At 35.8% G+C, this 57,671-nt stretch carries 59 protein-coding genes and 1 tRNA gene (2 of these 60 running past the window's edge); 29 read left to right on the top strand and 31 right to left on the bottom strand.

Annotated elements, in window-relative coordinates; all coding sequences use genetic code 11:
- The 3 genes in view from hutU to TTHT_RS11065 are tightly spaced (at most 10 nt apart) and all read right to left on the bottom strand, a layout consistent with a single transcriptional unit that may run on beyond the window.
- Positions 1–747 carry the 5' end (the start) of a urocanate hydratase gene (hutU, locus tag TTHT_RS10475; protein ID WP_201327931.1) on the bottom strand. The gene continues 903 nt to the left of window position 1, outside the view, so only the first 747 of its 1,650 coding nucleotides appear in the window; it begins with the start codon at positions 745–747; the stop codon falls past the left edge of the window.
- Positions 748–757: 10 nt separating this feature from the next.
- A complete protein-coding gene (gene hutH / locus TTHT_RS10470) occupies positions 758–2,287 on the bottom strand; it encodes a histidine ammonia-lyase (protein ID WP_201327930.1) in 1,530 nt (509 codons plus the stop codon).
- Complete coding sequence (locus TTHT_RS11065) at positions 2,284–2,460, bottom strand: DUF2065 domain-containing protein (protein ID WP_201327929.1); 177 nt, start codon at positions 2,458–2,460, stop codon at positions 2,284–2,286. The genes hutH and TTHT_RS11065 overlap by 4 nt, the downstream gene beginning before the upstream one ends.
- A 241-nt stretch (positions 2,461–2,701) precedes the next feature.
- Between TTHT_RS11065 and TTHT_RS10460 the strand changes: the two genes are divergently transcribed.
- On the top strand, positions 2,702–3,073 hold the full coding sequence (locus tag TTHT_RS10460; protein ID WP_201327928.1) for a hypothetical protein: 372 nt from the start codon (positions 2,702–2,704) through the stop codon (positions 3,071–3,073).
- Here TTHT_RS10460 and TTHT_RS10455 read toward each other — a convergent pair.
- Complete coding sequence (locus tag TTHT_RS10455; protein WP_201327927.1) at positions 2,971–4,359, bottom strand: SO_0444 family Cu/Zn efflux transporter; 1,389 nt, start codon at positions 4,357–4,359, stop codon at positions 2,971–2,973. The genes TTHT_RS10460 and TTHT_RS10455 overlap by 103 nt on opposite strands.
- Positions 4,360–4,496: 137 nt before the next feature.
- Between TTHT_RS10455 and TTHT_RS10450 the strand changes: the two genes are divergently transcribed.
- The gene (locus TTHT_RS10450) at positions 4,497–5,228 is read left to right on the top strand and encodes a sulfite exporter TauE/SafE family protein (RefSeq protein ID WP_201327926.1); all 732 of its coding nucleotides are present in this window, start codon (positions 4,497–4,499) and stop codon (positions 5,226–5,228) included.
- Here TTHT_RS10450 and TTHT_RS10445 read toward each other — a convergent pair.
- The 7 genes from TTHT_RS10445 to TTHT_RS10415 form a co-directional block, all read right to left on the bottom strand.
- Complete coding sequence (locus TTHT_RS10445; protein WP_201327925.1) at positions 5,222–6,532, bottom strand: cation:proton antiporter; 1,311 nt, start codon at positions 6,530–6,532, stop codon at positions 5,222–5,224. The two genes, TTHT_RS10450 and TTHT_RS10445, sit on opposite strands and share 7 nt — an antisense overlap.
- On the bottom strand, positions 6,516–7,571 hold the full coding sequence (locus TTHT_RS10440) for a hypothetical protein (protein WP_201327924.1): 1,056 nt from the start codon (positions 7,569–7,571) through the stop codon (positions 6,516–6,518). The genes TTHT_RS10445 and TTHT_RS10440 overlap by 17 nt, the downstream gene beginning before the upstream one ends.
- On the bottom strand, positions 7,572–7,913 hold the full coding sequence (locus tag TTHT_RS10435; RefSeq protein ID WP_201327923.1) for a P-II family nitrogen regulator: 342 nt from the start codon (positions 7,911–7,913) through the stop codon (positions 7,572–7,574).
- Positions 7,906–8,361 (bottom strand): PTS sugar transporter subunit IIA, encoded by a 456-nt coding sequence (locus TTHT_RS10430; RefSeq protein WP_201327922.1) that lies wholly within the window; start codon positions 8,359–8,361, stop codon positions 7,906–7,908. Before TTHT_RS10430 ends, TTHT_RS10435 begins: the two co-directional genes overlap by 8 nt.
- An 82-nt stretch (positions 8,362–8,443) precedes the next feature.
- Entirely contained in the window at positions 8,444–9,352 is a 909-nt protein-coding gene (gene xerC / locus TTHT_RS10425; protein WP_201327921.1) for a tyrosine recombinase XerC, read from the bottom strand.
- Entirely contained in the window at positions 9,349–10,203 is an 855-nt protein-coding gene (locus tag TTHT_RS10420; RefSeq protein ID WP_201327920.1) for a TIGR01777 family oxidoreductase, read from the bottom strand. Before TTHT_RS10420 ends, xerC begins: the two co-directional genes overlap by 4 nt.
- Positions 10,204–10,319: 116 nt before the next feature.
- A complete protein-coding gene (locus TTHT_RS10415; RefSeq protein WP_201327919.1) occupies positions 10,320–11,273 on the bottom strand; it encodes a YheT family hydrolase in 954 nt (317 codons plus the stop codon).
- A gap of 137 nt (positions 11,274–11,410) precedes the next feature.
- Here TTHT_RS10415 and TTHT_RS10410 point away from each other — a divergent pair, with 137 nt between their 5' ends.
- The 4 genes from TTHT_RS10410 to TTHT_RS10395 are packed head-to-tail and all read left to right on the top strand — an operon-like array spanning position 11,411 to position 16,028.
- Entirely contained in the window at positions 11,411–12,190 is a 780-nt protein-coding gene (locus TTHT_RS10410) for an enoyl-CoA hydratase-related protein (protein WP_201327918.1), read from the top strand.
- Between the two features lie 22 nt (positions 12,191–12,212).
- Positions 12,213–13,646, top strand: coding sequence for an ATPase, T2SS/T4P/T4SS family (locus TTHT_RS10405; RefSeq protein WP_201327917.1), 1,434 nt, complete (start codon positions 12,213–12,215; stop codon positions 13,644–13,646).
- Positions 13,647–13,657: 11 nt separating this feature from the next.
- Positions 13,658–15,679: an OPT family oligopeptide transporter gene (locus tag TTHT_RS10400; RefSeq protein ID WP_201327916.1), complete on the top strand. Its 2,022-nt coding sequence runs from the start codon at positions 13,658–13,660 to the stop codon at positions 15,677–15,679.
- The gene (locus tag TTHT_RS10395) at positions 15,672–16,028 is read left to right on the top strand and encodes a PqqD family protein (protein WP_201327915.1); all 357 of its coding nucleotides are present in this window, start codon (positions 15,672–15,674) and stop codon (positions 16,026–16,028) included. Before TTHT_RS10400 ends, TTHT_RS10395 begins: the two co-directional genes overlap by 8 nt.
- Here the strand turns inward: TTHT_RS10395 and TTHT_RS10390 are convergent.
- The 19 genes from TTHT_RS10390 to murJ form a co-directional block, all read right to left on the bottom strand.
- Positions 16,025–16,504: a CxxC-x17-CxxC domain-containing protein gene (locus TTHT_RS10390; protein WP_201327914.1), complete on the bottom strand. Its 480-nt coding sequence runs from the start codon at positions 16,502–16,504 to the stop codon at positions 16,025–16,027. The two genes, TTHT_RS10395 and TTHT_RS10390, sit on opposite strands and share 4 nt — an antisense overlap.
- Positions 16,504–17,379 carry a c-type cytochrome biogenesis protein CcsB gene (gene ccsB, locus TTHT_RS10385; RefSeq protein WP_201327913.1) on the bottom strand — a complete coding sequence of 292 codons (876 nt, stop codon included), beginning with the start codon at positions 17,377–17,379 and terminating at the stop codon, positions 16,504–16,506. The genes TTHT_RS10390 and ccsB overlap by 1 nt, the downstream gene beginning before the upstream one ends.
- Positions 17,380–17,387: 8 nt before the next feature.
- Positions 17,388–19,250 carry a cytochrome c biogenesis protein ResB gene (locus TTHT_RS10380; RefSeq protein WP_201327912.1) on the bottom strand — a complete coding sequence of 621 codons (1,863 nt, stop codon included), beginning with the start codon at positions 19,248–19,250 and terminating at the stop codon, positions 17,388–17,390.
- A gap of 56 nt (positions 19,251–19,306) precedes the next feature.
- On the bottom strand, positions 19,307–20,869 hold the full coding sequence (locus tag TTHT_RS10375) for a bifunctional metallophosphatase/5'-nucleotidase (RefSeq protein WP_201327911.1): 1,563 nt from the start codon (positions 20,867–20,869) through the stop codon (positions 19,307–19,309).
- Between the two features lie 18 nt (positions 20,870–20,887).
- A complete protein-coding gene (locus tag TTHT_RS10370; RefSeq protein WP_201327910.1) occupies positions 20,888–21,433 on the bottom strand; it encodes a nicotinamidase in 546 nt (181 codons plus the stop codon).
- On the bottom strand, positions 21,430–22,854 hold the full coding sequence (locus TTHT_RS10365) for a nicotinate phosphoribosyltransferase (protein WP_201327909.1): 1,425 nt from the start codon (positions 22,852–22,854) through the stop codon (positions 21,430–21,432). The genes TTHT_RS10370 and TTHT_RS10365 overlap by 4 nt, the downstream gene beginning before the upstream one ends.
- A gap of 67 nt (positions 22,855–22,921) precedes the next feature.
- Positions 22,922–22,997, bottom strand: a tRNA-Ala gene (locus tag TTHT_RS10360).
- 24 nt (positions 22,998–23,021) lie between these two features.
- Positions 23,022–23,534 (bottom strand): hypothetical protein, encoded by a 513-nt coding sequence (locus tag TTHT_RS10355; RefSeq protein WP_201327908.1) that lies wholly within the window; start codon positions 23,532–23,534, stop codon positions 23,022–23,024.
- Between the two features lie 74 nt (positions 23,535–23,608).
- On the bottom strand, positions 23,609–24,310 hold the full coding sequence (locus TTHT_RS10350) for a DUF2520 domain-containing protein (RefSeq protein ID WP_201327907.1): 702 nt from the start codon (positions 24,308–24,310) through the stop codon (positions 23,609–23,611).
- On the bottom strand, positions 24,307–25,176 hold the full coding sequence (truB, locus tag TTHT_RS10345) for a tRNA pseudouridine(55) synthase TruB (protein ID WP_236578220.1): 870 nt from the start codon (positions 25,174–25,176) through the stop codon (positions 24,307–24,309). The genes TTHT_RS10350 and truB overlap by 4 nt, the downstream gene beginning before the upstream one ends.
- Positions 25,169–26,128 carry a DHH family phosphoesterase gene (locus tag TTHT_RS10340; RefSeq protein WP_201327905.1) on the bottom strand — a complete coding sequence of 320 codons (960 nt, stop codon included), beginning with the start codon at positions 26,126–26,128 and terminating at the stop codon, positions 25,169–25,171. The genes truB and TTHT_RS10340 overlap by 8 nt, the downstream gene beginning before the upstream one ends.
- The gene (locus TTHT_RS10335; RefSeq protein WP_201327904.1) at positions 26,125–26,412 is read right to left on the bottom strand and encodes a DUF503 domain-containing protein; all 288 of its coding nucleotides are present in this window, start codon (positions 26,410–26,412) and stop codon (positions 26,125–26,127) included. The genes TTHT_RS10340 and TTHT_RS10335 overlap by 4 nt, the downstream gene beginning before the upstream one ends.
- A complete protein-coding gene (infB, locus tag TTHT_RS10330) occupies positions 26,409–28,115 on the bottom strand; it encodes a translation initiation factor IF-2 (RefSeq protein ID WP_236578219.1) in 1,707 nt (568 codons plus the stop codon). Before infB ends, TTHT_RS10335 begins: the two co-directional genes overlap by 4 nt.
- Before the next feature lie 172 nt (positions 28,116–28,287).
- Entirely contained in the window at positions 28,288–28,659 is a 372-nt protein-coding gene (locus TTHT_RS10325; RefSeq protein ID WP_201327903.1) for a translation initiation factor IF-2 N-terminal domain-containing protein, read from the bottom strand.
- Positions 28,659–29,954 (bottom strand): transcription termination factor NusA, encoded by a 1,296-nt coding sequence (nusA, locus tag TTHT_RS10320; RefSeq protein WP_201327902.1) that lies wholly within the window; start codon positions 29,952–29,954, stop codon positions 28,659–28,661. The genes TTHT_RS10325 and nusA overlap by 1 nt, the downstream gene beginning before the upstream one ends.
- Before the next feature lie 23 nt (positions 29,955–29,977).
- Positions 29,978–30,439, bottom strand: a complete 462-nt coding sequence (locus tag TTHT_RS10315; protein ID WP_201327901.1) for a ribosome maturation factor RimP — start codon at positions 30,437–30,439, stop codon at positions 29,978–29,980.
- Between the two features lie 186 nt (positions 30,440–30,625).
- A complete protein-coding gene (gene mraY / locus TTHT_RS10310; RefSeq protein ID WP_201327900.1) occupies positions 30,626–31,729 on the bottom strand; it encodes a phospho-N-acetylmuramoyl-pentapeptide-transferase in 1,104 nt (367 codons plus the stop codon).
- The gene (locus tag TTHT_RS10305) at positions 31,722–33,707 is read right to left on the bottom strand and encodes a UDP-N-acetylglucosamine--N-acetylmuramyl-(pentapeptide) pyrophosphoryl-undecaprenol N-acetylglucosamine transferase (protein WP_201327899.1); all 1,986 of its coding nucleotides are present in this window, start codon (positions 33,705–33,707) and stop codon (positions 31,722–31,724) included. Before TTHT_RS10305 ends, mraY begins: the two co-directional genes overlap by 8 nt.
- Positions 33,677–35,254: a murein biosynthesis integral membrane protein MurJ gene (murJ, locus tag TTHT_RS10300; RefSeq protein ID WP_201327898.1), complete on the bottom strand. Its 1,578-nt coding sequence runs from the start codon at positions 35,252–35,254 to the stop codon at positions 33,677–33,679. The genes TTHT_RS10305 and murJ overlap by 31 nt, the downstream gene beginning before the upstream one ends.
- 48 nt (positions 35,255–35,302) lie before the next feature.
- Between murJ and TTHT_RS10295 the strand changes: the two genes are divergently transcribed.
- The 22 genes from TTHT_RS10295 to gltA all read left to right on the top strand — a co-directional run bounded on the left by TTHT_RS10295 (position 35,303) and on the right by gltA (position 55,351).
- Positions 35,303–35,608: a hypothetical protein gene (locus TTHT_RS10295; protein WP_201327897.1), complete on the top strand. Its 306-nt coding sequence runs from the start codon at positions 35,303–35,305 to the stop codon at positions 35,606–35,608.
- A gap of 91 nt (positions 35,609–35,699) precedes the next feature.
- Complete coding sequence (locus TTHT_RS10290) at positions 35,700–36,524, top strand: 1,4-dihydroxy-6-naphthoate synthase (RefSeq protein WP_201327896.1); 825 nt, start codon at positions 35,700–35,702, stop codon at positions 36,522–36,524.
- The gene (locus tag TTHT_RS10285) at positions 36,524–37,621 is read left to right on the top strand and encodes a glycosyltransferase family 9 protein (RefSeq protein WP_201327895.1); all 1,098 of its coding nucleotides are present in this window, start codon (positions 36,524–36,526) and stop codon (positions 37,619–37,621) included. The genes TTHT_RS10290 and TTHT_RS10285 overlap by 1 nt, the downstream gene beginning before the upstream one ends.
- Positions 37,611–38,246, top strand: coding sequence for a M48 family metallopeptidase (locus tag TTHT_RS10280; protein WP_201327894.1), 636 nt, complete (start codon positions 37,611–37,613; stop codon positions 38,244–38,246). Before TTHT_RS10285 ends, TTHT_RS10280 begins: the two co-directional genes overlap by 11 nt.
- Before the next feature lie 42 nt (positions 38,247–38,288).
- Positions 38,289–39,416: a TlpA disulfide reductase family protein gene (locus TTHT_RS10275; protein WP_201327893.1), complete on the top strand. Its 1,128-nt coding sequence runs from the start codon at positions 38,289–38,291 to the stop codon at positions 39,414–39,416.
- Positions 39,417–39,462: 46 nt separating this feature from the next.
- A complete protein-coding gene (locus TTHT_RS10270) occupies positions 39,463–40,362 on the top strand; it encodes a PfkB family carbohydrate kinase (RefSeq protein WP_201327892.1) in 900 nt (299 codons plus the stop codon).
- Positions 40,359–40,745 carry a hypothetical protein gene (locus tag TTHT_RS10265; protein WP_201327891.1) on the top strand — a complete coding sequence of 129 codons (387 nt, stop codon included), beginning with the start codon at positions 40,359–40,361 and terminating at the stop codon, positions 40,743–40,745. Before TTHT_RS10270 ends, TTHT_RS10265 begins: the two co-directional genes overlap by 4 nt.
- Complete coding sequence (locus TTHT_RS10260) at positions 40,738–41,862, top strand: murein hydrolase activator EnvC family protein (protein ID WP_201327890.1); 1,125 nt, start codon at positions 40,738–40,740, stop codon at positions 41,860–41,862. Before TTHT_RS10265 ends, TTHT_RS10260 begins: the two co-directional genes overlap by 8 nt.
- Before the next feature lie 11 nt (positions 41,863–41,873).
- Positions 41,874–42,995 carry a S41 family peptidase gene (locus TTHT_RS10255; protein ID WP_201327889.1) on the top strand — a complete coding sequence of 374 codons (1,122 nt, stop codon included), beginning with the start codon at positions 41,874–41,876 and terminating at the stop codon, positions 42,993–42,995.
- Complete coding sequence (locus TTHT_RS10250) at positions 42,970–44,154, top strand: divergent polysaccharide deacetylase family protein (protein WP_201327888.1); 1,185 nt, start codon at positions 42,970–42,972, stop codon at positions 44,152–44,154. Before TTHT_RS10255 ends, TTHT_RS10250 begins: the two co-directional genes overlap by 26 nt.
- A complete protein-coding gene (locus tag TTHT_RS10245; protein WP_201327887.1) occupies positions 44,141–45,589 on the top strand; it encodes a PAS domain S-box protein in 1,449 nt (482 codons plus the stop codon). The genes TTHT_RS10250 and TTHT_RS10245 overlap by 14 nt, the downstream gene beginning before the upstream one ends.
- Positions 45,590–47,278, top strand: coding sequence for a DNA repair protein RecN (recN, locus tag TTHT_RS10240; protein WP_201327886.1), 1,689 nt, complete (start codon positions 45,590–45,592; stop codon positions 47,276–47,278).
- Positions 47,271–48,275, top strand: coding sequence for an SPFH domain-containing protein (locus tag TTHT_RS10235; protein WP_201327885.1), 1,005 nt, complete (start codon positions 47,271–47,273; stop codon positions 48,273–48,275). Before recN ends, TTHT_RS10235 begins: the two co-directional genes overlap by 8 nt.
- Entirely contained in the window at positions 48,272–49,396 is a 1,125-nt protein-coding gene (locus TTHT_RS10230) for an SPFH domain-containing protein (RefSeq protein WP_201327884.1), read from the top strand. The genes TTHT_RS10235 and TTHT_RS10230 overlap by 4 nt, the downstream gene beginning before the upstream one ends.
- Positions 49,396–49,881, top strand: a complete 486-nt coding sequence (gene coaD, locus TTHT_RS10225) for a pantetheine-phosphate adenylyltransferase (protein ID WP_201327883.1) — start codon at positions 49,396–49,398, stop codon at positions 49,879–49,881. Before TTHT_RS10230 ends, coaD begins: the two co-directional genes overlap by 1 nt.
- Positions 49,882–49,891: 10 nt before the next feature.
- Positions 49,892–50,560: a MotA/TolQ/ExbB proton channel family protein gene (locus TTHT_RS10220; protein WP_201327882.1), complete on the top strand. Its 669-nt coding sequence runs from the start codon at positions 49,892–49,894 to the stop codon at positions 50,558–50,560.
- Complete coding sequence (locus TTHT_RS10215; protein WP_201327881.1) at positions 50,561–50,986, top strand: biopolymer transporter ExbD; 426 nt, start codon at positions 50,561–50,563, stop codon at positions 50,984–50,986. It begins immediately after the preceding gene.
- Complete coding sequence (locus tag TTHT_RS10210) at positions 50,967–51,428, top strand: hypothetical protein (RefSeq protein WP_201327880.1); 462 nt, start codon at positions 50,967–50,969, stop codon at positions 51,426–51,428. Before TTHT_RS10215 ends, TTHT_RS10210 begins: the two co-directional genes overlap by 20 nt.
- Positions 51,428–51,721, top strand: a complete 294-nt coding sequence (locus tag TTHT_RS10205; protein ID WP_201327879.1) for an energy transducer TonB — start codon at positions 51,428–51,430, stop codon at positions 51,719–51,721. Before TTHT_RS10210 ends, TTHT_RS10205 begins: the two co-directional genes overlap by 1 nt.
- 3 nt (positions 51,722–51,724) lie before the next feature.
- Positions 51,725–52,978, top strand: coding sequence for a PD40 domain-containing protein (locus tag TTHT_RS10200; RefSeq protein WP_201327878.1), 1,254 nt, complete (start codon positions 51,725–51,727; stop codon positions 52,976–52,978).
- A gap of 98 nt (positions 52,979–53,076) precedes the next feature.
- On the top strand, positions 53,077–53,937 hold the full coding sequence (locus tag TTHT_RS10195) for a sulfide/dihydroorotate dehydrogenase-like FAD/NAD-binding protein (RefSeq protein WP_201327877.1): 861 nt from the start codon (positions 53,077–53,079) through the stop codon (positions 53,935–53,937).
- Positions 53,930–55,351, top strand: a complete 1,422-nt coding sequence (gltA, locus tag TTHT_RS10190; protein WP_201327876.1) for an NADPH-dependent glutamate synthase — start codon at positions 53,930–53,932, stop codon at positions 55,349–55,351. Before TTHT_RS10195 ends, gltA begins: the two co-directional genes overlap by 8 nt.
- Positions 55,352–55,379: 28 nt before the next feature.
- Here the strand turns inward: gltA and TTHT_RS10185 are convergent, their stop codons facing one another.
- Positions 55,380–57,317, bottom strand: coding sequence for a FecR family protein (locus tag TTHT_RS10185; protein ID WP_201327875.1), 1,938 nt, complete (start codon positions 57,315–57,317; stop codon positions 55,380–55,382).
- Positions 57,318–57,447: 130 nt separating this feature from the next.
- On the opposite strand from TTHT_RS10185, the gene TTHT_RS10180 reads away from it, so the two are divergent.
- On the top strand, positions 57,448–57,671 hold the 5' portion of the coding sequence (locus TTHT_RS10180; protein WP_201327874.1) for a metal-dependent transcriptional regulator. 205 nt of this gene lie beyond the right edge of the window; only the first 224 of its 429 coding nucleotides appear in the window; its start codon is at positions 57,448–57,450; the stop codon falls past the right edge of the window.

Below are 57,671 nucleotides of genomic sequence, written 5' to 3'. Positions count from 1 at the left end.
AATTCCCCTCTTTAAAAGTTCAGGAAAAATATCTGCAGCATTTCCCAACAATCCAACAGAAAGGGGTCTTTTTTCTTCCTTAGCCTTTAAAACCTTTTCAAGTGCTTTATCTAAATCTGTTTCCATTTCGTCAAGGTATGCTGTTTCAAGTCTCCTTTTAATCCTGTGTGGGTCAACCTCAACAACAAGGCATGCAGCACCGTTAAATGTTGCAGCCAAAGGCTGTGCTCCACCCATTCCGCCTAACCCTGCGGTTAAAACAAATTTCCCTGTTAAGTCTGAGTTAAAGTGCTTCTTTGCAGCGGCTGCAAAGGTTTCATAAGTACCCTGCAAAATACCCTGAGTGCCTATGTAAATCCACGAGCCTGCTGTCATCTGGCCGTACATAATTAAACCTTTTTTCTCTAACTCGTGGAAGTAATCCCAGTTTGCCCAGTTAGGCACAAGGTTTGAGTTGGCAATTAAAACCCTTGGTGCATCTTCGTGGGTTTTAGCAATACCTACAGGTTTACCACTTTGAACAAGCAAGGTTTCGTCGGGATTTAAAGATTCAAGGCTTCTTAAAATTGCGTCAAAGCATTCCCAATTTCTTGCAGCCTTTCCTGTTCCCCCGTAAACGATTAACTCTTCCGGCTTTTCTGCATTGTCAGGGTCAAGGTTGTGCTGAATCATTCTGTATGCAGCCTCTATCTGCCAGTTTTTACAAGTTAACTTTGTGCCTGTCGGCGGATGGATTATTCTTGTCATACTATCCCCCTTAATTTAATTTTCCAATTTGTTTTTCAACAATATCTAAAAGCGCACGGCTTTCAACAAGTTTCCTTGCCTTTTCTATGTCATCTGCCATATACCTGTCCTTATCCCACGGCGCAATGTTTTCCCTTACCTTTTGATAAACAGGGATTAAGGCTTTTGCAGGTTTTAAAGGCTTTAAAAACTCAAGCCCCTGGCACGCAGCCATCAACTCAATTGACAAAATATTTTCAACATTGTTAACAACTTCTAAAGCCTTTCTCGCAGCAATTGTTCCCATTGAAACATGGTCTTCCTTGTTTGCAGAGGTTGGAATTGAATCAACGCTTGCAGGGTGGCACAAAACCTTGTTTTCAGATACAAGTGCTGCTGCAGTTACATGGGCAAGCATAAAGCCTGAGTTTAATCCCCCCTGTTCAACCAAAAATGCAGGAAGTTCGCTTAATGCTGGATTTACAAGCCTTTCAATTCTTCTTTCGCTTATGTTTCCAAGTTCAGCAACCGCAATCTTTAAAAAATCCATTAAAAAGGCAACAGATTCTCCGTGAAAATTTCCCCCTGAAATCAATTCATTCTGTTCTTCAAAAACCATTGGGTTGTCGGTTGCAGAATTCATTTCAATTTCAAGCATCTTCTCAACATATTCAACAGTATCCCTTACTGGGCCGTGAACCTGAGGCATACACCTTAATGAGTATGCATCCTGCACCTTCCCGCAGTTTTTATGTGATTCCATAATCTCGCTATCCTGAAGCAAATTCCATAAGTTTTTTGCGCTATCCCTCTGTCCCTTGTAAAGCCTCTCTCTGTGAATCCTCTCGTCAAATGCTGTCTTTGTTCCCTTTAATGCCTCTAAAGACAACGCACCTATTAAATCTGCGTGTTTAATCAAATTCTTTGCTTTGTACAGTGCAAGTGCTCCTATTGCTGTCATAACCTGAGTGCCGTTTATTAGTGCAAGCCCCTCTTTTGCCCTCAATCTCACAGGTTTTAATCCCACAATTTTTAAAATCTCTTCTCCTGTACCCTCAACATCTTCAATTCTTGCTTTACCTTCTCCTATGAGAACAAGAGCAAGGTGAGCCAAAGGTGCCAAATCTCCACTTGCACCGACAGAGCCTTTTTCAGGGATTAAGGGATATACCCCTCTATTTATCATTTCAATTAAAAGTTCAAGTGTTTCAAGAGATATACCGCTTCTTCCCTTTGCAAGCACATTTGCCCTTAAAGCCATTAGCATCCTTGCTATTTCTTCCGGCAGGTAATCTCCAACGCCAGCGGCATGGGAGCGAATAAGGTTGTACTGCAACTCTTCCACATCCTTTTGAGGGATAACAACACTTGCAAACTGACCAAAACCTGTTGTAACCCCATAGACAACCCTGTTTTCTTCAACAATCTTATCAACAACAGCCCTTCCTCTTTTCACCTTTTCCCTTGCCTCTTTGCTTAAAACAACCTTTGCTTTTTTAAACCCAATATCTATTAAATCTCTCAAATTTAAATCATTTCCTGTTAAAACAACCTCTCTCATAGCCTCCCCTTAGCATAGTATAGAATTAAAAGACCTATAATAATTGCAACAAAACCCAATATACGCAATATTTTCTCATCTGCCTGAGAAATCTCAGCAGTGAATTTTTTGTACAATTTAGGTGTAAAAAAAGGCATGCACCCTTCAATCAAAATTGTAAACCCTAAAACCATCAAAAATAGCTTCACAAATGAATTTTATATTAAAAAAAAGAAAAAGCAAACGAGGAAACAAAGACTTTTGGGCTTTATTCTCCAAATTGTTCTCCCGCAATTTTTTTATTTTGTCATTTTAATCATAAAAAACCGTTAATTTAACAAATGGAAGGGGAAAAATGCAAAATGTCGCAATTTGTCCGAATTTGTCCCTTTACTTTTTTACTAATTTTTTAAAAATTAAAGTCAGGAGTAGCTTATGAGAAGACTTAAGTTAAACTATTATGGAATCAACATCTCACTCTCTTTAATTCTTTTTTCACTCTCCTATTTCACCACTCAAACTGAAATAAACATTATAGGGGTGATTTTATCCGCAATTATCTTTATTTACGGTATTACAGGGGTTATGGTAACCCTTTTTATAAAGAAATGCTTAATATGTTCAAAATACTTTATTTCATTAAAATATGAAATTTGCAATACCTGCCATGCAAGAATTGAAAGCAAAATTCAGTCAAGCCGATATTATTTTATTGAATACCCATATTCTTCAAGAGACTCTTTCAAAACTGTCAAATCAAATTCACCCTCAACAACAAGTTCACCTGCCTCAAGGTTTATAGAGTAGTTTTTTATCCCCTTAATACTTTCCACAATTCTTGAAACATTTATTTTACAGTGATTACATGTCATCCCTTTTACTTTGAAAACCTTAGGCTCAAATTTTTGTTCAAGCCTTTCTTCTTCTAAATCAACCTCGCAACCGCATGAGTCTTTCTTTTTCGGAATCAATGCAAAAATCAGCAAAATAGCAAAAATTATCCCACCAACAATTTTGACAATTGACATAGTCTGCGCTGAATGGTTTGCGGCAATCTGCCTCAGCATTAAATCAATAAAGTAAAAATCAATTATCAATCCGCCAACAACAGCACCCATTATAATTGTAAAAATGTAAATTAAGGTTGATTTTTTCCCTATTGTTTTTAAAAGCACGGTAAAAGTAACTGAGTTTGTGGCAGGCCCTGCCATTAGAAAAACAAATGCTGCGCCAGGGCTCACCCCTTTTAAAATCAAAGAGCTGGCTATTGGAATAGAGCCTGTTGCACAAATATAGACAGGCACTGAAACTGCGAGTATTAAAAGATAGGTTAAAAACCTATTTGAAAGGTATAGAGAAAAAAAGTTATCAGGCACAATTACAGAAATCAAAGCACCAATCACCAGGCCAAGAACAAGCCACTTTGCAATTGATTCAAGCAATTCACCAAAACCGTATCTAAAAACCTCTTTAACCTTTTCTAAAAAAGTGTAATGCGATTTATCATTTTCACTATTGCAACCGCAGCTGTCTTCCTCACATTCACAATTATCCTCTTCGCAACCGCAAGCATCATCTGCAATATGATTCTCAGTAGAACAGCATGAGGTTTCTTCTGAGCCACACCCGCATGGATTCTCTTCTACTATTTCAGGGTTATATTCTTCCCCTCTAACAAACAAATCAGTTATAAAACCACCAATTACCCCTGTAATAAATGCAACAATAACCCTGAAAAAAGCAAAGGCACTTCCTAAAAGGCTGTATGTTGCCGCAATACTGTCAATTCCAGTTTGGGGAGTAGAAATAAGAAAAGAAACCACAGCCCCGTTTGATGCTTTTGATTTTTTAAGGGAAAGTGCTGTAGGGACAACTCCGCAAGAACATAAAGGAAGGGGAACTCCAAACATAGCAGATTTAAAAGAAGACCAGAACCCTTTTTTACCCACATGTTTTGATACAAAGCCATCAGGCAAAAAAGCGTGAATTATTCCTGCAACAAGAAAACCAATTAAGAGATAAATACCCATTTCAAGGGTAAGGTATATAAATTCTCTGGCAAAATTTTGAATAAAATCTATTATTAAAGCCATAAAAACCTCCAATAAATCCTTCTAAATACTTTTATATCATAAATATTACTTTTTTGTAAAGATTTATCGCTCCCTTTTTTTATGCTATAAAAAAGAGTATTTTGAAGTGAGACGCTTAAAAAATATTTGAGGGTAGGATGACTTTATTTTTGCTTTTCCTTGTGGCAATAGTGGCTGGAATATTTAACATATCTGCGGCAGGCGGTTCATTCGTTATGCTTCCGCTTTTAATCTTTTACGGCCTCCCCCCAACAGTGGCAAACGGCACAAACAGAATCTCACTGCTTATTCAAAACTGGCTTGGGGTTTACTCATTTAAAAAAAGGAATGTATGGGATTTTGAAACAAATATTAAACTTGTAATCCCCGCTATTTTAGGAAGCATAATAGGTGCATACTATTCAAGTATTTTGCCTGACAATCAATTTAAGAAAATAATTTCAATTTTTATGATAATTTTCGTCATTGTTTCAATTTTCTCAAACAATAAAAAGAAAAGGTTTAACTACAAAATCAAAAGCTATCCAATTGTTTTTTTTATCTTCCTTCTAATTGGCTTTTACGGCGGATTTATTCAGGCTGGAGTGGGGCTGTTGCTTATTGCCGGGATAAAGCTTGCCACAGGTTACGACTTAGTAAAAACAAATGCTGTAAAAACCTTTATTATTGCCACATACACAATTGTTGCAATTGCTATATTTGCATACAAGGGAAAGATTAACTGGTCTGTTGCCGCTGTTGTTGCAACAGGGCAGGGGATAGGCGGTTATTTAGGGGCAAAACTTGCAGTTGAAAAAGGCGAGAAGTATATTAAAGCCCTTATTCTGATAGCAATTACAATAATGGCCTTAAAACTAATGCTCTACTGATTCAACTTTGTTGCTTCCCCTGATTTTTCAATACCTATTTTAAATAGTATGGGGCCAATAATTTGATTTACAGCAATTACAGAAATAACAATTGCTTTAAGAATTGAGCCAAAATCTTTAAACTCCTTATCAATAAGGATTACCATACTTAAAGTAAGCCCTGCATTTGTAATAAACCCTGTCCATGCGTATTTTTTCACACTTTCAACTGTTTTAGAAACAGCAGCACCAAAGTATGTCGTCCAGTAAATCAAAATTAGCCTTAAAACAACAAACAATAGGACAATTACCCAGTACGATTTAAGGGAAGAAAAATCAAGCCCAGCACCTGCAATTGAAAAGAAAATCACATAAACAGGGAGGTGGCTTCCCTCAATTGCATCAATCAAAACAGAGCCCTGCTTTGAAAAGTTCTGAACAACAAACCCTGCAACCATACACATAAACATATTTTCAAGCCCGACAATTGATGCAAATTTATAAGAGATAAAAGATGCAAGCACAACAAATATTCCTATCTCCTTTGCAACATACTTGAAAAAAACAATCATTAAAAAACCGAAAATCACCCCTGCAACACCGGAGATAAAAATGTGAGAAAAAATTGATAGAAAGAATTTTGCCGAAAGTTCAACCCCGCTAATTGCATTTCTTGCAAAAGCAAATGCAACAGAAAACATTAAAAGCACAACCACATCCTTTATCATTGTTATCCCAAGAACAATATCGGTAAATGTCCCCTTTGCCTTATATTCGTTAATTATGGCTATTGTTGAAGCAGGAGACTTTGCAACTGCAATAACCCCTAAAAAAATAGAGAAAAAGAGCAATGATGTAGAATTCATATTTTTTATCAAAAACCCAGCTCTGCCTAAGGAATAAAATATAACAAAAATTCCCGCAAGCACAAAGATTGATTGAATTACTGTAATATAACCAATCGGTTTTACATTTTTCTTCAGGCTTTCTAATTTTAACTCCCCCCCTGCTGAAATAGCTATAAAACTTAAAGCAATTGAATTTATCAATTCAAGGGTTTTTATATCGCTATTGTTAATAAAATTAAAAACCTGAGGCCCGAAAACCATTCCTGCAATTAAATAGCCTGTAAGAGAGGGAAGCCCCAACTCATTTGCAACAACCCCTAAAAGCAAGGCAGAAATTATAAGAAAACCCAAAGAAAAGTAAGGGGAAACAATGTCTGAGAAGTAAAAGACCTCCTTTGCTTCCTTAAAGTAGTAAAAGCAAATTGAAAAAACAATTAAAACTGCAAGCACTTTAAAGATCTTAATCTTTTCCCGCATAAACCCTCTTTAAGTAAAGCATTGAAAAAACCTGCAAAAGAACGACTACCACAATTGATGAAGACAAAATTAAATCTCCCTGTTTATGCCCTGAAATAAGCCAGCAATCTGAAAGCAAAACCACCCCAAATGCGCCTGGGGAAAGGTAAAGCACAAAAGACTCTTTTTTTAACAGAAAAAACAGGAACTTAACAAGGACTACTGCAACAAAAATCACAAAGCCAATTTTAAAAACAGGCAAGTTAAATTTAAGCCCTGATACAAAACCTAAAAAAATAAGGAAAATGGTGTAAAGCTGCTTTTCATCGCTAATTAAAATTGAAAATAACTCATCACCTTTTTTGCAGTAATTTGCAAGATAAAAGCCAAGGAAAAACATTGAAAGAAACGGAGAAACCCCCTTAATATATGCCAGTTCAGAAAAGAAAAGGATAATGCCTATTAAACCTAAAACCAACAGGGACTCCCCTTCAAACACTGCAAAAACAAGCCTTGAAAGTACTGCAAATAAAAACAAAAGCAGGAAAAACCACTTTGTGACGGAAGGATTAAAGTTTACAAAATTGGAAAAAAAGTAAATTAAAATACAAACAAAAGGCAAAAAAGCAGCAAAAAAAAGCTTTTCCCTGTCTTCTTTCTTTCTATCAGGGATAAATGTTGCCATTACCTTATAACTTCCCAAAGTGAAAATAGACGCTAAAACCGCAGCTTCCCCTTTTGAAAAAAAGGAGACAAAAACAATAAAAAGAAAGAAAAAGACGATTAGGGAATAGGAAAAAACCTTAACATAAAAATCCCTGCTTAAACCTTTCAAATCCTTTGCTTTAACCTGAACCCCCATTAATAGTCCGAATGCCCCTAAAAATGGAGGGAGTATAGGCAAAAAACTGTTTTTTTCAATATCTAACAGGGAAAAGAGAATCCCAATTAAAAGAAACTCAAGCCCTAAAAAAGGAGACATTCTCCTTTTGTTAAATACAAAACCAATTCCAAAATAGGAGAGAATTATTGCACATACTATTAAAATTTCAGAAAGCATTTACAACTTCAATCCTCTTAAATTTCCTATATTGAGAGAAAACATAATACCTGTGTTGGGGTTAGAGAAAGAGCCGTAAATCTCTTCTATTGTATCCATAGCCTCTTTCAGCAAATTGTCGTCTTTAATTACTGAAATAATCATTTTATTTGTGGGATTTTTGTCTTCAATAAGGTTTCTAAAACCTGCAAAAATGGGGATTTCGTCAGCAAGAAATTCAAACATACCCCTTACATCAAGGATAGAAGCACCTGTTATCCCAATTTCAACAAGGCCTTCTAAAACCTCTTCAAGCTTTTCCTCTTTTTCAATTATACAAACAAGCAACTTTGCATCACTCATACTCTCTAATTATCTCCATAACTTCTTCAGGTTTTTGAACATTCTTCAATTTGTTTACAAAATCATCCTTCTTCAACAACCTTGCAAGCTTTGCAAGAATCTGCAAATGAACCAGATTACTTTTAGCCGCATTCCCTATTACAACAAAAAGCAAACTTACAGGCTTTCCGTCAAGGGAATTAAAATCAATAGGGTCACCAAGTTTGAAAAAATAAATCTCATGCGCCCTGCACTTTCCGTAAACAATGTGCGGAATAGCAACACCATTGCCAATACCGGTTGACATTGTCTCTTCCCTCTTTAAAAAAAGTTCAAGCACCTCTTCCCTGTCAAAATCAGGGTGGTGTTTGACTATTAAATCAGCACACTTTGAAAAAAAATTGAGCTTATTTTTTGCTTTAAAATCAATTATAATCTTTTCTTCATTTAAAAATGGAGTCAGTTTCACTTAACACCCCTTTTTATTTATTTTGTTGAAAACATTTTAGCATAAAAAATTTATTGGTAAATAAGGAGAAACCTTAAATTTTTCACTTTTCGTCCGGATGAGAGTTTCTGTAAATATCAATCAACTTATCAATTGAAAGGTGAGTGTATCTTTGAGTTGTGGATAACGAAGCATGGCCCAACAACTCCTGAATAGCCCTTAAATCAGCCCCCTTATTCAGCAAATGTGTGGCAAATGTGTGCCTTAAAGAGTGCACTGAAAGCTTCTTCATTGAGGATATTTTTTTAAGCATATTAGTTACAACAAACTTTATCCCCCTATCTGTAATGTGCTTACCGTCTCTAACATTGAGGAAAACAAACTCTTCAGTAAGGTTTTTCTTTTCAATTAAATGCTCTCTTCTAAACTTAAAATACCTTAAAAGAGCCTCTTTTGCAGGAATTCCAAAGGGGACAATCCTCTCCTTACCCCCCTTTCCAAAAACCCTTACAATCTGATTTTGAATATCAATATCCCTCATCTTTAAGTTTGCTAACTCAGAAACCCTCAAGCCTGTGGCATAGAAAAGCTCCATTATTGCAACATCCCTTGCAGACTTAAAGTCATCAGGAGAAGGAAGGGAATCAAAAAGCTTCTCAACCTCTTCTTCAGTCATAAAAGACGGCAATACCTTTCCCCTCTTTGGTGAAGAAACAAGGGCAGCAGGATTTTTCTTAATAAACTTCCTGTTTTTCAAAAAAGAAAAAAAGGATTTTAAAGCGCTTATTTTTCTTGCAATTGTATTCTTCTCAAAATTTTTCCTTGAAAGGTAAGAAACAAACATTCTAACATCTTCTTTTTCCACATTTTCCACTTTAAGGTTAAACAGGTTTAAAAAATCCTCAAACAACTCAAGGTCTTCCTTGTATGCAATAATTGTGTTGATTGAGTAATTCTTCTCTTTTAAAAGGTAATCAAGGAAAGCCTGCGAATAAAACTTAAAATCCCTCATGAAAAAACCTGCTTTAAAGCCAACTCTAAATCAGGGAATTTAAACTCAAAGCCGTAATTTATCAGTTTTTCAGGTATAACCCTCTGCCCTTCAAGCAAAATACCTGCCCCCTCGCCAAATAAAAGCCTTAAAGCAAAAGCGGGCACAGGGAAAATTGCAAGCTTTTTTAAAACCCTTGAAAGAGTCTTTGTAAACTCAATATTGTTGACAGGTTCAGGAGAGACGGCATTTACAACCCCTTCAACCTTTTTATTTTCAATAGCAAAGAGTATTACATTGATTAAATCCTCAATGTGAATCCAGGAAAACCCCTGCTTTCCGCTTCCCAACTTCCCGCCTAACCCAAGCTTAAAGGGAATGGATACCTTTTTAATAATCCCCCCGTTTTTGCCAATAACAACCCCTATCCTTAAAACAACAACCCTTGATTTACCCTTTAACTTAAAAGCCTCACCTTCCCAGTCGTTGCAAAGTTTGCCTAAAAAATCCTCTCTTAAATCAGTGCAATTTTCAGTACACTCTTTAAAATCAGGATAAACCCCAACAGCAGATGCAGAGATAGAACATTCAGGAAATTTGTTCAAATCATTTAAGGTTTCAACAATCTTTTTTGTTAAATCAACCCTGCTTGAATAAAGTTCCTTTTTATATCTTTTACTCCACCTTTTCACAATAGGCGCACCTGCAAGGTTGACCACAATATCCGCTTTTTCAAGCTTTTCTTTAAGTTTGTTTAAATCCTCAAAATCCCCTCTCACAACAGGGATAATTTCATACCCCTTTTCTTTCAAAAACGGAATAAGGTAAGATGCAACAAACCCTGTTGACCCTGTAATAGCAATCCTTTTCATAGTTTAATTATATAACAAAAGAAAGGTTAAGGGTATTGGGTTGTCTTATCTCGTCCTGAAAAAAGTTGACCTAAATTCATTTTTAAAGTAAAAAAGCACAGATTATTCCCTTTTTTCTACTTCCTTATTTTCTCTTTGAAAAAATCTATTGCAGTCAATTCAGACCAGTATAGGCCGTCTTTTCTCTTTAAAACAAAGCCAACATGCCCCCCGTATTTCGGGTAAAGAAGGGTAATATTCTTATTCTTAACCTCTTCTGGATAGCACTTATCACCTAAAAATGGGTCATTTTGGGCATTTACAATTAGGGTGGGGATTTTAATATTTTCAAGGTATTGCTTTGATGAGCATGTTTCCCAGTAATGGTATGCGTTTTTAAATCCGTGAAGGGGGGCTGTGTACCTGTCGTCAAAGTCTTTAAAATCCTTTATCTTTTCATATCCTTCAATGGAAACAATTTTCGGAAACATCTTTGATTTTACCTCAATCTTTTCCCTAAGCATTTTCAAAAACCTTTTCATAAAGATTTTGTTTCTTGGCTTTGCAAGAGTTTCTGAAACATCTCTGATGTCAAGGGGGACTGAAAAGGCTATAACCCCTTTTACCTGTGGCAAAATCTTGTCCCCCATTTTTCCTGCATAGTAAAGGCTTAAATTTCCGCCCATTGAAAAGCCGACAAGGACAATATTTTTATATCCCTTTTCTATTGCATGCTTTATAACGCACTCTAAATCCTCAATCTTGCAGCTGTGGTACATTTGAGGTTTTTTGTTTGGCTCGCCGCCGCAACCTCTGAAATTCCATGCAAGTGCATTTACCCCTATTGAGTTAAAAGCCTTTGCCATTCCCCTGACATAAGCCCTGTCTGACTTACCTTCAAGGCCGTGAGAGATTATTGCAAGGTAATCTTTATTGTCGCTTACTTCAGACCAGTCAAGAAGAAGGAAGTCATCGTCAAAGGTGTCAATCTTTTCTCTTCTGTAATTTACTCCTTCAACCTTTCTAAAGTATGTTGGGTAAATTGTGCTTATATATCCATTTCTAAACAAAAAAGACGGTTTGTATTCCATTTCAACTCCCTGTATATTACTTTTACCGTTTATATTTTACCTTTTAATTAAAAAAAGTAAAAAAGGCTTTAACATATTGTATTTTACGCAAAAAAGTTTTGTTATAATGAAAATAATCAAAATTTAAAGGAGGGGTTATGGAGTTTGAAACTATTTTACTTGAAGAAAGAGACGGAATTTTTGTCTTAACAATAAACAGGCCAAAGGTTTTAAACGCATTAAACCACACTGTTTTAACCGAACTTGACAGGGCAATTGATTTTATTAAAACAAAGGAAAACACATTAGGGCTTGTAATTACTGGTGCAGGGGAGAAGTCTTTTGTTGCAGGGGCTGATATATCTGAATTTCAGGGGAAAACACCTGAAGAGGCAAGGAAGCAGAGTGAATGGGGTCAGAGTATTTTCAAGAAGATTGAAGATTTGCCATTCCCTTCAATTGCGGCAATAAACGGCTTTGCATTAGGTGGAGGGCTTGAACTTGCTATGAGCTGCACATTTAGATACGCTTCTCCCAATGCAAAGGTTGGACAACCTGAGGTTAAGTTGGGGCTTATACCGGGTTATGCAGGCACTCAAAGACTTACAAGGCTTATTGGGCACAGCAAGGCTATGGAAATTTGCATGACTGGAAGAATGGTAAGTGCCGAAGAGGCTTTAAAGATAGGAATTGTTGATAGGATTGTTGAAGAAAACCTTGTTGATGAAGCGATTAAATCAATAAAGGATATCCAGAAAAATTCACCAATTGCAGTTTACTACTGCAAAAAGGCAATTATGGAAGGAAAAGAAATGCCGTTTGAAAAGGCCTGCGCACTTGAATCCAACCTATTTGGCTTATGTTTCGCAACTGAAGATGCAAAGGAAGGGGTTAGCGCATTCCTTGAAAAGAGGGAGGCAAAGTTTAAGGGCAAATAATTAAAAATTTTCGGGGGCGTCTATGGGGTTTAAAGTTTTAATTAAAGACCTTTCAAACAATAAGGAATGGGTTAAGAGTTTAAATCAGCCTATCTTCTTTATTGGAAGGTCTTCATCAAATGAGGTTGTTTTAAACAGCCCGAAGGTTTCCTCAAGACATGCAAGGGTTATGGTCAGGGGAGAAAAGATAACAATTGAAGACTTGAAAAGCACAAATGGAATTCTTTTCAACAACGAGAAAGTGGAAAGAAGCGCTGATTTATCCTTTGGGGACAGTGTGCAGATTGGAGATTTTGTGATTTCCATTGTTGGTGAGGATTTTAAAACAGAAGCACCTGTTGAAGAAGAGCAGGTTGAGTTTAAGTTTGACCCCTTTGCCTATGTTAGACCTTTTTTAGCCCCCATAAACGATTTTCTTGAAGACGCTTCTATTTCTGAAATTATGATAAACGGACACGACAAGATTTATATTGAGAGAAAGGGAAAGATTGAAAAGACAGACAAAAAATTCGCAAGCGAAAAAGCGCTTGTCGCTGCAGTTAAAAATATAGCAAGGGCTTTAGGGAAAGAGGTAAGCGAAATAAACCCAAGGCTTGATGCAAGGCTTGACGATGGCTCCCGTGTGGCCGCTGTTATTCCACCATGCGCATTGACAGGCACCTATGTTTCAATAAGAAAATTTTCCAAAAAAGCATTAACCTTGCAGGATTTGATTAACTTTGGCGCTATCACTCAGGATGCAATAGATTTTATTGAACTCTGTATTTTAATGAAGCAGAATGTCATAGTTTCAGGCGGTACAGGTTCAGGTAAAACAACACTTTTGAATGTTCTCTCATCTCTTATTCCAGACAATGAGAGGATTATAGTAATTGAGGATACTGCTGAGTTGCAATTGCAGAAAGAGCATATTTTAAGAATGGAGGCAAAGCCTGCCGATAAAAAGGGAAGGGGAGAGGTTACAATAAGGGATTTGCTTCACTCAACATTGAGAATGAGGCCTGACAGAATTGTAATAGGCGAAATTAGAGGGGGAGAGGCTTTTGACTTGCTTCAGGCAATGAACACAGGGCACGGCGGCTCAATGTCAACAATTCACTCAAACTCCCCTTTTGACACCCTTTCAAGGCTTGAAAATACAACATTGCAAAGCGGTATTCAACTGCCGTTAAAGGCAATAAGGGAGCAGATTTCATCAGCTATAAATATAATAGTTCACACCAAGAGGTTTGAAGACGGTTCAAGAAAGGTAAACTTTATCTCAGAAGTTATGGATTTAAAACCAGATATGAGTTATAACCTGCAACATATATTTGTGTTTGAAAGAACAGGAAAAGACGAAAACGGAAAGGTTTTTGGGGAATTAAAGTTTACTGGAAATAAGCCAACATTTCTTGAAGAGGCAAGAAAGGCTGGATTTGTTAAGAAAGGAAGTTTCCTTGATTCTATAAAATAAAGGAGGTTGTTTTGGAACACAAACCGTTTGTTCCCGAAAAGACAGATTTGAAAGAATTTACCTTTAGAGCAGTATTCTTCGGTGCTATCTTTGCGGTTGTTCTTGGAGCCGCAAACGCGTATTTAGGATTAAAGGTGGGGCTTACAGTTGCCGCGACCTTCCCGGCTGCAGTTATGGCAATGGCTGTGTTAAAGGGGCTTAAAGGCTCTGTTCTTGAAGAAAACATATTCAGAACAACAGCCGCTGTTGGAGAGGCCCTTGTTGCAGGTGCAATATTTACAATCCCTGCATTTCTTATTGCAAAAGACCCTGCAACTGGAAAGCCGTTGTGGAGCCATTTACACTATTTTGAATCCACAGTTTTAATGCTTTTAGGCGGTGTTTTAGGCGTTTTATTTGTATCATTTTTAAGAAAAGTGCTTGTTGAAGACAAAACCCTTCCCTTTCCTGAATCAGTTGCATGCGCAGAAATCGTTAAAGCAGGACAGGGTGGGGCAAGCGGTGCAAAGTATGTTTTTGGTTCAATACTCTTTGCTGCTTTTCTTGAATTTATCAAAAACCCCGTTGGCGGGCTTGCACTTTTTAAAGACAGCTTTTCAAAGTTTATTCACTTTAAAACATCTGCCATAAACTTTTTAACAACAAACGGTAAATCATTAATGTCAAAGAAATTCGGCGGGGGGATGCTTTTAAAATCACCAAATGCTTCACCTGCAATGTTAGGTGTTGGTTATATCATTGGCTATAAACCATCTGCAATTGTTTTTTCAGGTGGTGTTTTTGCCTGGCTATTGTTTGTCCCTTTGCTTAACTTTTTATTCAGCGGTTCATTTGACTCATTGATAGGACAGCAGATAAACGGTGTTACAGTAACAGAAACTGTTATTAGCGGTGCTATCTGGAATTCAATTGTAAGACCCTTCGCTGTTGGGGCAATGCTTGTTGGTGCTTTTTACACCCTTTACAGTATGAGAAAATCCCTCTGGACTGGAATTAAGAGGGGATTTAAAGACTTGTCAAAGATAAAAGAAGAGATAGAAGAGGGCAGCGAGGTTTCAAGGCTTGAACAGGATTTGCCGTTCAAGTTTACAATCATTGCAATCTTTCTTTTAGTTATTCCAATTGCAATGATTTACTACTTTTTCTGCCAATCTGTAGCAGGGGCGATTGTTGCCGCTCTTGTTATGACCCTTGCAGGCTTTCTATTTGCAGCAGTAGCAGGATTTTTGGTTGGAACAATTGGTTCATCAAACAACCCTATTTCTGGCTTAACCCTTTCAACCCTTATTGTTGCCGCTTTAATTATGGTAACCATTGGCGTTAAAGGCGGACCTGGTATTGCCGCAGTACTTGGAGTTGCTGCTGTTGTTTGCACATCTTCCGGCGTTGCTGGAGATATTATGCAGGATTTGAAGGTCGGACACATTATTGGCGGTACACCATGGAAGATGGAAATTGCATGTATAATCGGTGTTATTGCGGCATCACTTGTTATGGTTTTCCCCATGCAGGTTCTCCACACAGCAACACCTGGCGGAATTGGAGGGCCTAACCTTCCAGCACCTCAGGCAGGTTTAATGGCAATGCTTGCTGAAGGTATTGTCGGTGGGCAGATGGCATGGCCTTTGGTGTTAACAGGCATTGGCTTTTCAATTGGTATGATTTTAATAGGGGCGCCATCTCCAATGCTTATCGCTGTTGGAATGTACCTTCCACTTGAATCAACATTTGCAATATTTGTTGGCGGTATCATCAGAGTACTTGCAGATAGATTTGCAGAAAAAAGCGGGCTTGATAAAGGCAATGAAACCTTTGTCAATACTGGAACCCTTATTGCTTCCGGTTTGATTGCAGGCGAGGCTTTAATGGGAATGGGAATAGCAGCAATTGTTGCCTTTAGAGACAAACTCCATATTCCAAACTTCTCACTTGGAGAGCCGTTAGGCGCATGGGGTGGTTTGCTGGTATTTTTACCAATCGCTTACATTTTAATCAAACTTCCTATTAACGCAGCAAAGAAGAACAATGGCTAAAAAGGTTAAAAAAGAGAGAAACCTTTTAGATTTGATACCTGAAAAACTCTGTGAATCAGAGGTAAATGAAGAGGGCAAGGTAATAATCCTTGCCCCTCGTTTTAAGTCAAAGTTGGGAAGAAAAATATTTGAACCTGTTGTAAAAAACAAGTATGTAAGGATTCACCTTGACGAAGTCGGGACATTTGTCTGGAATGAAATTGACGGACAGAAGAATGTTTTTGAGCTGTCAAAAATGCTAAAGAATGAATTCGGGGAAAAGGTTGAACCTGTTTATGAAAGAATAGGGAAATTTATAGCAATTATGAAGGTTAACGGTTTTATCCGTTTAAAAGAAAAGGGGGATTAATCCCCCTCTTTTTTTTCTTCATTTTTTAGAAGATAGCAATCACTGCAAAGTACTGTGTTTTCATCCTCTGGAACAAAGTTTACAAACTCTTCTTTACCGCATCTGCAACACTTTATCCTTGTTAAAACACCTAATTTTTTCTTTCTATTTTTTTTAGGGATATTGCCCTTTAATTCAAGATAACATTTATCGCAAAGTTTAACAGGGGCTGAAAACCTTTTATAGTCAACAATCTCTTCCCTCCCACACCTTTCGCAGATAATCTCAAACTTGCCTGCTACCCTTTTAATCAACTCCTTATTTCTCTTCTCCCTGTTTTTCTTTGCCTGATAGCATTCCCAGCATAAGACAGCAACCCCCCTTTTTGGTTCAAAAGGCACTGTCTCTTCTTTGCCACATATAGCACACTTAATCTTTGTTTTTGTTTTTTTCTTTTCCCTTACAGGAATACTTTTTTTTCTTTTGTTATCTTTCATTAACTCCCCGTGTAAACATGTTCAGACATACTTGCAGTTGGCAATACACTCATACCTAAGTATGTAAACACCACTGCCAGGAAACCTATTATAGCAAAAATTACAGCTTTTCTTCCCCTCCATCCTTTAACATAGCGTAAGTGGAAGTAACTAATGTAAATTAGCCAGGTAATTAACGACCAGTTTTCCTTAGGATCCCAGAACCAGTAGTCTCCCCATGCAAATTTTGCCCAGAGAGAGCCGGTAATTAAGCCTAAATTGAGAAAAGTAAAGCCAACAATTATCAGCTGATGAGTAAACTCTTCAAGGTCAATTACCTCTCCACCTAAGGCATTTATTAAAAAGTTAGACCACTTTGTATCCCCTTTTAGCTCAATCTTATCAGGGAAAAAGAGGTATAAAATACCTGTTGCAAAGGAAACAGCCAATGCTCCATAGCCAACAAAGTAGATTACAACATGGGGGATAAACCATCCGCTTTGAAGAGCAGGAGGGAGATTTATTATTTCAACATCAACCTTAACCACTGCAAACAAAAGACAACCAAGTGACATTAAAATAGAAGCCGCACCGACAATTTTAACCTTTCTAAAAAGCTCAATTACAAGGTAAACCAGGATAATACAGAAAGACGCAAATATAAGGGATTCATAGAAAGTTTTAAATGGAGGCCTTCCCGCTTGAATCCACCTCTGGATTATCAGATAACCGTTAATTAAAAAGCCTATAAAAAGGGTTATCCTTCCAAATGCGTACAATCCCTTTGAGCGTGAAAAAAGGCTAACGGTGTAAATAATAAAGGCTATAAAGTAAACCCATATAAGAGCAAATAAAAAGGTGTTAATCCTTGAAAAATTTTCTATTAAAGTAATCATCTTTCACCTCACATTTTAAAATAAAACCTTAAAATACCGCCTATTGTCAGCATAAAAAAGCCTAAGTAAACTATGTAAACACCAGGGTCTTTGGAAACAGAGATGCCTGAATAATTTGGGTCTTTGGGGTCGTAATTGCTCTGATAAAAGTAATAGCCGTGGTAAACAAGTGGACTGTTTACCTCTATTACATGCTTTTTAACCTCTTTCCCGTGGTCTATAACAGTTACATAGCTTCTGTAAGCCTTCGGGTCTGTGTTTTTATCCCTTAAAAGAAGAGCAACCTTTCCATTGTCCAAAAATGTTGCCTTCTGGTCTTTTGCTGAAAACTGGAGTTCATGGCTTTTCCCATTTTCCTCCCACAAAACTTTAACCACCGGGTTTTTATACTTGTCAGAGGCAGAGTATTCCTCTAATTTAAGTGATGATTTTTCATCAAATTTATTAAAAACAAGTTTGTAATTGTTAAAAACAAGTTCATTGTTTTCAAGCTTAAATTTTTTCTTCACCTTTCCATTTAAAACTTCAACAACATCTTTTTCGGCTGAAACAATGTAAACAGGTTTGTCCTTCATTGAAGGGATATACAAAAACTTAATAGAGCAACCGTCTGGAATCTTTTTACCGTGTGAGAATTCAGGGAAGTTCTGAAATGTCCAGTGTTCAAGTTTCTCACCATTATTTTTGTTTATAAAAATTAGATGCAGGGCTGGATTATCCGGGTTATCCCCTTTAGAAACAACCTTGCCACTTTTTGTATCAATTGAAAAAGAAGGGACAAAATCATCTACTTTAACAAGATAATTTTTTGAAAAATCGTAAGTTTTGCCCAACTCAACAGACAAAGTTTTATTCCCCTCAGCACAGTTTATTGTAAGGATATACTTTTCTTTCGCAACACTTATCGCTTCTTTGTTGTTTTTCGGTGTCTTCCACTTGAAGATAACAAGCCCTTCCCCGTTTGGAAGGAAAAACCTGTCTCTTCCTGGAGTATCAAAGAAAAGGCCTGAAATAGTTTTACTATTTGTCTTTAATAAAACCTCAACACCAGGCACACCGTCTTCGTTGTGAACAAGTACCTCTTTCTGATTGTAATCCTTAAAAAACTTCAATATCTTTAATTTTGCATTATTTACCTTGTAAACTTCACCTTCTTTTGCCTTTAAAGAGTATGGCTTCCCAAAATCTCTATCTGTTGACTTTCTCGTATAAACATAAACCCTGTAATCAGGGGGATAGTATTCAATTTCAAATTTATCAAGCCTTACCCCAAAATCAAGTTTGTGCTTTTTATCAAGCATTTCATTATAGCGAGTAAGGTTAAAGTCATTGTGTGTTTCACCAACATGAAAGTGAATATACCCTTTTATCCCCCATATAGCACTTATTGAGCCACCTAAAACAATTACAAAAATACTTAAGTGAATCAGGAAAAAACCTATCTTTTTCTTTGTTATAGGCCATTTCTGAAATGTGCAGAGCAAAAGGTTTATGTTTAACAAACCTACTAAAAGCATAAACCAGAGTGAATGATAGGTATCCTGCAGGGTAAAAAGTTTAATAAATTTGTAAAATCCAACTGAATAATGCTGTAAATACTGGCTTTCCTGCACATTTTGAAGTATTAAAGTTCCCATTATTACAGCAATTGCAGTATAAACGATTAGAGCAACTGCAAGCTTAATAGAGCTTAGATAATCGTAAACCGCTTTCCTATCTTTCACAAGAAAGAAAAGGAAAGCTAAAGCTAATAAGACAGCACCTCCATAAAATATCGGGCGTCTAACATTGTAAAGCAATTGCAATAAAAAAAAGTAAAGAATTATTATACCGCTCGTAAGGAAATAAAAGCCAAGGCTTTTCTTCTTCATTATGTCTCCCTTCTTGAATTTTTATAAATCCACAAAAAAATCATTTTAAGTCAAAATTACCAGTTAAAAAAACCTTTCTCTTCTTTAGAATCACTTTCTTTTTTACCAAATTGAGATTTTAAGTATTTTATAGCAAGAGTCCTGAAACTCTCATTAGAGTACTGTTCTCCGCCTTTTTCAATAAAATCAAGATTTTCTGCATACCTGTAAGTTGTTAAAACAACCGAATAAACTGCATTCACATCAAAATCCCTACCATTTACTTTTTTGATTACAACCCTGCTTCCCTCCGGTTTAGTAAAATCAACAGAATAATCTATGTTTCTTGCAATATCGCAGAAATATGGTTTTGCATCAGGCTTTAATTTCCCTGTTGCATCAAACAAGTCTGCACCTTTCTCAAGCATTTTCAAAAGGTTTGCTCCCTTGATGTTACATTTCACGAGGTAATTGTCGTAGGGAAGAAGTTTAAAGGCATGTCTTATCCTCAATGCCTCTCCCTTTTCCTTAACAACCCCTTTATAGGGTAAGGTCAACATATAAACATCTGCATCACCAAACGCAGACTTTTCAACTTTGTAAAGCAAATCAAATCCTGTACCAGGATTATTATAATCTTCAGAAAATTCAATAGGGTCTTTGTAAACACCGATTTTTTGATTAAGAAAATCCTTTAAATCAGAAGTAATATATTTAACCTCTTTATCAATAGACTTAACCATTTTCCCGTTTACATGCAAAGTGGTAGAGGCTTTGTTTAATATTTCCCAGTGGCCATCTCTTTTTTGCAGATCTATCATAATAACACCAAGAGATTGAAAGTAGTTTTTAGGCTGGCAAATTAAAACATTGTTGTAAATTTCTATTGGATTCTCTTTGTGGGTGTGACCGTAAATTGCAATATCAATACCCTTTACATTTTCAAGCACATAGTACAAAGCGTTTTCATAAGGCTCTTTTATTGCATACATTGGCCCTTTCCCGCTGTGAACAAGAGCCACAATAACATCTGCCCCTTCTTTTTTAAGGCTCTGAACAGCCTTTTTAGCAGATTCAGCCATCTGCTTAAAAATAATGTCTTTAACATTTTTTGGAGGTTCAAAATACTTGGTTGCAGGGGTGGTTAATCCGAAAAAACCAACCTTAACACCACCTTTTTCAATTATCTTGTAAATATATGTAAAAGGAAAGTTGTTCTGGTAAAGATTAGCAGAAATCCAGGGGAATTTTGCTTGATTTATTGCATCTACCAGATATTGCTGGCCAAAATCAAAATCATGGTTACCTAAAACCGCAATGTCGTATTTCAATTCATTCATTACTTTTATTACAGGATTGGGCTTGTCTGATTTGTAGTAGGCATGAAAATATGTTAATGCTGTTCCAGATAAAGTATCTCCGCAATCAACCAAAATAACATTTTTATGTTCCTTTCTTATGTTTTTTAAAAGATATGCTGCATAAGGCAGACCATAATCTAAGTCTTTATCATTTACATAATCGTATGATGTAATATATCCATGAGAATCGGTTGATGCCACTATTGTTATAGAGGTTGTTTGAGCAAACCCCATTAAAGCAAACAATCCAATCAAAATTACCCCCAGAAACTTCTTCATCTGCGCCCTCCGTTTATTTTAAATACTTTTACTTTCAATTAAAATTGCTCCTTTATCCTTCATCTCTCTTAAAGCCTTCTCTCCATCGTCAGGATTAACATTCACAGCTTTTATACAATCAGTCAACACAAATGTTTTAAAACCTCTCTTTAATGCATCAAGCACGCTTGCCTTTACACAGTAATCTGTGGCAAGCCCGCAAACATAAAGTTCTTCAACATTGTTTTCTTTCAAAAATTCTTCTAAATCTTTATTTGTAGCCTCAAATGCACTGTATCCATCATCCCTGTTCCCCGTACCTTTTTCAAATATAAAGTCTATTTTTTCGCTTTTCAAATCTGGATGAAACTCACTACCTTTTGTCCCCCTTACGCAATGGACTGGCCATTTATCAAAATGAACTGTTTTTTCAGGGTGCATGTCTTTAGATGCAATGACTAAATCAAATTTATCCATAATTTTATTTATTGGCTCAACAATTTTATCTCCATCCTTTACAGGCAAAGCCCCTCCCGGACAAAAATCGTTTTGCAAATCAACAATTAAAAGAGCTTTTTTACTCATTTATTTTCAAGCCTCCTTTCTATAAGGCTGTGTCTTAAATTATAGAGTTTATCAGACAACCCCACTCTGTAAATATGGGGATTAACAAACCTTTTAAATTCAGAAGGTAATTGCTCAAATCTTTTTAAAGAAAAATCCCTCACATCTTTTAGAGTCGGGAATTTATATACAAGTTTTCCATTTTCCACAATTTTATAGAAAACCTTTTCAAACTTTAAGTCATCTGTTATTTCTGTTTTTTTGAAGGGAATTGATGGATGTCTTAACAATTTAATTGAATTTTCATTTTCTTCATTAAGTAAAACACCGTCAAGAAGAAAATTATTATCTTCGTTTAACACTCTAACAACCTTTTTATTTCCCGGAAGGTTTATCTTTTCAGTATTTTCGCTAAATTTCAAAGTTGGCCTTCCGCTAATCTCAGCAAGTTTGTAAACTCCGTCCAGTGCAGGCTGGGAATAGGATGTGATAAGCTTTGTTCCCACTCCAAAAATATCAATAGGTGCATTCTGGTCTAAGAGAGAGTCAATAATATTCTCATCTAATTGATTTGAAACCACAATCTTCACATAACCTAACCCGTTTTCATCAAGCATCTTCCTTGCCTTTTTACTTAAATAAGCAAGGTCTCCTGAATCAAGTCTTATTGCTTTAAGTTTATGCCCCTTTGATTCTAAGTACTTCGCTATCTTTATTGCATTTGGAATTCCAGACTTCAATGTATCATAAGTATCTACAAGCAAAGTTGTAGAGTCGGGGTATATATCAGCATACCTTTTAAAAGCTTCATATTCAGATTTAAAGCTTTGAATCCAGCTATGAGCATGGGTACCTATGGGGGGAATCCCAAAAACCTTTGCCGCATAAGTATTTGAAGTGCCTGCTGCACCGCCTATGTAACTTGCCTTTGAGCCTGATATTGCAGCAAAACCCTGAGCCCTTCTCATACCAAAATCAACAACAGTTTTTCCTTTGGCAGCAAAGTACATCCTTCTTGTTTTTGTGGCGATTAAAGTTTGATAGTTTATAAAATTTAAAAGCATTGTCTCAAGGAGTTGAGCTTCAATTATATTTCCTTCCACCTTCAAAAGAGGCTCATTGTTGAATACAACATCCCCTTCCCTGAAGGCATATATACTTCCTTGAAATCTAAAATCTTTTAAATAATCTAAAAAATCTTTATTAAAGCCTAAAGATTCAAGGTAATTTAAATCATTTTCCGAGAAACGGAAGTTTAAAACCGCATTTATAGCATCTTCAAGCCCTGCAAATATAGTGTAGCCATTTCCAAAAGGATTTTTTCTAAAATAGAGGTCAAAAACAACCCTTTCGTCCTTTTTCCCGCTTAAAAAATAAGCCTGGGACATGGTTAATTCATAGAAATCTGTATATAAACCGGAGAAATACTCCTCTTTAAACATAAAATCCCCTTTACTATTTTACACCAAATCAAGGATTTTCAAAGGAAAGGAATGAATATAAAAAAATTGGTGGAGCTAACGGGACTCGAACCCGTGACCTCCACACTGCCAGTGTGGCGTGCTCCCAGCTGCACCATAGCCCCACCTATCAGGTTATAGATTATATATTAATTTTCTGGATTTTCAATCTCTGTTTCAGCGTCAATTTTTTTCTTTTCTTCGTCTTCCTCTTCTTCCTCGGTATTTTTCTTCTTTCTTCCCTTCTTGGCTTTGGACTTTTCTTCATCCTCTGTTTTTTCTTCCTCTTTGTACTGGGATAGTTCTTCCTCTTCTATGTCAATAAACTGTGCCTCTTCCTTCAACTCTTCCTGCTTTATCTTTTCAATCAATTCTTCTTTTTCAGCAATCTTTTCCTCAATCCTTGCTATTCTTTCAAAAAACTCTTTATACTTTGCCTCATCAAGGTTGTCCTCTTTGGTGGCAAAGTACAAATAGCGTCCTAACTCTTTAAACACTGTGCCCATCTGGTGCTTTAAACTTGCTATTTCAAGCTTTAAATTAGAAACCTTCCACTTCCTCTGTGCCTCTTTTCTGATTCTTACTGATGTTTCTTTAATAAAATCAAGAGACTTTTCCATCAATTCTTTGGTTTTCTCTTTTGCTTTTTCCTTATCAACCATTTTTCTCCTCCTTATATGCTATTCCGACAATTTACATACGGAATACTTAAAGTCTATCAATAATTTATATCCAATCAAACATTTTTCAATACAAAATCACTTAAAAGCCTGTAAATCTCTGATAAATCTTCATCACTTTTCTTTAAAAATTCAATCTCTTTTAGAATAGTCTCCCTGTCTTTCCTCTTTGCTGGTCCCGTTAGAATATCCTTCAGATTTAAATTGTCGGCAACCTTTAAACAAACAGGATTTACAAGCCCATCCCTTATATCATTAAACTCAATCCCTGATTTTTCAAACAATTTTTCTGCAATCATTAGAGAAACAACAGGGAAGTTTGAGGCAAAAATACAGGCAATGTGGTAGTAAGCCTTTTGTTTCTCACTGATTTTTTTAATCTTCCCCTTCCACAACTTAACAAGATTTGAAAAATAGCCGAAAACAGATTTATCGCCCTGAAAAGTCCAGAAAATATTTTCAGGGAAAACACTTAACGGCTTTGAAAAGGAATAGGCAGGGTGAAGGGAAACAAGTTTATCTGTTTTTGCGTTTTCAAGAATTGAAGCAGGAAAAAACCCGCTGCAATGCACAAGAATATGATTTTTGCTTAAAAAAGGCTCAATCTCCCTTACCTTTTGTGAGATAAAAGAATCAGGGATAACAATCCAGACAATATCAGATTTTTCTATTGAATCTGCAATCTCTTCCCCAGAATTTTTTAATGAGTTAAACAGGGTTTGTCCCAATCTCCCGTTTCCAATAACAAAGTGCCTCATAATATTTCCCTTTTAAAAACCTTTTCTGGTTTAAGGATAACACCATTTTCCTGTTTTTTTACCTCGCATATTGACAGTAATTCCCTGAAAAAGGGAGAAAATACCCTAACTTTTTCACTTTCAACATCAAAGTTTGAAAGAAAAACCTCATTCCCTGAAAGAATTTTCTTTGTTTTTTCTTCATCAGGTACAATTGCGTCAAGATGGGGAAGAATATCTTTATGTGGAATAGCTTTTAAATTCTCAATATTTCCTGCATTTTCAACAGAGTAATTTCCTATTTTTGTTCTCCTTAAGGATTTTACATAGCAACCGCAATTAAGCATCTCCCCTAAATCCCTTGCAATTGAGCGGATATATGTACCTGTGCCGCAGGTTATCTCAACCTCTATTTCCGGGAAATTGTAAGACAAAATCTTTATTTCTTTTATATAAACCCTTGTTTTTTCAGGCTCAACCTTTCTTTCTTTTCTGTTTAATTTATAAAGCCTCTCCCCATTAACTTTTTTTGCCGATATAAAGGGGGGCAATTGCTCTATCTCTCCCTCAAAACTTTTTAAAGCATTAACAACTCTTTCATAAGGGATTGGGTTAACCTCAAACCTTTTTAAAACCTCACCTGTAATGTCATCAGTGTCTCTGAACTCACCTAAAACAAAGGTTGATTTATAGGTTTTCAAATACTGATGGAAGTAATCGGTAAGCCTTGTAAAATTTCCCGTGCAAACAATTAAAAGCCCTGTTGCAAAGGGGTCTAATGTGCCTGTGTGCCCGACCTTTTTTATCCCTAAACTTTTTTTTACATACCTAACAACATCAAAAGAGGTAAATCCTTCAGGTTTATCTATTAAATAAACATTATTCATCTTTTTCAAACTCTTTAAGCACAGTATCAAGCACCCTTGGCCATTCCCCCTTTACTGTGCACCCTGCGGCAAATTTATGCCCACCGCCACCAAGGTTTGCAGCAACTTTGTTTACTATTACCTTGCCCTTGCTTCTCAAAGAAACCTTGAATACCCCTTGTTCAACCTCTAAGAAGAACACCCCCACATCAACTCCCATAATCCCTCTCGGATAATTTGCAAAGTTTTCAGTGTCCCTTGAGGTGCAATTAAACCTTTCAAGGTCTTTGAGAGCCAAAACCCCATAGCAAAGATTAAAGTTTTTCATTTTTTTAACTTCAAGGTTTTCAAGGTAATAGCCTAAAAGCCTTGTTTTCTCAATTTTGTTGTTTCCGTAAACCTCATTGCATACAAGCTGATTATCAAGCCCTTTTGACATAAGGTAAGAGGCTACTTCAAATGTTGATTTCTTTACATTTGAATAGGCAAAACCACCTGTATCTGTATGAATTGCCGTGTAAAGTGAATTAGCAACATCGCTGTCAATTAAATTTTCAAAGTATTCTCTGAAAAAGATTGCGGCCATCTCTCCCACAGAAGACGCTTCAGGGTTAACAATGTTTAATTCAGCGTAAAACTTATTATCAGGGTGATGGTCAAAGTTTGCCCTTTCCCCATAGTTTTCAAGATTTATCCCGCTTCTTTCCATATTCCCGCACTCAAAGAGGATTACAGGGGATTGTTTGCAGTCAAAGGTATTTACAACTTTGAAATCTTTCACTTTTTTTAGAAAAAAATAGTTATGTGGTACTGGGTCAGCAACGATAAAAACTGCACTTTTCCCTAATTTTTCAAGGATAATCCCAAATGCAGACATTGTGCCAATACAATCTCCGTCTGCATTTTTATGGCCAACAAGTACAAAACCACTATGTTTATCAATAAATTGTTTCAATTTTTCAAACTCTTTCATCCCAATTCCTCAATGCTTGAATTTACAACCTCAAGCCTTCCGTCATTGTGAATAATATCTGAAATCTTCTCAAGTATCTTTGAATTCAGCTTGCCATCACTTGAAATAACGGCAAAACCTAAGAGTGTTCTCTGCCACTTGTTAGCATAGCCAAGCTCACTTATAGATACATTGAATTTAGACGAAATCGCCCCTTTTATACTGTTTAAAACAGCCCTTTTCTCTTTTAAAGAACGACTGCCTGTTATTATTGCGTCAATTATCAAAACCTGAACTGATATCATTTATCTAAGGTTTTCTTAACCTCAACATTGATGTATGCTTCTATTTCATCACCCTCTCTGATGTCTTTCAGGTTTTCAATTGACAATCCACATTCGTATCCTGCCTTAACTTCAGATACATCGTCTTTAAATCTCTTCAGGGATGAAATTCTTCCTTCATGAATAAGTATGTTATCTCTGTAAACCCTTACCATTGATTTTCTTGTTATGTATCCTTCCTGAACATAGCAGCCTGCAACAAATCCAACTTTAGGCACTTTGAATACCTTTCTTACTTCAAGCCTGCCTATTACCTCTTCCTTTATTTCAGGCTCAAGCATACCTTCAATGGCTGCCTTAATCTCATTTGTCAATTCATAGATTATGTTGTGGATTCTAATCTCAACACCTTCCTGTTCAGCAAGCTTCATTGTCTTTTTATCCGCCTTTACATGGAATCCAACAATAATTGCGTTTGATGCAGATGCGAGAAGAACATCGTTTTCTGTAATTGCCCCAACTGCTTTGTGAATAACATTTATCTTTACTTCAGGGTTAGAAAGTTTATTTAAAAGTGCATCAATAGTTTCAACTGAACCCTGAACATCACACTTTAAAACAATTGGGAGCTCTTTAACCTCTCCCTCTTCCATCTTCTTAAACAAATCTTCAAGGCTTAATTTTTTAGGCTGTGCCTGCTGTTTTGTTGATTCATCCCTTACCTTTTTAACTTCAGCAATCTCCCTTGCCACCTGCTCGTTCTGTACAACATAAAATTTGTCTCCTGCATCAGGGATTGTGTTAAAGCCTAAAACCTCAACAGGGGTTGATGGAGGTGCTTCCTTTACCTGTTTACCTAAATCGTTGAACATACCCCTGACTTTTCCGTAGGTGTATCCGCAGGTAAATGTATCCCCTCTCTTTAATGTCCCATTTTGAACAAGGACGGTGGCAACAGGGCCTCTTCCCTTGTCAATTTTTGCTTCAATAATATAACCCTTTGCCGGTCTGTCAGGATTTGCCTTTAATTCAAGTAATTCAGCAACTAAAAGAATGTATTCAAGCAATTCATCAATTCCCTGTCCGCTTTTTGCAGAAACAGGAACCGAAATAATATCGCCACCGTAATCCTCAACAACAAGGTCATGCTCAAGCAATTGCCTTTTTACCATGTCGGGGTTTGCTTCAGGCTTATCAATTTTGTTTATTGCCACAATTATGGCAACCCCTGCTGACTTAGCATGGTTTATAGCCTCAACAGTTTGAGGCTTAATTCCTTCGTCTGCGGCAACAACGAGAATAACTATGTCAGTAACATTTGCCCCTCTCGCCCTCATTTTTGTAAAGGCTTCGTGTCCCGGGGTATCAAGAAATGTTATCTTCTTGCCGTTAAACTCAACCTGGTATGCACCTATATGCTGTGTTATTCCACCTGCCTCCTTTGCAGTAATTCTACTGTGCCTTATTTTATCAAGGAGTGAGGTTTTTCCATGGTCAACATGCCCCATTAAGGTAACAATAGGAGGCCTTTCTTTTAATTTATCTTCAGGATCCGGTTTTTCAAGTTCAACAAGAGCCTCATGTTCATAGGGAATTTTTTCAACAAGGTAACCAAATTCCCCTGCAACTTCTTCAATAAGATCAAACTCTATCATTTGATTGGCGCCTGCATTTACCCCTTTTTCCTTTAACTTTGCCATCACTTCTTTTGTTTTTCTTCCAATTTTTGCAGCAAGTTGCCTTACAGTGGTAAACTCAGATAATTCAATTATGCCTAACTCTCCAGGTTCGTACTTTTTTTCTTCTTTTTTCTTAGCAACTACTTTTTCTTTTTTACTTCCTTTTCTTTTTTAGCTTCCTTTTTCTGCTTTTTCTCTTCTTTTTTAGGTTTTTCTTCTACTTTCTTTGTCTCTTTTTTAGGCTTTTTAGCCTCTTTCTTTTCAACTTTCTTTTCAGTTGCCTTTTTTTCTTTTTTGGTTTTGTTTCTTTCTTTTCGATTTTTTTAGATGGTCTGGAATCCTTTTTTTCTTCTTTTTCACCTTTTTTTACTGCTTTCTTTTTAGCAGCAGGTTTTTTGGTACCCTCTTTTTTGGTTTTTTTATCAGATTTATCACCCTTAAAGTGTTTAGTTACCTCTGCAACACTTTCTTCAGGTACCGAACTCATATGAGATTTAATTTCGTATCCTTCTGAATTTAAAAATTCAATTAATTCCTTATTTGAAACATTTAACTCTTTTGCTAATTCGTGCACTCTTTTTTTAGCCATTAGTTGTCCTCCCCGAGTAGTGCCTTTTTAGCCTGCTCTATCAATTTTTCAGCAGATTTTTCTCCTATACCTTCAACGGCGGATAATTCATCAACCGATGCGTCAGCCACATCCTGGATACTGGTAAAACCAGCTTCTTCCAGTTTTTCAATCTTTTTCTTACCTAACCCCTTCAACTCCTTCAAATCACCATGCTCTTCGTCGCTTCCTCCACCCATCTGTTTTTTTATTTCTTCTTTTTTATCCGCCTCACGCTTAACATCTATTGTCCAGCCTACAAGCTTGCTTGCAAGCCTTACATTCTGGCCGTGTGTCCCTATTGCAAGGGAATACTGGTCGTCTGAAACTATAACCTCAAGTCTTTTGGTCTCTCTATCTGCAATAGCTACCCTTAATAATTTGGCAGGGGATAGAGCATTTTCAGCGAATTTTTCAATGTCGTCTTCGTATTTAATTATGTCAACCTTTTCACCTTTTAATTCTCTCAATATAGCCTTAATCCTTGAACCGCCAACACCAACACAGGCTCCAATAGGGTCAATATCCGGTTCTGTTGAATAAACAGCAACCTTAGACCTTTCTCCCGGTTCTCTGACAATATTTTTTATAATAACAGTTCCCTCGTAAACCTCAGGAACTTCCATTTCAAACAGTTTTATTAAAAGTCTTGGATCAGTTCTTGAAAGTTGAACCTGTAAATCACCACCTTTGGCAACATCAACTATTACAGCTCTCACCCTATCTCCAACTGAGAACCTTTCCCCGGGGATTAACTGATCTCTTCTAATTACCCCCTCAGTTTTTCCTAAATCAACAACAACATTTCCCCTTTCAAACCTTCTTACCGGAACATTCACAACTTCGCCTATTCTCTCTTTAAACTCATTGTAAATGTGAAACCTTTCAAAGTCCTTGATTTTAGACATAATAACCTGCTTTGCAGCATTTGCTGCAATTCTGCCCATTGAATCTTTGTCTTTTTCAATCTTAATTGTTTCACCTATCTCAGCATCCTCTTTGTAATTTTTTGCATCTTCAAGGGAAATCTGAGTTTTAGGGTCTTCCACCTTGTCAACAACCTCTTTCAAAGCAAAAACTCTGATTTCCCCCGTCTCATCATTGATTTCCACCTCAAACTCTGAATCATTTTTAAAGTACTTCCTTGCAGCAGAAATCATTGCTTCTTTGAGCATTTCAATTATCAATTCGTACTCAATGTTTTTGTCGTGCGCAAGCTGATGCATTGCGCTGATAAAGTCCTTTGGTGAAGGCTGTGCGCTACTTCTTCTCGGCATAATTAACCTCTCTTAATTTATTTTTAGAATTTTATTTCTCTCTTCAGGTTTGCTTTTTTTATCTGAGGAAGGGGAACCTTAAATTCTCCGTCATCTGTTTCTACAACAACATTATCTTTTTCGTCAACTCCCCTTAAAATTCCCTCTACTTTTTTTCTTCCGCCAATGTCTCCCTTAAACTGAATCCTTATTTTTTCGCCAGCAAATCTTTCAAAATCCTTTTTCTTTCCAACAACCCTATCAATTCCAGGGGAAGAAACTTCCAAAGTGTATGAATGGGGGATTAAATCTTCCACATCTAACTCATAGCTTATTTGATTGCTTATCTTCTGGCAATCTTTTATAGTTACCCCACCGTCTTTATCTATATAAATTCGCAGAATCCATCTCTTTCCTTCGGGAACAAACTCTACAAAAACAAGTTCCATTCCTTCGTTTGTTATTATTTCTTCTGCAAGTTGTTCAACCTTTTTTAAGTAATCCATACCTTTACCTTCTTTTAAAAACTAAAAAAAGTGAGGTTTCCTCACTTTTAATAGAAAAATGCCGTCGCTTTAAAGTTTGCCACAATTAGCCATTTTGTCAAGGGTAAAATATGATTAAGAACTACATCAAATTTAATGCTTCAAGCTTGCAAAATTTAAAAAGAAAAAACATTCAACTTTATTTTTCTATCTGATTTTAAGTGAAAGTAAACCAATAAGAGCAAGGATAACTGAAATTAGCCATAGCCTTACAACTGCCTTTGGTTCTGCAATGCCTTTGTGGGTTAAAGTGTGGTGGTAGGGTGCCCTGTAAACAATTCTTCTCCCTATTTTAGAGCCTATTTTTTCCTGCAGGAGAGAGGTAAATATTTCAAAAACAAACAATCCCCCTACAATTAAAAAAAGAAATTCCTGCTTTAAAAAGAAGGCAACCATTCCTATTACACTTCCAATTGCAAGGGAGCCTGTGTCCCCCATAAAGACTTCTGCAGGATAGGTATTAAACCATAAAAACCCAACAATCCCCCCTATCAAAATTGAGCAGAATATTACAATCTCTTCACTTCCTGGAATATAAGGGAAAAGAAGGTAGCCTGAGAGGATTTTATTTCCAATAACATAGGCAAATACTGTGTAAACACCTATGGTTAAAACAGAGGTGCCGGCAAGAAGCCCATCCATTCCATCAACAATGTTTACTGCATTTATTATGGAAAACATTGTAAAAACAATGAAAATTCCAAAGATAAAATCTGGAAGTGCAAGTATCGGATTTTTATAAAATGGGATATAGATTAAAGTTTTTAAACCTTCCTGCATTGGATTTAAAGTGGATAGATAAAAAACAGCAAAGGGAATAATAAAGGCAAAAAGCATTACAGTTTTGCCCATTTGAGACAACCCTGAAAGAGAGGATTTAAACCTGACCTTTAAAAAATCATCAATAAAGCCAACAAAACCTGTATATAGAAAACCAATTAATAAAACAATTACATAGGTATTTCTAAAATCTCCCCAGAAAAACAGGGAAAAAATTGTTGATATAATTATCAACAGCCCGCCTGCTGTGGGAGTGCCTTTCTTTGAGAAAGATGATACATCCGCTTCCCCTGAAGTATCTTTCATCCCCTTTTTATATAGAAAAACAATAAAATCAGAACCGTAAATCAGGCAGAATAATAAAGAAAATACCATTCCCATTAACGCCCTGAAGGTTATGTAATTTATTAACCTGAAAAACCCAAAGTCTATGCCGTTTGCGTGTAAAAGTTCTATTAGTAGTTTAATCATTTTTTCCCTCTAATATTTTAAGAGTTTTGAAATACTTTTCCCTTACACTGTAAACAGGTTTAAACTCAGAGGTTGTTATAAGCATTTTCTTTAAAAAAACTGTAAGCTTTTCAATATCAGAAAAACTGGAATAGTCTATTGCAAGCCTTACCGCATCAAGCAAGGCCTCTCTAATTCTCACATTTTTATGGGTTAAAAATCTCTTATTCAATTTTATAAAACTATCCTCATCAAGTATAAAAGCAGATGCTTTAATGCTTTCGGCAATCACCTCAAAACTTTCAAATCTTTTATCTAAATTTTCAAGAATTTTTTTCTTTATATTATCACTTGCTGAAAGTTCTTTATAAAAACGCCTGAAAAGTGCAATAGCCTCTCTCCTTGCCTCAAAGTAAGAATCGTTTAAACCTGATTCAATAATATTTACAAACTCAGGGAAAAACTTTTCTGATTTTCTAAAGGCAATAAGTGTATTTCTCCTTAAATATCCTTTAAAATTTTTAAAGTTTTGCCATAGGAAGGAGTAATACTTTTCAAGCCTCAATGCCCCAACAAGCTTTATCCCCTTGTTTACAGTCATAAAATCCTTTGACTGCAAAAACTCCTCAACCTTTATGCTGTAAAACCTTGCATAAAGGTTTTTTCCCCTATCTGAGGAAGGTATTGCATCAAGGTACCTTACAAGATTATCAAAGTATCTTTGAAATTTAACAAATTGAGGCTCAAAAACTCCTGTTAAAAAGTTAATCTCATCATCTTCCCCATTAAGAAGTTTGGTAACGGTTTCAACAATTATCTCTTCACATTTCGGGAAAAATAGTGATTTTGCAATTTTCCCCATCTCCTCTCTCTTTTCCTTGTTTTCAAGCATTGTTTTTAAAAGAGAGAGAAACTCATTCTTTTCTATAAACTCATCACCGTTTTTCCTCTTTTCAAACAATACCTCGCAAGCCTCTTTTTCAGCAATACCTATTGCGTTTAACTCCTGATGGTCTCCTGGAAGCCCCCTTTTAGGAACGAGGATTGAAGCTTTGCCTAAAGCGAGAATTTCAGATATGGCACCAGCCCCAGCCCTTGAAATTATCAAGTCTGCTGCCTTTTGCCAGTCAAAGATATTATCTATAAACCTTTTTCCAGTGTAAAAAACCTCATTACCTTTATAGGCTTTTATCTCATCGTCTTTAACCTCAATTTCTAACCCTGATTTTTTTAAAATACTAAGTGTATCTTCAAAGGCATTGTAATAATTTGAAGTGTTTAAACCTATTGAATGCACAAAAAAAGTATTTTTAAATTCAGACAACTCCTTGATTGAAGCTGCAACAAGCCTGTTTAAAGTCCTTGCCCCCAATGAACCGCCAGTTATTAACACAATATTCTTATCCCTTGAAAAGCCCAACTTTTCCTTGAAATCTTCACTATTGTAATCTTCAAGGTACTGGCTTCTAACAGGATAGCCTGTATATACCGATTGATTGCTCCAGATAAAGTAAGAACTCTCTTTAAAGTTAACAAAAACAGTATCTGCAAATAAGGAAGCAACCTTGTTTAACAAACCGGGCACAAGGTTTTGCTCGTCCAAAACAATCCTGTGTTTTAAAAACGGCTTTAACAGAAATCCTGCAACAATAACCGGTGCAGAGACATAGCCGCCGGCACCAACAATTAAATCAGGTTTAAACTTTACTATTTTTCCTATAGATTGAAGCACTCCCACAGAAATTGACAAAAGTGCCTTAAACTTATTTAATCCAGATTTCCCTGCAAAGGGGGAAGTTTTTATAAATTCAAGGGGGATATTTTGCTTGGGAACAATTACCTCTTCCGCCTTACCTTTAAGCCCGAGATAAAGTGTTTTCTCAACCTCAAAGTGCTTTTTCAAAATATTGTAAATTGCTATACAGGGGATTACATGGCCTGCTGTGCCCCCTCCTGTAAGCAATACTTTTATCTTTTTAATTGCTTTTTCATCAACCATAGCACTCCCGCAAAATACAAAATAGAAAATACTCCGCCTAAACCTATAAAAGAGGCGTAAAAGAAAAATCCCTTAAAACCTGTTATGAAATATTTTAATACAAAAAGGGATAGCGAGTAAGGAATAAGTGCAAATATTATTTTGGGCAAACCTTTAAAATTTTCTCTTTTCAATTTAATCCCAAAGTTGGATAGAAAGTAATAAAGGATTACAACCTGAATATACATAGAAATTGCTGTTGCAAGTGCAATTCCCCCCTGCTTTAAACTTGTTCTGTAAAGAATAAAGTCAAGTACAATATTGAAAACTGCCCCAACAATAGAGGCAATCAAGGGAAATGTATTGTTTTCAAGAGATGAGTAAGCCCTTCCTAAAACCGCAATAGTGCCCATAGGGAGAAGGGCAAGGGAATAGTAGAAAAATGCCTTTGAGGTTAAAACAAGAGAGTGAGTCCCGAAATTCCCCCTTTTGTAAAAAACAGTAATAATTTCATCCGGGAAAACCATAAAAAAAACTGTAATGGGAAGGAGAATAGCAATATTTATAAGCAATCCCCTTGCTATTAATATAGAAAACTCTTTATTGTCCCTATTCCCTTTTAGCCTTGAAAACTCCGGGGCAAGTGCCCTTGACAGTGCAAGAGAAAAAAAAGCAAAGGGAAGGTGAATTATTCTAAAACTGTACCATAGGGAAGAAATTGCACCGCTTCCAACCAATGACGCAACAAGCCTGTCAACAATCTCAACGCTTTTATTGACAATGGAAAGGGCAAATATCTTCCCCCCCTCAAAAAGTGAGGAGTTAAATTCCTCTTTTGCATTAACTCGCCCTTTTTCTCCACCGCTATTTCCAATTGAAAAATAAACCTTAAAGGCAAAAGGCACCTGAATTAAAAAGAAAAGCAAAGCCCCTAAAAGGTATGCGTAGACTATGGATATCTCCCCTAATTTTTTATAGAAAAGAACTAAAAATCCAATTGTGCCAACATTCATAAAGGCGGGGGCAATGGCATAGATAAATGATTTTTCATTAAACAATAGAAAAGCACCTAATAGAGTGGCAAAGGCAATAAAAAACAAAAAAGGTATAAGTTTATAGCCAAACTTAACTGCGTATTGGTAGGAGTCTCCCTTTAAACCAGGGGCTATTAAGGAAATCAATTGGGGGACAAAGATATAAATCAAAAGACAGGCAAAGATTGATGTAAAAAATGTAAAAACAATTACCCTTACAAAAAAACTCTTTGCAGAATCAATCTCCCCCTGTTCTTTCAATCTTTTAAACCTGGGCATAAAAGCCCTTTCAAACATCTCTTCCCCTAAAACCCTTCTGAATAGGTTGGGAATTGTAAATGCCACAACAAAGGAATCAAAGGCTTTACCTGCACCAAAATAATTGGCGGTTACAATCTCCCTTAAAAGCCCTAAAATCCTTGAAAACAATGTGCCTAAAGAAATCAATACTCCGCTTTTTACAATCTTTTTATTCATAATGTGTATTGTATCACAAAACCTTGATTTAAAAGGATTAAAGCAAAAATCAGGCATACTACTTGCTTAAATAAAGAACGTAGTAAATTTTTTCAGGAGGCTGGTATGAAAATAACAAAATCGCTACTTGTTTTAACTGTCCTAATTGCATTTTTTGGAGTCTCTTGCATTGTTGAGCCTGCTCCCCACGCAAGAGCGCATGCAAGAGTAAGGTATGTTGCCCCAGGGGTAAGAGTTACCTATGTGGTAAGAGGCGGGGTAAGATACTACAGGGTGCCAAGGAGCATAAGGCCTGGTGATGTAATTATTATTGAAGGAAGAAGGTGCACTGTCAAAAAGGTAAAAAGAAACAGAGTAAAAGTTGTTTACCCCAACGGGCAAAGGTTATGGATTCATGTTGAATTCAGATAATTTTAAGGGGGTTAATCCCCCTTTTATTTTTTCTTATACAATCCTTCGTGTTAAAATTCAAAAGAAAAAGTAAGTATTTCAGGGGTTTGTAATGAAAAAGTTGAAACTGGCATATTCAACCTGTCCCAATGACACCTTTATGTTTTATGGCATTGCAGCAGGGATTTTTTCGCCTTCTTTTCAATTTGATACAGTACTTAAAGACATTGAAGAGTTAAATAAAATGGCATTTAAGGGAGAAACAGACATAACAAAGTTATCCTTTTTTGCATACTTTAAAATAGCAGACAAATTCAAAATTTTAAATTCAGGCTCTGCATTAGGAAGGGGTTGCGGCCCTCTTTTAATAGCAAAAGAAGAGTTTGATTTAAGTGATTTAAAAAATAAAAGAATAGCAATCCCCGGGAAAAACACCACGGCAAACCTTTTGTTCTCAATATTCTGCCCGGAGTGTAAAAACAAAAAAGAGGTTTTATTTTCAGAAATAGAAAATGAAATTCTAAAGGGAGAGGTTGACGCAGGGGTTATAATCCACGAAACAAGGTTTACCTACAAAATAAGGGGATTAAAAAAGCTTGTTGATTTAGGGGAATTCTGGGAAAGAGAAACCGGTAATCCCATTCCGTTGGGGCTAATTGCAGTTAAAAGGGACTATGAAAAAGAGGGGAAAGAGTTAGATAACCTTTTAAGAAAATCAATTGAATATGCATTTGAAAATCCGTCTAACACCTTACCTTACATAAAAAAATACGCTCAGGAACTTGACGAAAGTGTAATAAATTCTCATATAAACCTCTATGTAAACAAATTCTCTATTAACCTTGGGGAAGAGGGGAAAAAGGCAATAACAGACCTTTATCAAAAAGCCTATGAAATAGGGCTTGTACAAAATTTTAGAAAGGATATCTTCCTTTAATGAACGAAAAGAGAAGAGTGATTGAAAATATTTTAGGTAAAAAAATAGAAAAAATCCTCGTCTGCCGGCTGTCTGCAATAGGAGATGTGGTAAGAACGGTGCCATCTGTTGCCGCTTTGAGAAAGATTTTCCCTGATTGCAAAATTGACTGGCTTGTTGAAGACAGGTGCGCTCAAATAATTACAGGGCTTGAATACATTGACAACCTAAAAATAGTTCCGAGAAGAAAATGGAAAAGGTTAGGCCTTTTATCAAAAATCAAAGGTTACTTCAATTTCATCAACTCTGAAATAGAAAGTGAAGATTATGATTTATTTGTGGATTTTCACGGAATATTGAAAAGTGGGCTATACGGTTACTTTGCAAAAATCCCTGTAAGGCTTGGATACAGAAAACCAATAGCAAAAGAGTTGAACACCCTTTTCACAAATTACAAAATAGAAAAGGTTGAGAAAAAGCTTTCAAGGTATGAGAGAAACTTCCTCATCCCCCTTCACTTTGACAAAAATCTAAAACAGGAAAAAGCAAAACTTCCCATAGGGGAAGATAATAGAAAATTTGCAGAAGAGTGGTTAAAAGAAAATGGATTATCAGAAAAAGAATATGCTTTTATCTATCCGGGAACAAGCGCAAAGGGGAGATACAAAAGGTGGATGCCTGAAAACTATGGAAAACTATGCGATTTAATCTACCGAAAATTAAACCTTCCCTGTGTAATTGGATGGGGCCCGGGAGAAGAAGAGATAGTTGAAAAACTTGTATCAAGCGCAAAAAACAGGGTATATGTTTTGCCTTTAACCACAATGAAACAATTATCAGCCTTTATTGAAAAGGCAAAGATTTTTATAGGGGGAGACACAGGGCCAATGCACATTTCAAGCCTTGTAAACACTCCTGTTGTTACAATATTTGGCCCATCAGACCCAATAATAAATCAACCTGCAACCTTTACCCCTTTTAAGATTGTTTATGCAAACTGGCATTGCTCACCATGCAGAAATAAAAAGTGTAAAACTCTTGATTGCTTAAAGGCAATTTCTCCTGAAAAAGTGGTTGAAGAAATAGAAAAGCTTTTAAAAAAGATTGATGAAGATTGAAATTATAAGAAAAAGAATAAAAAACATTTACATAAGAGTTGATGAGGACGGCACAATAAAAGTTTCAGCACCGTATAAAACCCCAGATTCTTACATTAAACAAATTATCAACAAAAGACTATCAAAGCTTAAAAGGATTTCAGAAGAAAAGAAAAAAGCATTTGTTAATTTAGGGAATGCAAAAGAAATTCCATATCTTGGGAAAATGATTGAGGTAAAGAAAATAAAATCAAAAAAGTATAGCCTTGAATTTAGAAACAATACCCTTTTTCTACATTTAAAAGAAGTCTCCCCAGAGAAAAGTGAAGAATTGATATTAAAGTGGTACAAAGGGGAAACAAAGAGAATTGTTTTGTTGTTTATTGAAAAGTATTTACCCTTAATTTCAAGAAAAATAAACAGAATCAGTGTAAAAAACATGAAAACAAGGTGGGGCTCGTGCAATTCAAAAAAGGGATACCTTAACTTTAGCCTGAAACTTGCTCAAAAGCCAATAAAGGGCATTGAATATGTGGTTGTTCATGAATTGACACATCTTATACATGCAAATCACTCAAAAGAGTTTTATAATAGGTTGGAAAGGCTTATGCCTGACTATAAGAAAGCAAAGGAAACACTTTATTAAATACTTTCGTCTAACCTAACGATGAAATAAAAAGGAGTAAATATGAAAAAGAAAATAATTTTATTTTTGATTCCCCTGTTTGCATTAAACCTCTTTGCAGGATTAAAAAATGACTACAATGAAACATTAAAAAAGCTTAAAAAAGAGGCAAACCTGATTGCAACAGAGAATGAGCTTATTAGTTTTAACAAAAAAGTAAAGTCAACTTACCTGAATTTAATTAAAGAAAACCAATCAAATCTAACAGACGAAGAAAAGATTTTAGCCGCAAGGCTATTAAATGAAATTGATATGCCTGAAAAAGCGCTATCGTTTTTAAAAAAGGTAAAAATCAACAAAGAAAATAAAAATTATTATTACGCAACTCTGGGGCAAACATACTTTTTGTCGGGAAAATACAATGAAGCTATAAAGAGTTTTGAAACAATAAATTACTCCCAGCCAAGGGTTGCTCTTGATTTTATAAATGTTGGTTTTGGTTTGTTAAAGAGAGAAAAATACCAGTTGGCAAAAAAGGTTTTCCAGAAAGTATTGTCCGCACAGGTAAATAATATTAATGTTAGATACTTTGCCGCATTGGGAATGATGGAATACTTTGAATTGCAAAACAAAATAAAAGAGGGGGAAAATTATTTTTCAGAAATCTTAAAAACAATATCAGACAAAAATGAAAAAACATTGATTGACAATGTTGCAAGCCAGTTGGAGTTGATAGGCAAACCTGCCTTTGAACTATCAAACACTGTTCTTACTTTTAATAAAGATAAAATTTCAATATCACAAAACAAAGGGAAATATACATTAATATTCTTCTTTGCCGGCCGTTCAATAGGAAGTGTTATAGCAATGCCCTACATTGACGGAGTCTATACAAAATACAAAAACAGAATTTCAGTTATAGGGATTAACCTCTTCCCCAAAAAGGTTGACTTTGAAAAGCAGAAAAAGTTCTTTACCTGGTATATAACACAGAATAAAAAGATTAAATACCCTGTCGCAATTTTAGAAAACGATAAAACTTACAAAGATTACAGGGTTTATACACTCCCCCATTTTGTTTTTATAGACCCTGAAGGGAAAATTTCAAAAATATTCATAGGCTTTCCTCAAAGACAGTTTAACCCAATGCTTTCATACCTTGAAAAAATAGGGAAGAATAAGAAAAAGTGATTTGTGGTAAAATCTAAAAGCAAAAAAAGAATGTCAGGAGATTGAAATGGCAATAATCGCAGTTGGTTCTGTTGCTTACGATTCTTTAAAAACCCCGTTTGGAGAAAGGGAAAGGGTTTTAGGCGGTTCTGCAACACACTTTTCAATGGGAGCATCCCTCTTTACAAAGGTTAACCTTGTTGGAGTTGTTGGTAAGGATTTTAGAGAAGAGGATATTGAACTATTAAGGAATAGAGGGGTAAACCTTGAAGGGCTTGTTCAAAAAGAAGGCAAAACATTTTTCTGGAAAGGGGAGTACAGGGAAAACCTCAACGAGGCTATAACCCATGACACCCAGTTAAATGTATTTGCTGAGTTTGACCCGGTAATCCCTGAATCCTATATGGATTCAAATATTCTATTTTTAGGCAATATCCACCCTGAACTCCAATTAAAGGTAATCAATCAGGTTGAAAACAAGGTTAAGTTTATCGCAGCAGACACAATGAATCTGTGGATAAACACAACCCCTGAACAGTTAAAAGAGGTTATAAAAAGGGTAAACCTTATATTTGTGAACGACGGAGAGGCAAGGCTTTTAACAGGGGAAAAAATTGTTGTTAAAGCAGCAAAAAAAATCCTTGATATGGGCCCTGATTTTGTATGCATAAAAAGAGGAGAGTACGGCGCATCTCTATTTTCAAAAAATGATACTGCACTTCTTCCTGCCTTCCCTGTTGAAAAGGTTATAGACCCAACAGGTGCAGGAGACACATTTGCTGCAGGATTTTTAGGGTATGTGGACAAGTACGGAAACTTTTCCTTTGACACATTCAGAGAAGGATTAAAGGTTGGAACAGTGCTTTCTTCATTTCAAATAGAGGATTTCAGTGTTGACAGAATGAGAACATTAACTTTAACAGAGGTGGAAAACAGGCTTAACCTTTTTAGAAAATTTATTAGATGAGAGGGGAAAAACTGGATTTTTTAGACATTAGCAAATTAGACAAAAATCAAAAAAGGGTTTTTTTCTTAAATGTATTTTTCCCTGGGTTAGGTTTTTTTTACTGCAAAGAATTCCTTTTAGGCACTATTTTTGGAATTCTATCGGTGCTGTCAATCGGTGGCGGAATTTTATTGATTTTTAAAATCCCTATAGCAACTCTTTTTTTGTGGATTTTAGGGGTATCCTTACACCTTTTAGGTATATTTTATTCAACAAAGATTACAGTAAAAACACAATCAACCTTTATTGCATCTGTCTATATTCTTGTTTCCCTGGCTTTTTTAACATATTGTTTTATAGAGTTTTTCTCAAAACTCTTAACTGTTTTTAAAATCAATGTTTAATAGAAAAGTTTTTCTAATAATCCTCACAATTCTATTTTTTTCTCATAATCTATACCCATCTGAAAGCCTTGTCTTCACATTAAAAGAAAACATAAAGGAGCTGGAACAGAATTATAACCGTCTTAAACAGCAGGCAAAAACAGTTAGCGACAATATTGAGTTAATTTCAAGAAAAATAGAGATTTTAAAAACAAAAACAAAAATGCTTAGACTGAAAAAAATAGAGACTGAAAAAGAGATAAAAGAACTAAAAAGCGAAATAAAAAAACTGCAAAAAGATATAGAAGAAACAAAAAAATATCTAAAAATAAGAATAAAAGAGCTGTACAAAAAGGGAGATTACACAACACTTGAAGCATTACTATCCCCATCAAAGGAACAGGAGTATCTATACCAGCTAAACACTCTTTCCTATTTAAGCGATAAAGATAAGAAGCTTTTAAGAAAATTGAGAAAACTCACCGATGAAAAAGAGCAAAAGGTAAAAATGCTTGAATTTGAAAGAAAAGACCTTGAAGAAACAATAAGCCAGCTCTCCGACACCAAAAAACAACTTTCTCAAACTTTAAGGGAACAAAAAAGGCTTTTTAAACAACTAAAAAGAAAAAAATCAAGGTATGTATCTCTATTAAAAGAAAGAAACAGGCTTTTAAAATTACTTGTTGAATCATTATCAAAAAAACCAACCCCTCAAAACCCATCTGCAATTCCAATGGATAAATTCAAAGGATTGCTTTCCCTACCTGTCAGTGGGAGGCTTATTGAAAGGTTCGGCACATACAGAATTGGGAAATACAGGGCAAAGATAAAAAACAACGGCATAACCTTAAAGGTAAGAAAGGGGAAAAAGGTCAAAGTCTTTTACGATGGAGTGGTTGTTTTTGCAGACTGGTATAAAAGTTACGGCAAACTTATAATAATTGACCACGGTTTTGGATACTACACTTTTTATGCACATCTTGACAAAATTTTTGTTAAAATCAATCAGACAGTATCAAAGGGAGATGTAATAGCAACAACGGGAAATACAGCATCTTTACAGGGCTATATATTTCATTTTGAAATATGGCATAATAAAAAGCCTTTGAATCCGCTAAAATGGGTAAAAAAGAGATAGAGGAGAAAAAAATGAAATCAAAGATTAAATTAATAGTTTTTGTTTTGCTAATTGCTTTTATTAGCTCTTACGCTTTTATTAAATTTAAAAAATCAAGGGACGAAGACCCCTACAAAATGTTTGGAATATTTGCAAAGGTTTACGATATTGTAATCCAAAGATATGTTGAGCCTGTTGACCAGAATAAATTGATTTTAGGTGCCTACAGAGGGGGAGTGCAAAGCTTAAATGAAGACAACAGTTTTATTACAAAAGACATTATGGAAAAGATAAAAGACAGGTTTAATTATAAGGGAAACATAGGTATTAAGGTTACAAAAAGGGGGAATTACGCACAGGTTGTTTACTCAAACCCTGAAAGCGACGCATTCAAAGCAGGGATAAAGCCTGGCACAATAATTAGAAAAATAAATAGTATGCAGGCATTTAATATGTCTCTGTACGAAATAAACGCAATGCTTCACGGAAAGGTTGGAGATAAAATTGCAATAGACTTCTATTCAACAGACCTCTCAAAAGATATAGAAAAACAGTTTGAGTATAAGGAATACAAACCTGTTGATTTTAAGATAGACACAATAAAAAACGCAAAAGTCTTTAAACTCTTTAGATTTACAAAAGAATGCTTTGAAAATATGAAAAACTACATAAAAGAAAACGATACCCCCATAATAGACATAAGGTATTCAATGGACGACAATTATGAAGAAATGGTAAACTTTGCATCCTACCTTAAGGGAGAGCCTCTGTCTGTGCTTGCAAAAACCAAAGAAAAAGAAGAGGAAATCAAATCAACCATTCAGGAAAAATTTGACGGCAAAAAAACCTTATTCCTCGCTACATCTTCTCTTACAATGGGTGCAGCTGATGTCTTTGCAAACCTGCTTAAAGGAACACCCTACATTAAGACAGTAGGGGGAAGAACAAGCGGAAGTGCATACAAATACCAGACATTTAAATTGAAATCAGGAGATTATGTAAATATAGCGGTAAAGATGTTTAAGCCGCTAACCAAAAAAGGGCTTTTACCAGATATTAGAAGCTTTATTGATGACGACGAAATTATTGACGCTGTAAGAAGATACAAAAAAGAAGAGAAAAAAGATAATGGCGACGAAAAAAAGGCGGCCTAAAAGAAGAAAAAAAAAGAACCTGTCTATACTAAAATGGACATCTGCAATTTTTGCAATAGTAATTATCGGGATATTTTTATACTTTCTTTTTAACTCTCCAAATAGAAGTAAGAGTGTTGAGCAGGCTATTAAAAACGCGTACCACAAAACCTTAAACTCAAAGCCTGTTGTTGAAAAAACCTTTGACGAAAAGGCAAACATTGTTTACAAGGTTAATATTCCACTTAAATCAAAAAGAGGTTTTTTAAAAAACCTTAGAAAACAAATCCCATCAAATTTTAAAATAAAAGAAATAGATACAAAGAATAAGATACTTTTAAAGGTTGATAGCGGGAAAGAGATATCAAAAATTCTCATCACCCTGAAACAAAAAACAAGAAAACCTAAAATTAAAAAGAAAACAAAGCAAAAGTATATGTATGAAGAGCCATTACCGAAAGAAACTGCAAAACAAAGAAAGTATAAAAAAAGGATTAAAATCAAAGGACAACCTCTCGTCGCAATTGTTATAGACGATTGTGGAATTGGTCATATGGAATCTTTTGAAAAAGCCCTTACAATCCCCTACCCCATAACATTTGCAGTACTTCCATTCAGAACTTATTCAAAAAGATGCGCTTACCTTGCAAACGGGAAAGGTTACAGAGTAATACTTCACATGCCTATGGAACCTATCAGCTATCCAAAAGCAGACCCTGGCCCAGGTGCAATATTTAAAACTGATAGAAAAAAAGAGATTTTACAAAAACTTAACAATGCCTTTTCAAACATTGTTTTTGCCGAAGGGTTTAATAACCATATGGGGTCTGCAATTACACAGTCCCGATTTGCGGTAAGGGTTTTTCTATCATACGCTGAAAAACACGGGAAATTCTTTTTAGATTCAAGGACAACCCCTCACACAGTGGTTGAAGAAGAGGCTAAAAAACTTGGGATAAAAGTTCTTTCAAGGGATGTTTTTCTGGACAATGTAATAGAATATTCTCACATAAAAAAACAGTTAGAAGAAACTGTTAAAAAGGCATATGAGCATGGCTACGCAATTGCAATTGGGCACAATTACCCAACAACAATTAATGTTTTATCAAAAGAAATGCCTAAACTTGACAAAAAGGTAAACTTTGTTTTTGTCAGGGATCTATACTATGGAACATATTGACAAGTTTAAAAAAATACTTGAAAACACAAATATTGGCATTTTAGAAACAGACATAAATGGAAAAATAATCTACATAAATAAAAAGGCCAAAGAGGTTATAGGATTAAAATTTCCACGCAACAACCCTCTTTTCGTATGGGAAATACTCAAAAATGGAAAAAACGAGTTCAACAAAATTGTAAAACTTATTGAAAAAAACAAAAACGGAATTGAAGGGTATGAAACAAAGATAATAAGTGAAGAGATAAAAAACATCTGGGTGGATGTAAATGTCACCCCCCTCAAAGACAGAGAAACAGAAGGGTATTTGATATTTTTCAAAGATGTAACAAAGAAGAAAATCCTTGAAGAAAAGGCTAAGGAAACAACGCTCTACCTGAAAAACATACTAAACGACTCTGCTGATGCAATTCTTGGGATTACCCTTGAAAACAAAATATTCCTCTGGAACAAAGGGGCTGAAGAGATTTACGGCTACACAGCAGATGAAGTTTTAGGAAAACACATAGATATACTAATCCCTGAAAAATTAAAAAAGGAAAATGAATCTGAAAAAATAATAAAAGAAGCGCTAAAAAAAGGGTATTTGAAAAATTACATTACAGAAAGAAAGAGAAAAGACGGAGAAATAATCAAGGTAAACATAACAAGAAGCGCAATAAGGGATTTAGAGGGGAGAATATTTGGTTTTTCAGCAATAGTAAGGGATATTACCGAACAGGAAAAAATGCAACAAAAATTAATTCAATCTGAAAGGCTTTCAATTGTAGGGAGAATGGCATCTCAGGTTGCACACGAAATAAGAAACCCACTTGCCTCAATCTCTTTAAACCTTGAATTGCTTGAAGAAGAAATAGAGGAAATAGATTTAGATAAACCTAAAAAGATGGAATTAACATCATTAATAAAAACTATCACATCAGAAGTATCCCACATAAACAATATAACAGACGATTACCTCTCATTTGTAAGAATGCCTGTTTTAAAAAAATCAAAGGAAAACCTTCATTCAATTGTTGAAGACATATACAATTCATTAAAAAACCTTCTTATAACAGCAAGGATTAAGTTTGTTCATCACAAACAAAACATACCTCTAATCCCTGTTGACTACAATCAGGCTCGAAGGGCTATTTTAAACATAATCAAAAATGCAATAGAGGCAATAGGAAACGATGGCAAAATAGAAGTTTTTACAAGGAATTACAGAGAAAAGAAAAGACTATGCCTGTACATAAAAGATAGTGGAAGCGGAATACCTGAAGACAAACTTGATAAGATATTTGAGCCATTTTACACTACAAAGGCAACAGGAAGTGGATTGGGGATGCATATAACCTATCAGATAATGAAGGAACACGGTGGAGAAATAAAAATAACTTCCCGGGAAGGCAAAGGCACAACTGTTTCACTTTGCTTTCCAACGGAGGGATAAATGCTAAGTTTTCTCAAAATTCAAAACCTTGCCATAGCCGATGACATTTCTCTTGAAATCCCGGAAGGGTTTACCGTGTTAACAGGGGAAACAGGAGCAGGAAAATCAATAGTTGTAGATGCAATAGCACTACTTTCAGGTGCAAGGGCTTATAGAGAATTAATTAGAACTGGAGAAGACAAGGCGGTTGTTGAGGGAATATTTGAAAACCTGTCAGAAGAAACTGTCAATATGTTGAAACAAATGGACATAGAAACTGACGGAAGTTTAACTGTAAAGAGGGTAATTTTAAAGAATGGAAAAAACAGGGTTTTTTTAAACGACAGACTTACAACCCTTTCATTCCTTGAAGAGATTGGGAAAAAACTTGTTGAGATACACTCTCAAAACGACCAGATACAATTGTTAAACACTGAAAATCACTTAAATTACCTTGACATTTTTGGTAGCCATTCCAGTTTGCTACAAAAAGTAAATATCCAGCATCAAAAGGTAATGAAAGAAAAAGAAAAATTAAAAAAACTAAATATTAGTGAAAAAGAAAAAAATCAGAGAATAGATATGCTTAAATTCCAGATATCTGAGATTAAAGAGCTTAATTTAAAAGAAAATGAGATAGAAGAATTAACAGAGAAAAAGAAATTCTTAAAAAACATTGAAAAGATAAAAGAAAACATTGACATTGCCAGTGAAATACTAAACAGTGAACCATCCCTTTTTGAACAAATAAAAAATCTTCAAAGGGCAATTGAATCACTTGCAGGCTACAGAGAAAACCTGAAAGTGTATTCAGAAGAGATAAGCAACTTTCTCAACAATCTCAAAGAAATTGATTTAGAATTAGGAGAAATCACCTATTCCCTTGAAAGTGAAGATTTATCCCTTGACCAGATAGAAAACAGGCTTTACCAGATAGAAAAAATTCAAAACAAATACGGAGACAGCTATGAAGAAATAATGGAATTTTTAAAAAATGCAGAAGAAGAACTATCAACCCTGGAAGAGTTAAACTTTAAACTAAAAGAGCAAAGGCAAAGAGTTATAGAGGAAACAAAAAAGTATCTTGAATTAGCAGTTGAATTAAGCAAAAAGAGAAAATTAACAGCAAAGAAATTTGAAAAAAAACTTACCGAAGAATTAAAACAACTTGCAATGGAAAATGTTGTAATAGATTTTAGAATAAGCTCAAAAAATATCCCTGAAAAAGAAGAAGAGATTTTAAACTTTAACACAGGTGAAAACGGTATTGACTCTGGAGAAATATTTATATCACCAAATATAGGGGAAGAGCCAAAGCCACTTGCAAAAATTGCATCAGGGGGAGAATTGTCAAGGGTAATGCTTGCAATAAAGGTTTTAACTCACGAAGATGTAAACAAATTAACTGTTTTTGACGAAATAGATACAGGAATAGGGGGAGAAACGGCATTTTATATCGGCGAAAAACTAAAAAAACTCTCCCAGAACAGGCAGGTGCTTTGCGTTACCCACCTTGCACAAATTGCATCAAAAGCAGATAACCACTTTTACATTGAAAAGATAGTATTTGAAGGTAGAACTAAAACAATGATAAAATTACTAAATAAGGAAGACAGGGTAAAAGAAATAGCAAGAATGTTAGGGGGAGACAGGTTTTCAAAAACCTCTTTAAACCATGCAAAAGAACTTTTAGGGGGAATAAATGGGTAAGGCTCTAAGCGTAATAATAATAGTGCTTTTAATAATACTGATACCTTTTTGCTACTTTTCCTTTAAACAGGTAAAGGTAGGGGAAGTTGGGGTTAAAACAAGGTTATTGCCAATAACAGGTAAAAGAGGCATAAGCAAAAAAACATTAAAAACAGGATTGCATCTTGTAATTCCTTTAGCTGAAAAACTTGATATTTTTAATGCAAGGATTCAAAAATTAGACTTTGTTGCTCCTGAAAATTTAAAGAGAAAGAAAAATGACCAAAACATCTATGTACAAACCAGTGACGGTACATTTGTTTATGTTGATGCAACCTTACTTTTTCAAGTCGACGAAGATAATGCACATAAACTTCTTGCAACTTTAGGGCACAATTATATTGAAAAAAAGGTCAGGCCTGAATTTATAAGTGTTGTAAAAGCAAAATTAGGAGAATTAAAGGCAGAAGATTTTTTCAATCCTGAAATAAGGGAAGCAAAGGTAAAAGAAGCACTAAGCGAATTAAATAACAGGCTAAAACCAAACGGAATAAAAGCTGTCAATATACTTGTTAGAGACTATTTTTACTCAGAAGAATATGAAAACGCAATTAAAGAGAAAAAGATTGCAGACCAGATTAAACTTCTAAACAAAGTAAAAACTGAAGCTGCTAAAAGGTATGCTGAATTAAAAAAGACTGAGGCTTACGGAGATGCCCTTGCAAACATTGAATTAGAAAGGGGAAACGCTGAAGCAAAAAAAATCAAAGCAGACGCTGATAACTATTTAAAACTAAAACAGGCTGAAGCGAAAAAAGAGATAGAAACTGCAAAGGCAAAGGGAGACGCGCTTATTCAAAAAGCATTTACAGGACAGGGAGGCAAAAACATAGTAGGGCTTGAAATGGCGGAAGTGCTAAAGGGATTGGATAAAATAATAATTCAATCAGGCGGGAAAAACGGAGTTAACCCCCTTGATGTAAACTCATTACTTAAATTAAGCGGGGTGAAAAAATGAGAAAAGCCATATGGATATTAATAGTTTTAGGTTTTTTGGGGCTTTACTTTTACACATGCACAATTCATGTTGATACAAATGAGGTGGGAGTAAAAATAGTTTACCTTAACCCATTCGGGGAAACAGGGGTTGTTGATAAGGCTTACGGCACAGGGTATCACTTTTTCTTTCCCCCGTTTACAGGCTTTGCAAAGGTAAAGAAAACAGAGCAAAGGCTTGATATGGTTGCCCATAAAAAAAGCGGGGAAACCTGGGTTGGCAATGATTTAAAACTAAAAACATCAGGTGGAAACGATGTATGGGTAGATTTAATAGTAACCTGGAAGGTAATACCTGAAAAAGCCTTTCTCTGCGTGAAAGAAGTTGGGGAAGACACCTCAAAAATTCAGACAAACATAATTAAGCCTGAAACAAGGGCTGCACTGAGGTTTTTCTTAGGAAAACTCACAAGTGAAGAGTTTTACGAGGCAAAAAAAAGGCAAAAGGCTGTGGAAGAAACGAAAAAATTCCTGAACAAAAGGCTTGAAAAAATAGGGCTTAAGATAACAGACATACTTTTAAAAGATTACAGATTTAACGAAAGGTACCAGAGCGCTATTGAACAGAGAAAGGTTTATGAGCAAAAAACACTTGAATACATAGCATTAACAAAGGCTGCAATGGAAGATGCAAAGAGAAAACAATTTGAAGCTAAAGCTGAAGCTAACAAGGTAGTTGAGAAGGCTAAAGGAGAATTAGAGCAGGCAAAACTTAAAGGGGATGCAATACTTTACGCTGCACAGAAAAATGCAGAAGCCCTCTATGCCCTTAAAAAAGCAGAGGCCAATGCCTTAACTGAATTAAACAAAGCTTTAAGCGGAAGTGGAGGAGAAAACCTTGTAGCAAAAAGGCTATTAGAAAGCCTGAAAGGGAAAGAGATTACCATTATACCTGTTTCAGACAACGGAACAGTTTCATTTGTTGACATAAACTCTCTGCTTTCAAACCTTGCAGCAAACAAGGTGATAAAAAAAATAGAAGAGAAAAAGATTATTAAACAAGAAAAAGAAATTAAATCAGATAAGAAAAATGAAGACAAAAAAGATATTGAAAAAGAAACTAAAAAGGAGAAGGCTGATTAATGTGTGTTAAAGCTGTTTACCCTGGTTCATTTGACCCTATAACCTACGGACATATTGACATAATTGAGAGAGGAATAAACCTGTTTGACAAAGTTGTTGTTGCAATACTTATTAACCCCAAAAAACAGCCTTTATTCACAGTGGAAGAAAGGCTTGAAATGATAAGAGAATCCTTGAAAACATTCCCCCAGGAAAAGATAGAAATTTCAAGTTTCTCTGGGCTACTTGTAGATTACGTTAAAAAGATAAATGCAAAAGCAATACTAAGGGGAATAAGGGCTATTTCAGACTTTGAATACGAATTTCAGATGGCTTTAACAAATAGAAGGCTGTTAAAAGATGTTGATACTGTTTTTATGATGCCTGATGAAAGGTACTCCTATCTATCTGCAAACCTTGTAAGGGAAATTGCATTATTCGGTGGGGATGTATCACATTTTGTACCTGAGCATGTTGCTGAAAAATTAAAAGAAAAATTTAAATAAGGGGAATAAAATGTTAGATATAATTGAGATTGCCAAACAATCAGGGATTGTTTCAAGGCTTGTTATTCTTGTGCTTCTAATACTATCGATTGGCTCATGGAAAATAATAATTCAAAAAATAATGCAGTTTAAAAAAGCAAGAAAACAATCAAAGGAGTTTTTAAAAATATTCAGGACATCAAACAAATTCAATGAAATAAGGGAAGCGTGCAAGCCTTTTATTTACAGCCCACAGGCAGGGTTGTTTATTGCAGGTTTTTCAGAGCTATCTTTTCAACTAAAAAACCAGCCAACAAGTGTTGGGAAACCTAAAATAAAAAGCCTTGATTCAATAGCAAGGGTTTTAGACAGGGCAAAGATTGTCGAGGTGGGAAGGTTTGAAAAATCATTGAATTTTCTTGCAACAACCGCTGCAGCAGCCCCATTTGTAGGGTTGTTTGGCACTGTTTGGGGGATTATAGACGCATTTGAAGCAATAGGGGTTCACCAAAGCACATCCTTGGTTGCAGTAGCACCGGGTATTGCAGAAGCTTTAATAACAACTGCCGCAGGTTTGATTGTTGCAATCCCAGCTTTATGGGGATACAACCACTTTGTAAACCAGATTAAAGATATATCTGCTGAAATTGAGGATTTTACCCTTGAATTCTTAGGCATAGTGGAAAGGAATTTTTCATAAATGGGAGCAACACCTGACAACAACAAGGGAAAACAACTTGCAGAAATCAATGTTACTCCGTTAGTTGATGTTGTACTTGTTTTGCTAATTATCTTTATGATTGCAGCCCCTATGATGAAAAGCGGGATAGACATTAACCTGCCTAAAACAACAGCAGGGAAACCAATTGAAGCAAACAAACTTGTTATTACCCTGACCAAAAAAGGGGAAATTTTTATTGACGACAAAGAAATTCACCCGGGGATTTTTGAAGAAAAGATAAAAAAAATAGCAAAGCTTAAAAATGAGGTATTCCTTCAGGCTGACGAATCCGTCCCCTATGGGAAGGTTATTAAACTTTTAGGCATGTTAAAGAAAAACGGCATTGAAAATGTATCTCTTGTGGTCAACCCGATAGAAGAAAAAAATGGCAAAATTAGCAATTAACATCCTTATTGAAAAAAGAAAAAGTATTGAAAAAGACTCAAAGATATTCTCCCTATTTTCCCTGCTTATCCACGCATTTTTCATTGTGCTTCTATTCTTATATGCAGGTTACTCAAGGTATAAAGAAACAAAAAAACCAAAGGTTTATAGGGTATCAATAGCAACATTACCCGCTCTTTCAACTGGAGGTAAATCATCAAATCTAAAAGCCAAAACAAAAAAGGTAGAAACACACAAAACAAGCCAAAAACTAAAACCTAAAAAGCCTAAACCTAAATCCAAAAACAAAGCAATAGGGATTAACACGAAAAAGAAAAAAACAAAACTTCAAAACCAAAAACCCAACACCCAGTATCCAACACCCAGTACCCAACATCCAACACCCAAAACCCCCACTCAGGAACCCCCAAAAAAGGTTTCTCAGGCAATGCCTCTTCAATAATGGATTTAGACACAACAAGCTTTGATTACGCATACTACCTTGCAATAGTGAGGGATAAAATAGGCAATAACTGGATAAGAACATACACAGGAAGCGGAAAGGTAAAGGTTTACTTCAAGATCATGAAAAACGGGGAGATAAGGGATGCCAAAGTGGAAGTATCAAGCGGAAATCCCGGGCTTGACAGGCTTGCTTTGGAGGCTGTTTTAAAATCAAACCCTTTACCACCCTTACCAGAAGGGTTTAGAGAAAATTTTATAGGAATTCATATCTGGTTTAATTATGAGGAGTGACATATGAAAAAAATTGCTTTTTTGCTTTTATTTATCTTTACCCTGCCCGCCTTTTGTCAGCAGGAGTTTGAAATCAACCTGTCAACAAAGGGATATAGTTTAATAAACATTGCAGTTGATAGGTTTAAGGGAAATTTTGAAAAAAGAGAAGATATGAGGCAGATTTTAATTAGAGATTTAAAACTATCAGGAATATTTTCACCTATTAAAGACTACGCCATTAACCTTGTTACAAATGAAAAAGAAAACAGATGCAAAAAATTCCTGTCAATTGAAGCAAAGATACTTGTAGAAGTTGAAATATCAATGGAAAACAATATGCTTGTGCTATACGGAAAAGTTACCGACCTTGAATCCTGCAAAATGATTTTTAAAAGACAGTACAAGGGCAGCACAGACTCCCAGAAAGAATTAATTCATACATTTGCAGACGACATTGTTTTTGCCTTCACAGGCACAAGGGGGATATCAAACACAAAAATAGCCTTTGTTTCTGATAGAACAGGACATAGGGAAGTTTTTATAATGGATTACAATGGAGATAATATAAGACAGCTTACAAAACTTAATTCAACAACGCTTTTCCCTGCTGTATCACCTGATAGAAAGATAATAGCCTTTACATCATATAGAGATAATAACCCTGATTTATTTCTCTACTTTTTAGGTGGGAAAATAAAAAGGATATATCATGCTGAAGGGATAGGCTCAACCCCTGATTTTTCCCCGGATGGAAAGCTAATGGTTTTTTCAGCATCTAAAAACGGAAACACTGATATATATCTTTTTCACATAGATAGTGGAGAGATTGAAAGGCTAACAAAAAGTCCCGCTATCGATACATCCCCCAAGTTTTCACCTAACGGAAAGGCAATTGTGTTTACCTCCGACAGGTATGGCTCTCCTCAAATTTATACAATGACTGTTGAAGGGTTAAACATCACAAAAATAAGAACAGTTGGCACCTACAATGACCAGCCCTGCTGGTCTCCAGACGGAAAATACATAGCATACTCATCTATGAAAAAGGGGAAATTCCAGATTTATCTCTATGTCTTTGCAACTGGAGAGAATATCCAGTTAACCAGAGATATGGGTTCTTGTGAAAATCCTGTTTTTTCCCCTGACTCAAGAAGGATAGCATTTCAATCTAATAAAACAGGGAAATACCAGATATACTCAATGAATATTAATGGAAGTAACGTTGTTAAACTAACATCAAAAGGAAACAACACCTGCCCATACTGGGTTAAATAACGAGCTTTTTATGTGATATTTTTCTTTTTCCCTTCCGTTTTAGGTAAAAATTTGATAATTTTAAAAATGGGAATTTATAATTTAATGCGAGGTGGAAAATGTATCTAATCAAGGAAATCAAAGAGATAGCGCCAAAGATAAAAAAGATGGTGCTTGAAGCTCCTCTTCTTGCTAAAAAACACAAAGCAGGACAATTTGTAATGGTAATTAATACCGAAAAAGGGGAAAGAATCCCACTAACAATTGCTGACAAAGACCCGGAAAAAGGTGAAATTACACTAATTTTTCAAGAGGTTGGAAAATCAACAATTGAAATGGGGTTAAGAAAACCCGGGGAATACATCTATGATGTTGTTGGCCCATTAGGTAGACCAACCCATATCATTAACTATGGAAATGTTGTTTGCATAGGCGGTGGAGTTGGAACCGCCCCTCTCTACCCTATAACAAAAAAAATGAAGGAAACAGGGAACTACATTATTACAATTTTAGGGGCAAGGAATAAAGACCTTTTTATACTTGAAAAGGAAATGGAAAGTGTGAGTGATGAATTTTATCAGACTACAGACGACGGAACAAAGGGAAGACACGGGCTTGTTACAGATGAATTACAGGCTTTAATAGATTCAGGCAAAAAAATAGACCTTGTTCTTGCGATAGGTCCTGCGATAATGATGAAATTTGTCTCCCTATTAACCAAAAAGTACAATATCCCCACTATGGTAAGTTTAAACTCTATTATGGTAGACGGAACAGGAATGTGTGGAGCATGCAGGGTATCTGTCGGAGGAGTTACAAAGTTTGTATGCGTTGATGGCCCTGAATTTGACGGCCATCAGGTAAACTTTGATGAGCTTTTAAAAAGACAGGCAATGTATAAAGATATGGAAGAGATAGCATTAAAAAAATTCCTTGAAGAACTAAAGAAAAAAGAACCCTGCGGAGGTTGTCATGCCTGATAAAAAGTGGATACCACAGCCAAAGAGGCCAAGAACCCCTATTCCTGAGCAAAAACCGGAAGAGAGAAGAAGAAACTTTAAAGAGGTAGCATTAGGATACACAGCAGAACTGGCAATACAGGAGGCTTACAGATGCCTTCAGTGTAAAAATCCTCTATGCGTTGAAGGATGCCCGGTAGGAATTGATATCCCCGGATTTATCAGGCATATAGGAGAGGGAAGGTTTGAAGAAGCATACTACACTCTAAAAAAATACAATTTTCTCCCTGCAATTTGTGGAAGGGTTTGCCCTCAGGAAAGCCAGTGTGAAAAGTTCTGTATTATGGGGAAAAGGTTTAAACCTGTGGCTATCGGAAGGCTGGAAAGGTTTGCAGCAGACTACTTTATGGAAAGCGGTAAAAAAGAAGACTTTAAAATAGACCCTCCTTCAGGGAAGAAGGTTGCTATAATTGGCTCAGGCCCTGCTGGTTTAACCTGTGCTGGAGAGCTTGCAAAAAAGGGACACAAGGTTACAATATTTGAAGCTCTACACAAACCTGGAGGAGTGCTTGTTTACGGTATTCCAGAGTTCAGATTACCGAAAAGAATAGTTGATATTGAAGTTGAAAACCTGAAAAAAATGGGAGTTGAAATAAAAACCTCAGCAATAATAGGAAAACTTTACACAATTGATGAATTACTTGAGGAAGAGGGTTTTGATGCTGTGTTCATTGGCACCGGGGCTGGGCTTCCTTACTTTATGGGCATTCCTGGAGAAAACCTCAACGGTGTATATTCAGCAAACGAGTTTTTGACAAGGGTAAACCTGATGAGGGCATATATGTTTCCTGAAGCAGACACCCCGGTAAAAATAGGGGAGAAAGTAGCTGTAGTTGGATGCGGTAACACTGCACTGGACGCAGCCAGAACCGCCTTAAGATTAGGTGCTAAAGAAACCCACATTGTTTACAGAAGAAGTAAGGGTGAAATCCCAGCCAGAGAAGAGGAAGTACAACACGCTATTGAAGAGGGCGTGCAATTTAACCTATTAACCAACCCTATTGAAATTATTGGAGATGAAAATGGATGGGTTAAAGCATTAAAATGCATAAGAACAAGATGTGGGGAGCCTGACGAAAGTGGAAGAAGAAGGCCTATTCCAATAGAGGGAAGTGAATTTGAATTTCCTGTAGATACTGTAATTATGGCAATCGGGCAGGGACCAAACCCATTAATTCAGGAAACACAGCCTGATATTGAAGTGAAAAGATGGGGAATTATTAAAATAGACGAAGAAGGTAGGACAAGCAAAAAAGGGGTTTTTGCAGGGGGAGATATTGTAACAGGCGGAGCTACCGTTATTCTCGCTATGGGACAGGGGAAAAAAGCGGCACAGGCAATAGATGAATACCTGAAAACAGGAAAATGGGCATAAAAAAAGCGGGGAAAACCCCGCTTTTCTTTTATCTTCTTCTTATTGTTCTTCTTGAACCGCCTGAGTAACTCCTTGGAGAATAACTCCTTGGAGAATAGCTTTTCGGGGTAATCCTTATTGACCTTGAATGAGAGCCACTTGAATAACTTTTAGTTTTAGAAGAATACCCTCTTGAACTTCTTGAATAACTCCTTGATTTACCTGAATAAGTTTTCGAACCCATTGAAGAATTCCTGTTTTTGTTAATAATTGTTCTGTCATTTGTCCTTGGAATTGTATATTTTTTCTCTCCAATGGTCCTCTGCCTGTATGTGGGAATCCCTGATGTACTTCTGTTTTGAATTGTCCTGTTTTGCCTGTATACCGGTGTGGTGCTTCTTTCGGATGTATTTCTCTCTATAACCTTATTCTGCCTGTAAACTGGTGTTGAATTTCTATTAAAATTATTCCTCTCAATAGTTCTTTCGTTTCTTATAACTTGAGGTTTAGCTCTAATTGTTCTTGAATTATCTCTTTTATCATTTTTAATAACAGGGCTATTCCCTCTTATCACTCTTGAATTAGAAGAAGACCCTCTATTTCTTATTACCCTATTTCTTTCAGTTGAAATTACTCTTTTCCCTGAATTTACATTCCCTCTTTCTGTGATTACTGTTCTATTTCTAACTCCACCTATTGTTGTCACTCTCTCATGTGAAATATTAGAATTTACCCTTTTCCTTATTTCAACAACCCTTCTGTTTATTACTTCCCTTGTTACAGGTTTACGCAATGCCCTTACAACTGCATCCCTGGGGTTTCTTCTTAAAGCAACAGGATCAGGAAGTATAGGGTTTCTAACCTGAACAATTCTTCTATTTGCAGGCAAAGGAGAAGTTCTATACCTTACCCCTCTCCTGTAAAATCTATCAACAGGAGCATATACCACTCTTCTATACCTTACAGGGTACCTTACAACCCTTCCTCTGTAGTAAGTGCAGGGATACCAGCCAACATAGGAATCCCAATAAGTCCATGTAACCCATCCTGGAGAGTACCACACATCTGGAACCCAGACCCAGCCAAAGGAAACGGAAAAATTCCAGTAACCATAGTGAAAGGGAGCATAACCCCATGGGTAGTAGGAAACCCATGTCATACCAAAAGGAGACCACACCCATCTTCCGTAAGAATAAGGGACCCAATCTGTCTCAACAATATAAGGCCTCCACACATAAACTTCTACAGTATCATCGTAAACCCATGTACCGTAAGAATCTAATTCATAAACATAGTGCTTTATTTCCCTCGGGACATACTTCTCGCTTACAACAACCTTTCTTTTATAAGAATTTGCTGCCCAGAGATCAAAATCGTCATTGTCAAAGGTATTGAATATAAATGTCTGAATATTGCCATCATTTGTTACAATAGCAGCCTCTCCCGAACGAACAAGTTTAGCCCCATCGTTTACATCTATTTCAACTTTACCGCTAACAACCTTAACATCTGTTTCAAAAGAATTTTTATCAATCCTGTACTGACCATGCTGAAGAATAAAAATAGTGGAATCTTTTGTATCTATTCTAAAAGTCCTATCCCCAAACTCTTCAGAATCAGAAACATCGTAATAAACTTTCCCCGACCATAGCCTTACAATCATTGCAAAAGAACTCTTGTTTCCATCAATTTCCAGAAATTCAACCTTTGTATCTTCCCCAATCTTTAAAAGAGTGCCGTCTATAAATTGAATTACCGCCCTGCTGTCAGGGGCTGTTTTGACGACATCAAGAGGGTTTAAAGGTAAATTTTTATCTGCTTTCTCCAATTGATAGGAGTCCCTGTAAACATTTACACTTCCCTCAACATCAGCAAGCCTTGCAAACGAGACCCCTATGCCGTAAAGATTCTCCTCATTGTTTGAGGTATCAGCAAACATTATTAATGGGATTGTCAAAAGCATTAAAATTAAAATTGCCTTTTTCATTTCATCCTCCAAAATTCTTTTTTCACTTATTTTATAGCAAAAACAATGCCAGATTATTGTATAAAAAAACTTGACTTTATAGTTTAGACTATATAATATAGTAATGCCTATAAACAAAAAGGGGGCAAAAATGGAAGAAAAACTTTCAAAAAGCCTGGAAGATTACCTTGAGGCTATCTTAATTATTAAAAAGCAAAAGGGAGAAGTAAGGGTTAAAGACTTAATGAGTTTCTTTAACTATAAGGTTTCTTCTGTAAACCAGGCGATTAAGCAACTAAAAGCAAAAGAACTTGTGGAGCATGAAAGCTATGGAAATATAAAACTTACAGAAAAAGGTAAAAACCTCGCAAAGCA

This window comes from Thermotomaculum hydrothermale, assembly GCF_016592575.1.
Taxonomy (GTDB): Bacteria; Acidobacteriota; Holophagae; order Thermotomaculales; family Thermotomaculaceae; genus Thermotomaculum; species Thermotomaculum hydrothermale.
The sequence above is the reverse complement of the archived record's forward strand: the minus strand, read 5'-3'. Positions and strand labels throughout refer to the sequence as shown.

Bases quoted from the DNA above. Each gene is read 5' to 3' on its own strand.
- TTHT_RS10210 (WP_201327880.1), top strand. From the start codon at position 50,967: ATGGCAAAATTAGCAATTAACATCCTTATTGAAAAAAGAAAAAGTATT.
- TTHT_RS10270 (WP_201327892.1), top strand. From the start codon at position 39,463: ATGGCAATAATCGCAGTTGGTTCTGTTGCTTACGATTCTTTAAAAACC.
- TTHT_RS10420 (WP_201327920.1), bottom strand. From the start codon at position 10,203: ATGAAAAGGATTGCTATTACAGGGTCAACAGGGTTTGTTGCATCTTAC.
- truB (WP_236578220.1), bottom strand. From the start codon at position 25,176: ATGAATAATGTTTATTTAATAGATAAACCTGAAGGATTTACCTCTTTT.
- TTHT_RS10285 (WP_201327895.1), top strand. From the start codon at position 36,524: ATGAACGAAAAGAGAAGAGTGATTGAAAATATTTTAGGTAAAAAAATA.
- TTHT_RS10280 (WP_201327894.1), top strand. From the start codon at position 37,611: ATGAAGATTGAAATTATAAGAAAAAGAATAAAAAACATTTACATAAGA.
- TTHT_RS10185 (WP_201327875.1), bottom strand. From the start codon at position 57,317: ATGAAAAAGGCAATTTTAATTTTAATGCTTTTGACAATCCCATTAATA.
- TTHT_RS10255 (WP_201327889.1), top strand. From the start codon at position 41,874: ATGAAATCAAAGATTAAATTAATAGTTTTTGTTTTGCTAATTGCTTTT.
- TTHT_RS10235 (WP_201327885.1), top strand. From the start codon at position 47,271: ATGGGTAAGGCTCTAAGCGTAATAATAATAGTGCTTTTAATAATACTG.
- TTHT_RS10230 (WP_201327884.1), top strand. From the start codon at position 48,272: ATGAGAAAAGCCATATGGATATTAATAGTTTTAGGTTTTTTGGGGCTT.
- recN (WP_201327886.1), top strand. From the start codon at position 45,590: ATGCTAAGTTTTCTCAAAATTCAAAACCTTGCCATAGCCGATGACATT.
- TTHT_RS10445 (WP_201327925.1), bottom strand. From the start codon at position 6,532: ATGCGGGAAAAGATTAAGATCTTTAAAGTGCTTGCAGTTTTAATTGTT.
- TTHT_RS10325 (WP_201327903.1), bottom strand. From the start codon at position 28,659: ATGGCTAAAAAAAGAGTGCACGAATTAGCAAAAGAGTTAAATGTTTCA.
- TTHT_RS10415 (WP_201327919.1), bottom strand. From the start codon at position 11,273: ATGGAATACAAACCGTCTTTTTTGTTTAGAAATGGATATATAAGCACA.
- TTHT_RS10370 (WP_201327910.1), bottom strand. From the start codon at position 21,433: ATGAGTAAAAAAGCTCTTTTAATTGTTGATTTGCAAAACGATTTTTGT.
- TTHT_RS10460 (WP_201327928.1), top strand. From the start codon at position 2,702: ATGAGAAGACTTAAGTTAAACTATTATGGAATCAACATCTCACTCTCT.
- xerC (WP_201327921.1), bottom strand. From the start codon at position 9,352: ATGAGGGATTTTAAGTTTTATTCGCAGGCTTTCCTTGATTACCTTTTA.
- TTHT_RS10295 (WP_201327897.1), top strand. From the start codon at position 35,303: ATGAAAATAACAAAATCGCTACTTGTTTTAACTGTCCTAATTGCATTT.
- TTHT_RS10355 (WP_201327908.1), bottom strand. From the start codon at position 23,534: ATGGTTGATAAGGAAAAAGCAAAAGAGAAAACCAAAGAATTGATGGAA.
- TTHT_RS10315 (WP_201327901.1), bottom strand. From the start codon at position 30,439: ATGGATTACTTAAAAAAGGTTGAACAACTTGCAGAAGAAATAATAACA.
- TTHT_RS10380 (WP_201327912.1), bottom strand. From the start codon at position 19,250: ATGAAGAAGAAAAGCCTTGGCTTTTATTTCCTTACGAGCGGTATAATA.
- TTHT_RS10250 (WP_201327888.1), top strand. From the start codon at position 42,970: ATGGCGACGAAAAAAAGGCGGCCTAAAAGAAGAAAAAAAAAGAACCTG.
- mraY (WP_201327900.1), bottom strand. From the start codon at position 31,729: ATGATTAAACTACTAATAGAACTTTTACACGCAAACGGCATAGACTTT.
- TTHT_RS10195 (WP_201327877.1), top strand. From the start codon at position 53,077: ATGTATCTAATCAAGGAAATCAAAGAGATAGCGCCAAAGATAAAAAAG.
- TTHT_RS10220 (WP_201327882.1), top strand. From the start codon at position 49,892: ATGTTAGATATAATTGAGATTGCCAAACAATCAGGGATTGTTTCAAGG.
- TTHT_RS11065 (WP_201327929.1), bottom strand. From the start codon at position 2,460: ATGGTTTTAGGGTTTACAATTTTGATTGAAGGGTGCATGCCTTTTTTT.
- TTHT_RS10395 (WP_201327915.1), top strand. From the start codon at position 15,672: ATGGCTAAAAAGGTTAAAAAAGAGAGAAACCTTTTAGATTTGATACCT.
- TTHT_RS10450 (WP_201327926.1), top strand. From the start codon at position 4,497: ATGACTTTATTTTTGCTTTTCCTTGTGGCAATAGTGGCTGGAATATTT.
- TTHT_RS10215 (WP_201327881.1), top strand. From the start codon at position 50,561: ATGGGAGCAACACCTGACAACAACAAGGGAAAACAACTTGCAGAAATC.
- TTHT_RS10350 (WP_201327907.1), bottom strand. From the start codon at position 24,310: ATGAGGCACTTTGTTATTGGAAACGGGAGATTGGGACAAACCCTGTTT.
- TTHT_RS10200 (WP_201327878.1), top strand. From the start codon at position 51,725: ATGAAAAAAATTGCTTTTTTGCTTTTATTTATCTTTACCCTGCCCGCC.
- coaD (WP_201327883.1), top strand. From the start codon at position 49,396: ATGTGTGTTAAAGCTGTTTACCCTGGTTCATTTGACCCTATAACCTAC.
- gltA (WP_201327876.1), top strand. From the start codon at position 53,930: ATGCCTGATAAAAAGTGGATACCACAGCCAAAGAGGCCAAGAACCCCT.
- nusA (WP_201327902.1), bottom strand. From the start codon at position 29,954: ATGCCGAGAAGAAGTAGCGCACAGCCTTCACCAAAGGACTTTATCAGC.
- TTHT_RS10365 (WP_201327909.1), bottom strand. From the start codon at position 22,854: ATGTTTAAAGAGGAGTATTTCTCCGGTTTATATACAGATTTCTATGAA.
- TTHT_RS10205 (WP_201327879.1), top strand. From the start codon at position 51,428: ATGGATTTAGACACAACAAGCTTTGATTACGCATACTACCTTGCAATA.
- TTHT_RS10290 (WP_201327896.1), top strand. From the start codon at position 35,700: ATGAAAAAGTTGAAACTGGCATATTCAACCTGTCCCAATGACACCTTT.
- ccsB (WP_201327913.1), bottom strand. From the start codon at position 17,379: ATGATTACTTTAATAGAAAATTTTTCAAGGATTAACACCTTTTTATTT.
- TTHT_RS10405 (WP_201327917.1), top strand. From the start codon at position 12,213: ATGGGGTTTAAAGTTTTAATTAAAGACCTTTCAAACAATAAGGAATGG.
- TTHT_RS10435 (WP_201327923.1), bottom strand. From the start codon at position 7,913: ATGAGTGATGCAAAGTTGCTTGTTTGTATAATTGAAAAAGAGGAAAAG.
- hutH (WP_201327930.1), bottom strand. From the start codon at position 2,287: ATGAGAGAGGTTGTTTTAACAGGAAATGATTTAAATTTGAGAGATTTA.
- TTHT_RS10265 (WP_201327891.1), top strand. From the start codon at position 40,359: ATGAGAGGGGAAAAACTGGATTTTTTAGACATTAGCAAATTAGACAAA.
- TTHT_RS10410 (WP_201327918.1), top strand. From the start codon at position 11,411: ATGGAGTTTGAAACTATTTTACTTGAAGAAAGAGACGGAATTTTTGTC.
- TTHT_RS10275 (WP_201327893.1), top strand. From the start codon at position 38,289: ATGAAAAAGAAAATAATTTTATTTTTGATTCCCCTGTTTGCATTAAAC.
- TTHT_RS10245 (WP_201327887.1), top strand. From the start codon at position 44,141: ATGGAACATATTGACAAGTTTAAAAAAATACTTGAAAACACAAATATT.
- TTHT_RS10260 (WP_201327890.1), top strand. From the start codon at position 40,738: ATGTTTAATAGAAAAGTTTTTCTAATAATCCTCACAATTCTATTTTTT.
- murJ (WP_201327898.1), bottom strand. From the start codon at position 35,254: ATGCCTGATTTTTGCTTTAATCCTTTTAAATCAAGGTTTTGTGATACA.
- TTHT_RS10305 (WP_201327899.1), bottom strand. From the start codon at position 33,707: ATGGTTGATGAAAAAGCAATTAAAAAGATAAAAGTATTGCTTACAGGA.
- TTHT_RS10340 (WP_201327905.1), bottom strand. From the start codon at position 26,128: ATGAAAGAGTTTGAAAAATTGAAACAATTTATTGATAAACATAGTGGT.
- TTHT_RS10390 (WP_201327914.1), bottom strand. From the start codon at position 16,504: ATGAAAGATAACAAAAGAAAAAAAAGTATTCCTGTAAGGGAAAAGAAA.
- TTHT_RS10440 (WP_201327924.1), bottom strand. From the start codon at position 7,571: ATGCTTTCTGAAATTTTAATAGTATGTGCAATAATTCTCTCCTATTTT.
- TTHT_RS10455 (WP_201327927.1), bottom strand. From the start codon at position 4,359: ATGGCTTTAATAATAGATTTTATTCAAAATTTTGCCAGAGAATTTATA.
- TTHT_RS10375 (WP_201327911.1), bottom strand. From the start codon at position 20,869: ATGAAGAAGTTTCTGGGGGTAATTTTGATTGGATTGTTTGCTTTAATG.
- TTHT_RS10335 (WP_201327904.1), bottom strand. From the start codon at position 26,412: ATGATATCAGTTCAGGTTTTGATAATTGACGCAATAATAACAGGCAGT.